Consider the following 50,862-nt stretch of genomic DNA (forward strand, 5'->3'; position numbering starts at 1 on the left):
CCTGAGCCTCTGGGGCGCCCGTCCCGTCCTGGCTGCGCCGCCTGCGGTGAACGTCCAGGTCGAGTGGCGGGTGGTGTCGTCTGCGCAGGCGCGGGCACGACAGGCCCAGATCCAGGTGCCGGGCAGCGTGACTCTCTCCACCCAGGACGCGCGCCACCAATCGGATGCTGTGCACAGCCTGACGGTGCTCAACGGGGGCAAAGCACGCTTGTATGTGGGGCAGTCGGTGCCGCAGACCAGTTGGCAATTCCTGTTTTCCGCGCCGGGTCAGCAGGCTGGCCAGCCCGGCGGCGGGGGGGCGACCAGCCAAGGCGGAAACACCGCATCGCTGGGTGGTGCCCAGTTGCTGTCGCAAACGGTGTGGATCGACCTGGGGCAGGGTTTGAGCGTGCAGCCCCGTTGGCCGGGCGGCAAGGCGCAGGTCGAGGTGCAGATGGAAGCGGTGTCACGCCAGCCTTTGGGGGCGGGGGCGCTGCTGGGCACCAGTGGGTTCAGCCCGGAGGGGGCGGTTCAGCGGCGCGAGGTCATGTCGACTTTGCTGGTGCCGATGGGCCAATGGGTGGTTATCGCGCAAAGTTCGCAGCAGGGCTCCCAGCGCACCCGAGGGGTACTGTCGACCGCCGAGCTCGACGACGAGGACGCCTCCCAATTGGAAATTCGCCTGACTCTGCCCTGACTTTGCCTGAAAGGCTGGCTCACTATGTTCAACCCCTTTGACCATTTCAACGACATGACCCGGGCCTTGATGGCCAACGTGCAGCGCACGGGGTTTCCGCCGCTCCATACCTTGTCGATCGAGCAGGCGCGGCGCGCCTACAGCGCCAGCGTGGGCGCCATGGAAGGCGGACGGGCCAGCGTGCCTCGGGTGGAAGACTTCCTCATTCCCGGCCCGGTGGGGTTGATGCGGGCGCGCTTGTGGGCCCCGGTCGCACGCGAGCTGCACGCCGATTTGCTGCCCGTGATGCTGTGGATGCACGGCGGGGGCTTTGTGGTGGGCGGCATCGACACCTGCGAGGCCATGTGCCGCTCGGTGGTGGCGCAAAGCGGGGTGGCCGTGGTGGCATTGGAATACCGCCTGGCGCCCGAGCACAAGTACCCGGCCGCGCTGGACGACTGCTTTGCGGCCGTGCGTTGGCTGGCCAATCATGGACACACCCTGGGCCTCAACGGCAGCCACCTGGCGGTGGGGGGCGACAGTGCTGGGGGCAATCTGGCTGCCAGCAGCGCCTTGATGGCCCGCGATGCGGGCATCCCGCTGGCGCTGCAAGCGCTGTTTTACCCCTCGGTGCAGTCGTCCATGCAGACCGAGTCGTATCAGCGCTATGCCCAAGGCACCTTGCTCACAGCCGAGTTGATGCGCTGGTTCGAAATCAATGCCCGCGTGAAGGACGAGCCCATTGACTGGCGCCGCGAGCCCTTGCGTGCCGACCACCGTGGGGTGGCGCCAGCCTGGCTGGGCCTGGCCGAGTGCGACGCGCTGTATGACGAAGGCCAACTCTATGCCGACAAGCTGCGGGAAGCCGGTGTGCCTACCGAGGTGCATGTGTGGCCCGGTGTGTTGCACGACTTCATCAACATGAAGCGCTTCATTCCCGAGGCGGCACAGGCCCACACGGCGCTGGCCGAGGTCTTGCGGCGTACGTTTGGCACAACCCCGCACCCGAGCTGATCACACGGGCACGTCGGTTTCTTTCCAGCGCTCGCGAATGGCCAGGATCTCGGGCAGCTGCGCCAGGAACAGGGGCACGAGGTGGGGGTCGAAGTGTTGGCCTGCGCCGGCTTTCAGGTGCGCGATGGCATCGTCTACCGACCAGGCCTTCTTGTAGGGCCGGGCGGTGGTCAGGGCGTCGAACACGTCCGCCACGGTCACGATGCGGGCCGACAAGGGAATGTCATCGCCCTTCAGCCCTGCCGGGTAGCCGCTGCCGTCCCATTTTTCGTGGTGGCACAGGGCAATTTCGCGGGCCATGCGCAAGATGGACGATTTGTCGTCCCCGATGATGTCGGCCCCGATCTGCGGGTGGGTCTTCATCACGGCCCATTCTTCCGGCGTCAGGGCGCCCGGCTTGAGCAAGATGGCATCCGGAATGCCGATCTTGCCAATGTCATGCATGGGGGCGGCGGCCATCAGTTCATCGGCGGCTTCTTCGCTCCACCCCGAGGCCAGCGCCAGAGTGCGGGCGTAGCGGCTCATGCGGATTACATGCAGGCCGGTTTCGTTGTCCTTGAACTCGGCGGCGCGGCCCAGGCGCTCGATGATCTGGCGGCGCGATTCGATCAGGTCGTCGAGCCTGACCAGCGACAAATGCGTGCGCACCCGCGCCAGCACGATGGGCGGGCTCACGGGCTTGGCAATGTAGTCGACCGCCCCCAGCGCGAAACCTTGGGCCTCGTCTGCCGGATTGGATAGCGCCGTGACGAAAATCAGCGGAATCGATTGGGTGGCCGGGTCTTGCTTGAGCGCGCGGCAGGCCTCGTGGCCTGTCATGCCCGGCATCATCACGTCCATCAGGATCAGGTGCGGCTGCTCGGATCGGGCCAGCTCAACGGCTTTGTGCCCGTCGCGGGCAAACAGCAGGCGATAGTCTTGCTGCAGGATCTGCCGCATCACCTGAAGGTTGGTCGGCTCGTCGTCGACGACCAGGATGGCGGGGCGAGCTTCGCGGTCAGAGTACGGCATGGGGCTTGGGCTCGTCTTCTGAAGTGGTTAGGCTGGCTAGCAAAGAGTCCAGATGGCGAATGGCTGCTTCGAAGTCGAAGTCGTCCAGGGATTGTTCCAGTGCCTTGAGGGTGAGCGGGGGCACATGCGGGCCGATCGACTGGCAGAACGTCTCGAACAGGGGGTCCAAAGGTTCGCCTCGTTGGAAGGCCGCACGCAGTCGCTGGGCCTGATCTTGCCAGGTCTCACGCTGTTGCGAACTGGGTCGTGGGGCGGCGGGGGCCGGATCCAATGGCATCTGGGCAGCTTGATCGTCGGCGGCGAGGGGCGACACCAGTGTGGCGATCTGGGGTAGCGTGGATTCCATGGCGCGACGCAAGTCGGCCCAGCGCTGGGGCAGTTGAGGCGAGGCCTGGGTTGGCGACATGGGGTGGCAGACGACCTCCACCTGATGGGCCGCCCGCGCGATGCTGTTGAGCCCCAGGTTCGCCGCGGCGCCCTTGAGGCGATGGGCCCATTGTTGCGCCTCCAGGGGGGTATCGGGGCAGGCGGTTTGCTCGGGCGCGGTCAACCACGTCATCTCGTCCTGCGCGAAGCGGCGCAAGGCTCGGTGGTAGGCCTGTTCGTCGAGCCAGCGCGCGCGGCCGGCTTCGAGGTCAATGCCCGAGGGGGCTGGTGGGGGCGGTGGAGCGGTCGGGCGGCGGTCGTGTGTTTGGGTGGGCTCTGTCACGCGCGCCATCTCGTACAGCAGCTCGTCAAGCACCAGCGGCTTGCTGGCAAAGCCATCCATCCCGGCGGCGATCGCGGCTTGGCGGTCTTCCAGTTGCACGCTCGCCGACAACGCAATCACCGGGGTGCGTGCGCGTTGTTCTCGCGTTTCGATGTCGCGAATGGCGCGGCAGGCGCTCAGGCCGTCCATCACGGGCATCTGCACGTCCATCAACACCACATCGACCGTGCCCTCTTCCAGGCGGTCTAATGCCTCTTGGCCATTGTGGGCGAGCACAATCTGGTGTCCCTGGCCATTGAGCACCAGGCGCAGTAAATCGAGGTTCTGCTTGACGTCGTCGACAGCCAGCACCTTCAGCGGGCGTGTCGGGTGAGGGGGCACAGGCGCCGCAGGCGGATGCACGTCGTGGGCCGCTGTTTCCAGCTTTTCGGGCAGCGGCAGCAACACATGGAAGACGCTGCCCTTGCCCACTTCACTGTCGGCCCAGATCTGTCCGCCCATCAAGGTGACCAACTGCTTGCTGATGGTGGTGCCCAGGCCGGTGCCGCCAAAGCGACGGCTCATGGACACGTCAGCTTGGGTGAAGGCTTCGAAGATATGGGGCAGACGGTCGGCGGCGATGCCGATGCCGGTGTCGACAATCTGAAAGTGCAGGCTGTCGGCCTGACGTTGCACGATCAGTGAAACCTGCCCTTTCTCGGTGAACTTGATGGCGTTGCCCAGCAGGTTCAGCAGGATCTGACGCAAGCGGTGTGGGTCGCCCTGCACAAACTCACCCACATCGGGCCAGATGTGGCTGCGCAGGATCAGGTGTTTGCGCTCGGCCTGGATCGACTGCTCGGCGCACAGCTGATCGATCAGCTTGTAGAGCGAGAAATCCATCAACTCCAGTTCGACGGCACCGCGCTCCAGCTTGGAGGTGTCGAGGATGTCGTTGAGCAAGTGCAGCAGGCTGCGCGCCGATTGGTGCACGATCTCCAGTTGCTTGCGGGGCCCACTGGGCAGTTCGCCCATCAGCACCAGCTCGGTGAAGCCCAGGATGGCGTTCATCGGGGTGCGGATTTCATGGCTCATGTTGGCCAGGAAGGCGCTGCGGGCCTGTGCGGCTTGCTCGGCACGCTCTTTGGCCTGCATGAGCGAGGCTTCCATCTCATGCCGCTCGGTGATGTCCAGCAGCACGCCGTCCACCCAGGGCGTGTCGCCATTGGCATGACGGATCACATTGCCGTTGCCCCAGATCCAGCGCAGCGAGCCATCGCGGTGGCGCAACTGGAATTCCAGGGTGAAGTGTCGCTGCGCCTTCGCAGCCTGTTCGACCTGCCGGGCGACTTCGGCAATGTCGACCTTGTCGACCAGATCGGTGAAATGGCGTTGCGGTGGGTCGCCCAGGAAGTCGCTGGCCGGGTAGCCGGCCAGGGTCTCGACCGCGTCGCTGATGTAGAGCATGGGCCAGCCACGTTCCATGCGGCACCGGTAGGAAATGCCGGGAATGTTGCTGATCAGTGAGCGGAACTGCTGCTCGCTCTTGCGCAGGGCGGCCTGCATGGCCTGGCGCTCGGTGATGTCAGACACATAGGCCACATACATCGGCACATCGCTTTTCGGCATGCGGCCCAGCACCAGCCGGATAGGCACCTCTGAGCCGTCGCGCCGTACGCCCGCGGTTTCGCGCTCGACGCCGATCAGGGCATCGCTGCGCCGCAGCAGTTCGCCGAAGTCGTTGCGGGCCTGGCTGCGGAAGGGCTCCCCCATCAGCAGCAGCACGCTGCGGCCCAGCATCTCTGGTGCAGGCCAGCCGTATATGCGCTCGGCGCCGCGGTTGAATTCGTGGATCAGGCCTTGGGCATCGAACACGATGATGGCGTCCAGCGAGGTGTCGCTGATGGCGCGCAGACGGGTTTCTTTCGATTGCAGCTCTTGCACCAGCAGACGGTATTGCGCCAGACCACTGGCGGCAGCGACAAGGGCGGTGCCCACCAGTGTCACGAGCGTGATGCTCAAAGCCAGCGTGCTGGGGTCTTGCAAGCTGCTGGCGTTGACACTGGGAATGGGGCCGATGAAGCGCGCCGCTGCCATGCCCGTGTAATGCATGCTGGCGATGGCCAGCCCCATGACGCCGCCGCTGATCAGGGTTTGGGACGTGCCCAGGCGCTGCCCCATGATGGTGGCCAGCCCGAAACGAACCCACAGCGCCAGGATCGCCAGGCCCACTGCCACGGCAATCGACAGGGCGAACATCCATGGGTCATACCGCAGGGAGGGGGCCATTTGCATGGCGGCCATGCCGGTGTAGTGCATGGCGCCAATGCCTGCCCCAACCAGCACGCCGCTCAGAACCAGCTGGTGTGGCGTGACCCGTCGTTGGCTCAGCAGTTTCAAGGCCACCCACGAGGCGGCCAGGCTGGGTAGGACCGACAGCGCCGTGATGCCGGTGGCGTAATTCACGGGCGTGCACAGGTTGAAGGCGAGCATGCCGATGAAGTGCATGGCCCACACGCCGCACCCGAGCGAAAGGCTGCCGGCCAGCAGCGTGCCGGTGCGCAGCACCGATGGCGCCAGGCTGCGCGCCTGGTAAGCCGCCTGCAGCCCCATGGTCGACGAGAACATGGCCACCAGCACCGACAAGCTGACCAGCCATGGGTCATGCGTGCCATACAGCAAGAGGCCGGGGTTCACGTCGAGCGCGAAGAAGCGAGACAGGGGCGCCATCACGGGGAGCGATACATAGATCCCGTGATGGTGCCGGATCTGGCCGGGCTCTGATCCTTGAATCAGCCGGAAAAGCGGGCTTAGTTCGGCTTCGAGACTATTTGCTGTCGGCGGGCCACAGCACCCAGACCCCCAGCGGCTGCTTGGTGCGACCCGCCAGGGCCAGGGCCTCGTCACCCCAGCCCCAGAAGAAGTCGGCTCGTACGGCCCCGATGATGGCGCCCCCCTTGTCCTGGGCCATCACCAGGCGCTGCAAGGGCGTGGCGGGCAAGGGGTTGGCGCTCCAGGCTTGCGGGTAGGTGGTGTCCAGCCACACCGGGGTACCCAGTGGCACGCTGTCCACGTCGACCGCGATCGAACGACCCGGGGTCAGGGGCACGCCTTGTGCGCCGTTGGGGCCCGACTCCGGGTCGGTCAAGGCTTCTTCCCGGAAGTACACGACGCGGGGATTGGCGCGCATCATCTCCGGCACCCGGGCCGGGTTCTGCGCGGCCCAGTTGCGTATCGCTGGCCACGAGGCCTGCTCCAGCGGGAAGGCCCCTTGGTCAACCAGCCAGCGGGCCACCGATTGGTAGGGCTGATCGTTGTGTCCGCCAAAGGCCAGGCGCACCACCTTGGCCTGGCCATTGGGGCCGGGCTCGTCCAGCAGGCGCACACGGCCGCTGCCTTGCACCTGAATCAGCAGCACATCCAGCGGGTCGGCCAGGTAGACCAGTTCGCGGCCCGCCAGCGCGGCGCGCCCGTCGGGCAGGTTGTCCAGTTCGGCGCGGGTGAAATGCGGTTTGCGCTGGCCCAGGTCGGCCGGGGCTCGGTGCAGCGGGTAGGCATAGCGTGCATCGGGTTGGCGTTTGCCTTCCAGCATGGGCTCGAAATAGCCCGTCAGCAAGCCGTTGGTCTGGCCGTCAAAGCCGGAAACGCGCCAGGGGCGCAGCCGGGTCTGAACGAACTGCCGAATCTGGACCTCGTCGGCCTGGGGGCCAATCTGGCGGGCCTGTTGACACAACACCGCCCAGCCCATCATCGGCCGTGCGCAGCCTTTCAGCCAGGCGGGCCACCAGTCGCGCAGGCGGTCTTGATACCAGCCCGGCAGGTCCGACCACTGTGCCGGAGTCCACTGCGAGCGCGGACGCCACAGGCCACCTTGCCCATCGGGTTGCGGCGCCAGGGTGCCGGGCGCGGGGGCGCTCACAGGCGGCGTGGCGGGCCGAGTCGAGCGCACGCTGCCTTGCCCTGGCGTGGTGATCGGCGCGGGCGGGCCGGGCGGACCAGACGGGGTCGAGCAAGCAGCCAGCAAACTCGCCAGGCCCACTATCATGGCCAGCAAGGCCTTTTTTTGTTTTTCTTCTGTCAACAAAACCATCATGTGGCTGATTGTGCTTGAAGCGCTGGCGGCGCTCGGTGTCCTGGTGTTTCTGGTGTGGTGGACGATGTTTGCCGGTCGGCGCGATCTGCACGACGACGACTCGTCCGGTCCTTGATCAGTGGCTGGGGTCGGCGTCTGGTGCGCCAGCGGAATCGCGGGCCGAACGCCGAGGCCATAGGAAGCTGCCCGGTTGGGTCAGCAGCCGACGGCCCATGGCGCGCCACAGTCGGCCGCGGTCTTGAACTTTGACCCCGCGTGAACGAATCGCCACGCGCAAGGCCAGCGAGAAACTCACCCCCACATTGAGCAGACCCGTGATCGGAATGGCCGCCACGCTCCACCAGAAGGTGGGGTCGTGCAGCGCGGGCCAACCCAGCGTGCCCAGCGCGGCCATGATCTGGCCGGTGGACAAGGTTACGTGGCGCACGTCCAGTGGCAAGGCCAGGAAGCTGGCAAACACGGGCACCAGGCCGAGCATGAAGCCCAGCGACAGATTGGCCGCCAGACCCGATATGTTCTGACGCCACCAACTGGCCCAGCGTTCGGCTCGCGCGGCCCCCAGGCGCATGCGAATGCGCGGATTCCAGCGCAAGGCGCTGTCCAGCCGGTGCAGCACAAACCAGTTTTCCACCCAGCCGGCCAATAAGCTCGACAGGAACAGCAGGACCCCAGTGAAAGCCGCATACCAGGCGGTGGGCCCCAGCAGGGTCAGGTGATCCAGTGTGTGGTGGGCCGTGTGTTCACTCAGAAAAGGGCGGCCCAGAATGGCCCACGCCAGCACCTGGACGAGGAGCACCAAAGGCGCCACCACAGCCAGGTTGCCGATGATGCCCGCCATTTGCGAGCGAATCAGGTGAACCGTTTCATCCACGAACCCTTCCACGCCGGCATCGTCATGGGTGTGGGCCAGTTTGGCGGCCATGGCGGGCGCGGTCATCGCGGGTTGTTTGGTGGCCACTGTGAAATGCAGCCATTGCACGATGACGAAGCTCACCGCGTAGTTGGCCCCGGCGGCAAATCCCGTCCAGAATGGCGACAGACCCAGCGCCAGCATCACGAACTTCATGAAGGTGGTGCCGGCCAGAATGGCGCCGCCCCCGGCTGCCCGCTTGAGCATGTCGAAGTACTCGGCACGGTTGCGGGTGATGTAGTGCTCCCCGGTTTCGGCGCTGCGCTCGGCCACCTTGCGTGCCAACAGCGAATAATGTTGGCGTAACAGATCGATCAGGCTGCGGCGCTTTTGCCCGATGCGCACCAGCTCCACCACGGCACGGCGCATCTCGCGTTCGGGTTGGGGTGCCAGCATCACATCCAGCAACAGCCCAATGCGCTCGCACCGCTGTTGCAGCAATTCGATCTGGAACACGATGTTCACCGAAATGCCATGCTGCTCCAGGTGGCCGTGAATGCCTTGCGCCGCCTGTGCGCAGTCGTCCAGCAAGGTGCGTAGGTAGCGGGCTTCGCGCAACAGCGCATCTGGCCAACTGGTGGGCGAGGCCGGATCAGTTTGCTGAGCATGGTTGAGCGCCAGATGATGCAAACGCTCGGCGACCCGGGGCAGTTGCTGGAACGCCCGCTTGGCACGGTCTGCGCCGGACTTGTTCGTGCTGGCGGTCGCGCCATTGGGGTCGGCGTCCGGTGCATCATCGAACTCGGCATCGGTGCGCGTGCCAATGCGTGGGCGGAACTGCTGCGAAAACCCCATCGCCCGCACATCGGTTGCCAGGCACAGTACCGCGTCGTAAAACGCATCGCGCCAGCCCAGAGGGCCGGGCTCGGTCAGCTCAACCGAATCAGCAAACAAGGAGCCGAGTTGATCCAGGGCCTCATCGTCCAGGCGTGTCAGCCAACGGGCGTCGTGGGCATCGTCGAACAACAGATCGAACAGGTCGCCCAAGTCACTGGTTTCCGGCGACAAGGGCAAGACCCGCAGCCGCAGGCGTGCCCAGAACTCGTCCATCAGCGAAGCCTGGGCGGCAAAGCCGTAGTCTGCCAGCAGGGCCGTCACATCCACATCACGCCAACAGGCCGCCAGCAGTTGCACGACCTTGTCGCGCCGGGCAGGGTCGGCTTGCAGCAAGGCCAGCAGCTTCTGGGTACGCGCCACCGGCTCGCCATCGCGCAACCAGTCCAGAACGCGCACCAGCCAGATGTGGCGCTCCACCGCTGGCAGCTGCGCATGGGCGCTGTCGAGCCAGTCGGTGATGAAATCAGCGTGAGGGGTGTGAGTGTGTGCAGTCAATGGAGTGATTGAGACCGAACCAGCGCAAAAGGTTCAATCGTGGTTTCGAAGAATTCCATGTCCTCGGTCACGCAGTAGAACTCGCCGTGCATGATCCCGTGCGGGGTGTCGAGCCGGGTCCAGCTGCTGTATTCGAACTGGGCGCCCGGTTGAATCAAGGGCTGCTTGCCCACCAGGCCCAGTCCTTTGACTTCTTCCACCTTGCCATTCGCATCGGTGATGACCCAGTGCCGCCCGATGACCTGGGCTGGCACATCGCCCGTGTTGGTCACGGTCACGGCATAGGCAAAGGCGTATTCATCGCGCTCGGGGTGGCTGTGCTCATCCAGGTATTGCGGCACAACAGTGACAGTCAGTTTCGCTTCACTCATGAGCCGACTATAGGCCATTTGAAAACCCCGCAGCTTCATGGGGATGTCATCTCTGACCTTCACGATGCAGCCTGTTTCCGCGCGATCAAGCGCGATTCCCATCACAGGAGTACCCCATGGATCGTCGTCGTTTCTTGTCTGCCATCGGTACCTTGGGCGGTGGCCTGGGTGCTTCGTTCATGCTGTCGTGGCATGCGCAGGCCGCGCAGTGGCTGAACCTGGGGGCCACGCCCATCGACACCACGGGCTTCAGCACACAGTCGGCCTCGGTGTTCGACCTGTCGGTGTCTTCGGCTGACCCATCGGTGACCGGGGTGATCCTGTGGACGCACATTGCCCCCTCAGCCGTGCTCAGCGGCGAAGACCTGTACCTGCAAGTCGCCAGCGACGAGCGCTTTCAAACCTTGGTGTTGCAAGCCCGTGTGCCGAGCACCGAAATTCGTGCCGACAATGATTTCACCGTCAAGGTTGACCTCGATGGCAAGCTGCCATCGCAAGCTGCGGGCGCCACGTTTTACTACCGCTTCATCTACCGTCGTGTGGTCAGCCGAATCGGCCGCTGTCGCACCCTGCCCGCTTCTGCCTCAGGCGTTCAACGTTTGAAGCTGGGCCTGCTGACCTGCCAGGACTACACCAACGGCTACTACGGGGCCCTGGCCCATGTGGCGCGAGACAACAGCCTCGACTTCGTCTTGCACCTGGGCGATTTCATGTACGAAACCGCGGGTGACCCACGCTTCCAGAGCTTGCCCTTTGCCGACCGTACCATGGTGCTGCCTTCCGGTGGCCTGGTCTCGCTGGGCCTGCAAGACTACCGCTTCATTTACCGCACCATTCGCAGCGATCGCAACCTGCAGGCGGCCATGGAGCGTCACACCTTCATCTGCATTCCCGACGATCACGAAACCGCCAATGACTGCTATTGGGACTATGCACGTGACACCCTGGGTGCGCCCGATCACCCCTTCACCACCGATGCGCAATACGGCAACGATCCGCGCCTGCTCAAGCAGTTGAAGCTGGACTCGCAACGCGCGTGGTCTGAATACGTGCCCGCCCGCGTGAAGTTCGATGCTTCGGCCTCCCACCCCCATCAGGCCTTGACGGTGTACCGCCGATTTGCGTTTGGCAGTTTCCTTGATCTCTTCATGATCGAGAACCGCAGCTACCGCAGCCCCCACCCTTGCGGTGAAGGCGATGTGTTGCAGCGCTATGTGCCCCTGGGTTGCACCAACCTGGCCAACCCTCAGCAAACCCTGCTGGGCAGCACTCAACACAACTGGCTGGTCAATGGTCTGACCTCGTCGAAGGCCACCTGGAAGCTCATGGGCAACCAGACCTTCTTTGGCCGCCTGGCGCTGACCTTCCTGGGCCAGCAAATCGCCCCCTTGAACGTGGACGCCTGGGATGGCTACCAGGCCGAACGCACGGCCTTGACCCAAGCCCTGCGCGATGCCAAGGTCAGTAACTTCCTCATCGCCACGGGCGACCTGCACACCTACATGGCCAGCGAAGTCAAAGCCGACTATGGCAACAGCAGCCCGTTTGCCTTCTCGAACTACCTGGGTGCCGAGTTCATGACCCCGGCGGTCACTTCGTCCAACCTGGGTGAAATGCTGGCGTCCAAGATGGACCCGGCCCAGCGCGACCTCTTGCTGAAGGGGCTGGCCAACCCCGCGGTGAAGGTCAACAACCCCCACATTCGCTACTTCGACAGCAGCCACCAGGGTTACTCCACCCTGGAGCTGACCGACAGCTACGCCGAATGGGTGGCTTACGCCGTAGACAAGAGCGTCAACGACCCGCAGGTGTCGCGCACCTGCCTGGCTCGCCAGCGCAAGTACATGTCCTTGCCGTGGTTGGTGTCACAGTCCACCGACGGATATTGACCTGACGGGGCCCAAGCATGACAGGGCTTCGTAGAATGGGCGTCTGTTCCCTTCTGCGAGCCCCTCATAAAGGATCCGACATGTCGCGTACCTTCCGCATTGCCCCCAGCATCCTGTCTGCCGATTTTGCCCGCCTGGGCGAAGAAGTTCGCAACGTGATCGATGCCGGTGCCGACTGGATTCACTTCGACGTGATGGACAACCATTACGTGCCCAATCTGACCTTCGGGCCCATGGTGTGCCAGGCTCTGCGCAAGCATGCGGTCAAAGCCGACGGCACCCCCGTGCCCATCGACGTACACCTGATGGTGCAGCCCGTCGACAGCCTGGCTCAGGCCTTTGCCAAGTCGGGTGCCGACATCATCACCTTCCACCCCGATGCCTCCACTCACGTGGACCGTACCCTGCAGCTCATCAAGGCCGAAGGCATCCAGGCTGGCCTGGTGTTCAACCCCGCCTCGCCGGTCGATGTGCTGGAATGGGTCATCGACAAGGTCGACGTGGTCTTGCTGATGAGCGTGAACCCTGGTTTTGGTGGCCAGAGCTTCATTGACAGCACCCTGCGCAAGGCCGAAAAGGTGCGCAAGATCATCGATGCGTCTGGCCGCGACATTCGCCTGGAAATCGACGGCGGCATCAAGGTCGACAACATCCGCCGCGTGGCCGATGCCGGGGCCGATACTTTCGTGGCAGGCAGCGCCATCTTTGGCCAACCGAACTACAAAGCCGTGGTGGATGCCATGCGCGCCGAACTGGCTCGTTGAGGTAATGTCCTAGGGGGTGGATCGGCACACCTTCCGCTACCATAAGTCGAATTCATCAACCCGGGCTGCGGCCCGATACGGCGCATGGCGGACCAAGGCGGATACGCGGCAATCGCTTCATTGCTTACCGGCGCCTTGGCTCTGTTGTACGGGTTTGTCTGGCGGTTTCAGCGTTTGCATTGGGCCGGTTGGTTTTCAGCCGCCTTCGCGCTGGTGGCGATTCGCTTTCTGCTTCACCCTCTCATTTCCCTGGTGCCGGGGCAGTCGCCCTGGGTTGCGGCGGTTTTCATCTGCCCTCACGCGGTGTGCATGACTTGGGCCATGGCGTCGTACACGGGCTTGCCCGATCGCTGGGCTCGTCTCATCAAACCGGTGGCACTGGCGGTCGCTGCGGCCACCGCCGTGGTCATTCTGACCAAGGGCTTGCCTGTGGCCGTGGCCATGCCGATGTATGCCGCTTACATCCTGGTTTGGGCGGCCATGGCGTGGTGGGCACGGCGTCAGGAGGCCCATTCGGCCCATGGCGTGGTCGTCCTGGTGCTGCTGGCGTTTCCCGTGGCCGTGATCTCGGCCAGGTTGGGTGGCATCGAGCCCTGGTTGTTGCCGTATCTGGCCGTGACCATGCTGGCGATCACAGGCATGACCATTCTCACCACCGGTGTGTTGCGTGCCCACAGGCAGATCGCCAGCGAACTGCAAGGTCGCCTCGCGGCCGAGGAAAGCCTCAAGCTCCTCAACGAGTCGCTTGAACGCCGCGTGATTGAGCGCACCGATGAACTGCAGCGCCTGGTCTCGGCCCTCGAGAGTTTCAATCGCAGCGTGTCACACGATTTGCGCGGGCCTCTGGGAGGCATTGGCAGCCTGGCCAACCTGGCCCAAACGGCCTTGGAACAGCATGACCTGGACGCGGTCGCTCGCGTATTGCCAGCGATTTCTCGTCAAGCCCAAGCCTCGACCGAGTTGGTGTCGGCCTTGCTTGTGTTGGCTCAAGTTGGCGAAGCGCCTTTGCATCGTCAGACCATCGACCTCAATCAACTGTTGCAACAGCTGTTGAGCGACATGATGATCCTGAACCCAGCCTGGTCGGTCGTGCGCGTGCAGCCTGATCTGCCGACCCTGGAGGCCGATCCCGATCTCCTCCGGCAGTTGCTGATCAACTTGATTGGCAATGCGCTCAAGTTCAGTGCCGATCGAAGCACGCCTCACGTCGAAGTGGGGGCCGAACTCCGCCAGGGCGAGTGCGTTCTCTTCGTGAGCGACAACGGTGTGGGCCTCAGTCAGGACCAGATCGAGCAGCTGTTTCAGCCCTTCCGGCGTGTCCATGGCGCCCATTTCCAAGGCCACGGTGTGGGTCTCAGCATCGTCAAGCGGGTGGTCGATCGGCACCAGGGGCGCATCTGGGTGCAAGCCGCACCCGGTGAAGGTGCGCAGTTCTATTTCACTTTGCAAACTCAGACGGGCCATTCGGTCACAGCCTGAAGGTCTGCACCGAGCGGAGTGGTCGACGCAGCCCTGACATTTTCGTAAGGTTTAGCTGACTAAACCTGTGAGCGGAAGTATCTTTGGGCTGATACTGGCATGTGCCGAGGCTGAGATGTGGACGCCTCGGTTCCTTGATCCAAAAAAGATGAAGTATTTCGATGATGGGCTCGTCAGATTTTTGGCGAAGCTCAAGGAACCTATTGCGAAGGCGCTGATTGTTGCCTTGGTCGCTGCGCTGTTCTCATTTCTTGCCGATGAGACTCAGGTGGATAAGGCGCTGACGCAGTTGGCGGCCAAAGTCTTTGCCCCGGTTGCTGCGTATGTGAATGATTTTTCTGTCTCTGAGTCAGATCGCGTCAGTGATCGGTTCGTGATCGTTGACATTGATGCCGCCAGTGCACGCCATGCTGAGGAAGGTTGGCCTTTCAGTTATGGGCACCACGCTCGAGTCCTGGAGCAAATCCGGCGACAGAAACCGAAGGCGTTGTTTGTCGACATTCAGTTCGAATCGGATCGCGCTGACCCGAGCCTGCCGAGGCTACTCGAATCACTGTGCCGCTACAAAGCCGACGGCATTCCTGTGTTCATGGCAGCTGGTAGCGAAAGTTTGGGGGGCAAACTCAGGCCTGAGCTTGAGGCCTTGAGGACGTCTGACCAACAGCCATGCTTCGAGAAGGTCGGGGTGGGCTATGAGGTGTCCAGCGATCAATTGGTGTGGACCTATCCGCTGAAAACTGATCTAGGTGACACGACAATCCGGAGCGCTGGGTTGGCCATGGCTGAAGTCATGCGAGGCCGGCTTATTCAGATTGAACATCACAGTCAGATGGGTTTGACGTGGACGGCAGGCGCCCCCGATAACGGGCCACTTTGGCGAGCCGAAGGCAAAGATGAGTCGCCAGGCGAAGTTCACTACTGTCGTGAATCTGACTGGGCCGATGTGACCTTGCTGCCTCAAATTGGCAGGTGGGGTTCGTATGAACTGCCCTACTGCCCCCGTCATGCCAGCGTCATTGTGGATTGGCTCACAGCCCCTCGCAGCGAGGCTCAGAGGCAGGAGGTGTTTGATGCGCTGACCAATCGGGTGGTTCTGTACGGGGTGTCATTTGATCCCAACGATCACATCACCTCCCCCTTGCATGGTCGCATCCCCGGGGTGTATCTGCATGCTCAGGCTGCAGACAACCTCGCCCAGCATGGCGATGCGTGGCGACGGCCAACTCTTTCATGGCGTTGGCCGAGCCATTTCGCAGAGTGGGGGTTGAAAATTTTTGTGATGTTTGTTCTTGCGCTCCTTGTGCAATGTGTGGTCACCTTGATTCAGGTGTTTTGGCCACAGAACAAGAAGCAAGCATCGAGCGCGAACTCCACCTCTAACAACTCGCAGAATCCACCGTCAGATAGTCATGACGATAGCTTTTCAACAAGGAAAACCTTCGTTCGTTACCTGTTAGACGAATCTCTGTCATCTTGCGAGAAACTGGGCAAGTTCTGGCTAGGACTTGTATTGGCATTCATTTTGATCATGGGCGTGGAGGCGGTCCTCCATGTCTCGGTGATCGGATATGCCTCTCTGTTGGGTTTTGTGCTGGTTGGCGAGGTGTTCAGTTCGCCAGATAAACACAAAGGTAATGATTGAAGTTCGCAGGATTCGGCGCGGACAACAGAAAGGGTTCTTGATGTCTAAGAAGATGTGGGTGTTTGCTGCGTCTGCGGTGCTCTCGCTGTTCATTCCAGAGCATGTATTGGCTGCCGAGAAAATCAGCGGTCCAGTCAAAGGCGTCGGCGCTCTCTCTGTGTATGCCAAGCCGGTCGACAACGAGGTACCCCGCTCGGTCGATGTGGGTTCGGTTGGATTTCCCTTGCCGGTATTGGCCAAGAAGGGCGATTTTCTGAAGGTGCGCCTGGGCCAGCGAGAAGTCTGGCTCGATGCCAACGAAGTCAACTTGGATCAGGCAGTGTCTTTTGAATGCCATAAATCGGATGTCCCGCCCAAGCCCGTGGGGAGCACGAAGGGGGCCACCGGAGGTTGTAAATGAGTCGTGTCTTGTGGGCTATCCTTGTCGCGTTGGTGGTTGCTGGGTGCGCCGCTTATCCCCCCCGTGGTGCGGCGGGGGGCGGTGCTCAGACATCTGTCGCGAACGAGGCGCCTCAGCAGCGACCTTCGGTGTCGCTGCTTGATATGCCAGACAAGTCCTCCGATATTGATGTGGGGATGAAGCGACTGCGAGGTGCCTTCCCTGGGGTGGTTGAAATACCCCAGGTTCAGCCGTACCTGGATCAGCTATTGCGTCGTGTCCAAGCCGCGGCACCCCAGCCGCCGTTGCCAGTCAGAGTGGCTGTCATGGCGGATGCCAGCTACAACGTGGTGACCGACAAATACGGCATCATTCATATCCCCCTTGGCGTGTTGAACGACATCGATTCCGAGCCCGAGTTGGCTGCATGGCTCGCCCATGAGTATGGGCATGTCATGCTCAAGCATCTGGATGGGGGGCAGCGTGCGCTCAGCCGGGTCATGTCTGGCGCGGTCAATGTGGTGCGAGTCCGTGTTGGGCGCCAGGAGTTGAATGTGTTCAACGGCTTGGGGGTGCAGGCCGCCCAAGAGGTGTGGATGAACCGCTTGCGACCAGCATGGTCGCGAACCCAGGAGCTTGATGCTGACACGTTTGCCTTGAACGTCATGCGCGGTATGGGGTTCGGGCATGCTGCCAGCACCAAGCGATTCCTGGGGCGCATCCGGGCATTGGAGGCAAGCACTGCGAAACAAGAGTCCAATCGTGGACAGCCCGCCGACGAAGCAAAACCCGCCATTCGTGCTGACGATGATCATCCGACAGCAGAGCAAAGGCTTGACGCGATCCAGGCGGTTTTGAATGCTCAGCCAAAGGCGCCGCCTCGCGCACAAGTCGGACAAGACGGATGGCAAGTGATTCGAGCCAAGCCCTTGTTCAAGGACTTCTTGGCAGAAGCCAAATTGGTTTCAGAGTTGGCGCGAACGTTACCCGAAGGGCGCCCCCTTGGGCAGGGTTCTTGTAGGACACTCAAGACCTTGGGTGTGAACGCCAAAACGGGGACTCTTGCATTCGCTTCTGCTGTCGGGGTGTGCGCCGGTGGGCAAGCTCAGGTTGCGTTGCTTGAGCGTGTTGCCAAGCGACCAGACGCGCCTTTTTATACCTACGTTTTGCTGGCTGATGGCTTGCGCGAGACTCGTCAGTATTCGGCTGCCATTGACTTGATGAGTCAGGCCCTGGATCGGTACGATTATCCCGACTATGGATTGGCTTTGGCGCTTTCTTTCTATCGGCGATGCGAAGAGGTCTTGCAGACTGATAGCCAAGGGCCCGCGCTAGGCATGGATTCCTTGCGCATTCAGGCTAAAAAGATCGAATTGGGGGCGCGATGTCAGTTGTTCGCGCCCGATGAGGCCGATGCGTGCGAGGTGGCGGTGATGACTGATGAGCAGAGGAGAGCAAAAGCCGATAAGAAAGAGAAGATGGAGCGGGAAATGGCGGATAAGCTCTCAAGGAAGTTTGGAGGCTAGCGCTTGCTTGCAACGGATCCGGTTTGCATAACGGGTGGCGCTCAATTTTTTACCGGACGATATATTTCCAAGCATGCCAAGTTACGCGCACACGCTCTCCTCCCGCCTGCCCCAAGTCGGCACGACCATCTTCACCGTGATGTCGGCCTTGGCGCAGCAACACGGCGCGATCAATCTGTCGCAGGGTTTCCCAGATTTCGATGCGCCGGCCGACCTGCTGGCGCTGCTCGACCAGTACGCCCGAGCCGGCCACAACCAGTACGCCCCCATGGCCGGGGTGCCGGTGCTGCGCGAGGCCATTGCGGAAAAGGTGCAGTCGCTCTACGGTCTGGCGTATGACCCGGACACCGAAATCACGGTCACCGCGGGGGCGACCCAGGCGCTGTACACCGCCATCACGGCCCTGGTGCGCCCGGGCGACGAGGTCATCGTGTTCGAGCCGGTCTATGACAGTTATGCCCCGGCCATCGAACTCAATGGCGGCACCCCGGTGTATGCGCGGCTGAGCTTGCCCGACTATCGGCCAGACTGGGCCGAGGTGGCCCGGCTCATCAATCCGCGCACCCGCATGATCATCTTGAACACCCCCCACAACCCGACGGGAACGGTGTGGACCGCCGATGACATGCGCCAACTGGAGGCACTGGTGCGTGACACCGACATCGTGCTTTTGAGCGACGAGGTCTACGAGCACATGGTATTCGACCAGGCGCGCCATGAAAGCGTGACCCGCTACAGTGGTTTGGCCGAGCGGGCGTTTGTGGTGTCCAGCTTTGGCAAGACCTATCACATCACCGGCTGGAAGGTGGCCTACTGCCTGGCCCCGCGCGAGCTGATGGCCGAGTTCCGCAAGGTGCACCAGTTTCTGGTGTTCACGGTGCACGCGCCATCGCAATACGCCTTGGCGGACTTCATGCGTCGCCCCGGCTGGTACGAGCAACTCAAAGCTTTGTACCAAGGCAAGCGCGACATCTTCCGTCAGGCGCTGGCCTCATCTCGCTTTGAGCTGCTGCCTTGTCAGGGCACTTATTTTCAGTGCGTGAAGTACGGTGCCATTTCAGACGAAGGCGACCGACCTTTTGTGGAGCGCCTCACGCGTGAACACGGCGTGGCCGCCATTCCGGTGTCGGCCTTCTACAAGGGCGGGGACGACTTTGGTGTGATTCGCTTCTGTTTCGCCAAGTCGGCCACGACCTTGCAGCAGGCGCTGGAGCGGCTGGTCAAGCTGTGAGTTTGTCTTCTGCCATGGGTCAGAGGTGGAACAGCCCCGCCGCTTCCGGTTGAAACGGCACGGCGCTCAGTACCGCACGCCGGACGCGCCCGTCCAAGCCCTGCCAGCAGATTTCATCGCCCACTCGCGATCCGATCACGGAGGCACCCAGCGGTGACAGGATCGACAGCGCATGGACTTGCGTGTCGCCGGGGTAGCTCAGGGTGAGGTCCAGTGGCGTGTGCTCAGGTCCCGCCAGAAGACGGATCTGAGACCGCATGGTCACCACATTGGGCTCGATGAGTCGTGACGGGATCACGTGCGCAAAATCGAGCACGTCAGTCAGCGTGGCCTGAATGCCGGAGCTTGAATCGGGCAGTCGGTCGATGAGGTCGAACAGGCGTTGATGGTCCACGGTTGTGACCATGCGAGAAGAGGTGGGATGCATGCCATTCCTTTGCGGCGCCATGTCGGTCGGACAGGGCTGGAGTCTCGCGCGGGGCGTTGCCCGGGGACCAAGTTGCGCAAAGAAGGGTGAGAGATGGTCGCCGGGCTCAGGAATGTGCGGCAACGACCCGGCGGAATCCGTCCTCGCGCGAACACACGCCCACCCGGCTCACGAGGAGCTGGGCCGCGACTGCGGCTGCGTGGTGGGGGTGCGAGGCAAACGTCATGGGCGCATTGTAGGCAGCAAGGTGTTGCCGGGGCAACCCTCAGCCCTGAAACAAGCGTTGAGCGTGCAACCCCAGGCCTGTGGCCACGCTGGCGAGGCGGTCACCGCGCACGGCCTTGGCCTCCGGGAAGGCAGCCTCCAGTTGATCAGTCAGCAGACCCAGGCCGGTGGAACCGCCCGTGAAATACAGCGCGTCAATGTCCTGGGGCTTCAAGCCGGCGCGTTGTACGGTCTCGCGAGCACTGTCGACAATGCGGTGAAGATCGGCTTCCAAGGCCTTGGCTGCTTCGTCATGCTTCAAGCTGGCATTCAGGCCTCGTTCGACCAGGCCCAGATCCAGCGTCGCCAGGCCTGTGGTGGCCACATCGATCTTGGCTTGTTCGGCGCGGCTGATCAGGTTGTGGCCCAGGCGGTCATGAATCACCCGCATCAGGCGGGTGTGGTGCACGGGGTTGCCGTAAAAGCCGGCCATGCTCTTGAGTTCCGCCACGCGGGCAGGCTGGTAGACGGTGTTGATCAAATGCCAGGTCGACAGATCGAAGTACACGCGGCTGGGCACAGGGCGAGGCTCGGCGCCGCCCACACTGGGGCCGAAGGCGCCATAGCCCAACACGGGCATGACGCTGTTGAGCGACACGTGGCGGTCGAAGTCGGTGCCGGCAATGTGAATGCCGTGGTGGCTGAGGATGTCGTCGCGTCGATCCAGTCGCTTCATGCGCTCGGGGCCCACGCGCACCACCGAAAAGTCAGACGTGCCGCCGCCAATGTCGGCCACCAGCACCCGCTGTTCCTGTTGTACTTGCTGTTCGTAGTCGAACGCCGCAGCGATGGGCTCGAACTGGAAATGGATCGACTCGAAGCCAACCGCCTGTGCGGCCGCGCGCAACGAGGCTTCGGCTTGGGCGTCGCGCTCCGGATCTTCGTCTACGAAATAGACCGGCCGGCCCAGCACCACTTGTGTCAGGGCCTGGCCCGATGCGACCTGGGCGTGTTCCCTCACATGGCGCAAGTAGGTGGTGATGATGTCGAGGTAGGGCACGCCATAACCCTCACCCACTTCGGTGGTCTGCTCCACCAGAGGGCTGCCCAGAATGCTCTTCATGGAGCGCATCAGGCGGCCGCCATATCCGTCCATGTAAGCCTGGACGGCGGCGCGGCCGAACACCCGAGGCAGCGGTGGCTCGGTTTGAGCGGGTGCGGGTTCAGCACCGGGAGGCAGATCGTCGCGGTCGGTGCAGTAAAAAACCGCCGTCGGCATGGTGAGGTGGGCCCCTTCCAGGGGCACCAGCTTCATGCCGGCGGCGGTTGAGATGGCGACGGCCGAATTGGACGTCCCGAAGTCAATGGCGCAGTAAGTCATCGCGCCAGTGTGCCGCAAAGTTGCGGCGGGGCTGAGTTATTGCGCGGCTTCTTCCGCCCAGGTGTCGATCTTCTTCAGCGAATCTTTCACGCCGAGGTTGAACAACCATGGATCTTTGCGAGTCACCACCTTGCCGAACAACTCCATGGTCACGTCGAACTTGTTGTTCATCGAAGCCAGGCCGCTTTGGTTGGCGGTCACCGTCACGCTGTCGGCCAGGTCTGCATCGACTTCGCCCAGGCTGATGCCGAACTTCATGCTGTTCAGGTCAACGGTGCTGTAGGCTCCGCCACCCTTGGCGCGGACAACCAGGGTGTCGACACCGGCTTGGCCATTGATGCGGGTTGGCGTCCAGGCGGGGGCGATGAGTTCGATGTTGTGAACTTGGGCGAAGGTCAGGTTTTCACCATCAGCGCTGCCAATATTGATGGTGGCCACGCCCATCCCCAGGTTGTCGAAACTGTCTTTGCCCAGCACAACCAGAGTGTTGCCGCGTTGGCCGACGACCTGAATCGGGGCGCCACGCTGAGGCGAGCTTTGGAACAGCTTGTAGACCGCGCCAGGGGTCTTGGGCACAGCCCAACCGGAGGTGATGGTGGGTTCGCCTTGCGTGTAGACCACATGGGTCTTGGTTTGATAGCGAGGCGTCAGCCCTGCCGACAGGCTTTCAAGGCCCAGGCTGCCGAGGTTGTAGATCAGTTCAAACGGCTTGGCCGCACCAGCGACGGGGCCACGGTAGGCAATGTTGTTGAACGCGAAGTAGGTGTAAGCGCCATCGTTGATGCTCTTGACGCTGGCTTGAGTGCCCGAGAAAGTCTGTTCAAGTGTCAGGGTGGCGGTTTTCAGATCTGCGTCCCAGACCAGCTTGAACACTTGCGATTTGGTCGAGCCTTGCAAGCGCAGGTAGCCCTCGCCCGAATCCTTGTTCGGTGCATCGGCCAGCCACTCGGCGCCCAGCGGGCTGGTGCTCAGGAAGTTGGTGATGATGGGAACGTTGGTGTCACCGGTTGGCAACTCCAGCGGCGAGCGCAGGACCGTGTCGAGCGTGGGGGAGAGCATGCTCAACTGGCTGCGAACCGACTTCGGAATGGCTTCCTGTACCAGTACGCCAGACAGGGTGCCAGCGTTGTAAATGCGCTTGATCAGCTTGGCGTCGGGCAGCGTGGGTGTGCGGGGATCGACATTGGTGCCGTCGTCGGAGGTGATCACGACTCGGGCGTTATCTGCTGCTGTGTCGCAGTCTTTGTCTGGCCCGGCTGTGATGACCACCAGCGCAGATGACGAGCCGTCCAGTTTCAGTGGATAAGACTCGGCCAGCTGACATGCTTCGGTCAGGCTGGACACTGGGTTCGAGGTGAAGACGGGCTTGTCAACCGCTTGACGGCTGAGATCAAGGTGACGCACGACCTTGGCGTCAATGTAATAAAGGTGTGTGGGGCCCTTATCGGTTTCGACCACGAAGGTGCCGGGTAGATTCGTGTTGGCCTTGTCTGGGTCGGCCAGAGCCTTGAACTCGCGCACAACCTTGTTGACGGTGAGCCACTTTTGAGCGGGGGATTTGTCAAACGAGATCTTGTGCAGAACGGTCTGTGTTTTGCCGTCCAGGATGTTGATTTGGTACGCCGGAGCGGTTGGATCAACGGATTGGTCGTGTTCGATGCTGCTGACCGCCACGATGTAAGGCTCGTCGGCCGCGGTCAGATCACTGATCGTGGGGTCGGGCACTTTCGGCGTTTCAACGGGGCCCGAAGGGACGGCTGCTGGCGCGGCGGCAGCGGGCGTGTCCTTCCCACCGCCGCCACAGGCAGCGAGCAGCACCATGCTGCTCAGGAGGCTGAGGGTCAGGGCCTGGCTGCCCAGGCGGGATGAGGCGCGTTTCATGTTCGGATTCCCGTTCACTTTTTCACAGATTGGCGGCCATTGTGCCCAGGGGGCTAGGGTCAGTGTGTACGGGTCGCCCCCAACATGAGGCGGTTTGCCCCGCATTCGGGGGGCGGTGCCTTACAAAGTTTTTCGAAAGGCGGAAGGAGTCATGCCCGCCCAGCGTCGAAAGGCATGAATGAAGGCCGCTGCTTCGGCGTAGCCCAACTGCTGTGCAACGTCCTCAATGGGCAGCGAGGTGTGGCGCAACAGGTGCTGCGCTTTCTGGTGGCGGGCCTGGGCCAGCAAGTCGCGGTAACTGCTGCCTTCTTCGCTCAATGTGCGGCGAAAACTGCGTTCTGACATGCCAAAGGCCTGGGCCACGTCATTCACGCTGGGGGTGTGCTCCTGAAACAGGTTCAGGTGGCTGAGCACCTGGTCGCTCAGACGACTGTCGGCCTGCTGTTGCGCAATCAGCTGCTGGTCGCACAACTGTCGGTACATGGCGTGGGCCGTGGGGTCAGCTGTGGGCAGGCGCAGTTGCAGCACTTCATTGCGCAGCCAGAAGCGGCCCTGCGTTTCGCCGAACCGCACGGGGCAGCCGAAATAGGCCTCGTAGGCGGCGGCCTGTTCCGGGCGGGCGTAAGGCATGTCGATGCGCTCGGGTCGCATGTCCAGTCCCATCGCGGCCTGCATGTCGCGCAGCATCTTGAAGGTGCCGGAAATTTCACCGTCGACCCGAAAGCGGAAGGCCTTGGCGGGCATGGGCATGGGGGTCAGCGTCAGGGCGCTGAGTTCGGGGCCGTGTTCCAGTTGCAGTTTCCCGTACAGGTAGGTGAGGTCCTGATAGCGCTGGCCCAACTGGAAGGCCTCCAGGGCGGTCGAACAGGTCATCAGAAGCATGGTCAGGGGGCCGTAACCTGCCAGGCCGTAGAACCCGCCCAGCCTCAGCCCGACCATGGGGTCGCGCAGGTGCTCGGCCATGTCGGTGTAGAACCGCTGCTCCAGCGAACGGCTGATTCGGGTGCCTGGGTCCAGCTTGTCGATGGCCAGCCCATGGCGCGCCAGAACCGGGGCGGGATCTTCGCCCAACTGCTGTAAACCCTGAACCATGTAGATCAGTCCGAGGATGGAACGGGTGCTCATGGTTGAATCAGATCAAGGGTTTGGCCGAAAAAATCAATTTTTGGTCGAATCTAGCATGGTCGCCTGAATCTTGGGCCGGCAACATTCCCCATACCCCTGGAGACAACTCTCTATTCAAACAACAAGGTGTGCGGATGAATCAGGAAACCAAGGCAGGCGCGTCAGCGCCTTCAGCGCCCTCAGTACGCGAAGTGGAAGTGGCCATTGCCGGAGCGGGCTTCGGCGGGCTGTGCATGGCCATCAAGCTGCTGGAGGCCGGCATTCAGGATTTTGTGGTGCTGGAAAAAGCCCACGATGTGGGCGGCACCTGGCGGGACAACACCTACCCCGGTGCGGCGTGCGATGTGCAGTCGCACATGTATTCCTATTCGTTTGCCACCCAGCCTGACTGGACCAAGCGTTACGCACCCTGGTCGGAAATCCAGCAGTACATCCTGAAGGTGACCGAGCAATATGGCTTGCGCCCCTACATCCGGTTCGGTCAGGAGGTGGTCAGTGCCGTCTTCAACGAAGCCAATGGCCGCTGGGTGATCAAGACCGCTTCGGGCGACACCTTGATGGCGCGCCACTGGGTGCTGGCTTCCGGTCCCTTGCATGTGCCGTCTATTCCGAACATCAAGGGCTTGAAAGACTTCCAGGGCAAGGTCATGCACTCCGCCCAGTGGGATCATGATTACGACCTCGCGGGCAAGACGGTGGCGTCGATCGGCACAGGTGGCAGCGCCATTCAGTACGTGCCGGAAATCGCGCCCAAGGTGAAGCAGTTGCATGTGTTCCAGCGCACCGCAGCCTGGGTCATTCCGCGCGATGAGCGTCACTACTCGGCGTTTCGCAAGTGGTTGTTCCGTGCTCTGCCCGTGACGCGCACCCTGCACCGCTGGCGCTGCTACTGGACCAACGAGTCGCGCGTCTGGCCGATCTTCAATCCCAAGCTGGCCAAGGTGGGCGAGTTCTTCCTGAAAAAGTTCATCGCCTGGCAGGTGAAGGACCCGGAACTGGTCAAGAAGCTCACGCCTGACTACACCCTGGGCTGCAAGCGCATCCTGATTTCGAACAAGTGGTTCCCCACCTTCAATCGGGCGAATGTGGAGCTGGTGACCGATGACCTGCGCGAGATCACCGCCGACGGCATCGTCACGAAAGATGGCAAGACCCGCAAGGTGGACTGCATCATCCTTGGCACGGGCTTTGTGACCGACCCGCGTATCTACATGAAGAGCTTCGAGCTCAAGGGCCGCAAGGGCCATAACCTGGCCGAAGACTGGAAAACCAGCCCGACGTCGTATCTGGGCATCACTACCGCCCACTACCCGAACATGTACCAACTGGTGGGGCCGCACACAGGCTTGGGCCATAACTCGATCATTTTCATGATCGAGGCGCAGGTGGACTACATCATCGAATGCCTGAAGACGCTCAAGCGTCAGGGGGCCGATTTCCTCGACGTCAAGCCTGAGGCGCAGGCCCGCTTCCTGGCCGATGTGACCGAGCACTTGAAAGGCACGGTCTGGAGCTCGGGCTGTCGCAGCTGGTACCAGACGGCAGACGGCATCAACTTTGCGATCTGGCCCAAATCAACCTGGCGCTATTGGCTGGAAACCCGCCAGGTGAACGTGTCGGATTACGAGTGGGTGAAATGTCAGTCAAACGCCCGTTCGGCCCCGATGGATCTGAGTGAGGCACTGGGAAGCGCTCAAGTTTGATCCGTCCGTGACGAGAACCCGTGGAGACTTTTCACGCTGACGTCACGGATGTTCCTTGCCCTCTCCACCCTGCTGCGCCGAATGGTGCGCACCCTACCCGGTTGGGGGTGGGTGGTTTGTATGGTCATGGCCGTCGTTGGGGGCATGGTTACCTGGAGCGCCTACAGGCACTCCAGTGATCTGGAGGTCCAGGCGATTGAGAGTGCCCTGAATCGCGAGGTGGACGAAGCAGTGGAGGAATTGCTGGTGCGCATGCAGGCGCACGAGCAACTGCTGCATTCGGCGGCGGCCTTGCTGCAGCGCAACCCGGATCTGGACCAGGAAGGGTGGCGCGAGTTTGCCCAGGCCGTGCGTCTATCTGAAACCTATCCTGGTATTCGGGCGCTGGGGTATGCACAGTGGCAAAACGAGCGGGTGGCCTCGGTCACTCTCATGGTGCCCCTGGACGACGCCACGCGTCCGGCCCTCTCGTACGACTTGATGTCTGAACCGGTTCGTCAGCGTGCGCTGATACAGGCGCGCGACACGGGGCAAGCGGTCATGTCGGCGGGGCTGACTCTCGTGTCCAACGAGGCCTACCAGCATCGGCCTGCCAGTGTGCTGTATGTGCCCGTGTACCGTTTGCGGGTGCCCACTGACACGTTGGAGCAGCGACGGCAGGCCATTCAGGGCTGGGTGTACAGCCCTTATCTGTTCCAGGAGTTCATGGAGGCCGTGGAGCAGCACGTGCCGGATTTGGTTTTCGAGGTGTTCGATGGGCGTGAGGTGCGTGAGGAGGCCTTGCTTCACGCGGTTCGGCGCCCGACGGATCCAGCCTTGCACAAGCCAGCCGTTCAGGTTTTGCGTACCGTGTTGGTGGGGCAGCGTGAGTGGACCCTGCGCTTTCAAAGTCTGCCGCAGTGGGAGGCCGCCAACCTGAGGCGGCCTTCACGTCTGTATCTGGTGCTGGGCGGTCTGGTGACTTGCGCTGGCGTGGTGCTGCTGGGCTTTCTGATCGGACACCGCGCCCATGCTCTGCGGCTGGTTCAGAAGTCGACGCGGGCGCTGGGAGCGAGCGAGGCCAAGTACAAGCAGCTGGTGGAGGCACAAAGCGACCTCATCGCCGTGATTGGACTGGATGGCTCCTTGCGGTACGTGAACCCTGCTGCGGCGCGCTTTCTGGGGCAGCCCGCAGAAGATCTCATCGGGCGTTGTTTCTACGACCTGATCTGGGCCACCGAGGCTGACCTGCTGCGCGAACACGTGGCTTTGCTGCTGGAGCGCCGAGTGGAAGGCCTGACCGAGCATCGCATGCTCGACGGCCGGGGGCGCGAGCATTGGGTGGCCTGGACTTGCACCCTGCAGGAATCGGCCAGCGACGCTGATTTGCAGGTGCACCTGGTGGGCCGCGATATGACCGAGCGGCATTTGCTGGAGTCGCGCCTGAAGGACCGCGAGCAACGCTATCGCGGTCTGTTTGAAAACCTGCAGTCGGGCTTTGCGCTCAATGAGGTGATCCTCAACGATGCCGGCCGGGTCATCGATTTCCGCTTCCTGGCGGTCAATGAGGCATTCGAGCGCATCACCGGCTGGCCCGCCAAGGCCTTGCTGGGTCGAACCATCCGCGATCTGGCGCTGATCGACGCCGAGGAGATGGAGCTGTGGCTCAAGCAGTTCGGGCGTGTGGCCCTGGGCCGGGGCAATGTGCAGTTCGAGCGCCGCTCTCACACCTTTGGCCGCTGGCTGGACATCGTGGTGTACCGGCCTGCCACACTTCAGTTCGCGCTCGTCATGCAGGATGTGACCGAGCGCCATGAGGCCCAGGCCGCCATGCAGGCCCGGGCCGAAGCCGAAGCGGCCAGCCGGGCCAAGACGCAGTTTTTGGCCAATATGAGCCACGAAATTCGCACCCCGCTCAACGCCGTGCTGGGGTGCGCCCAGATCGGCCTGCGCGACCATCCGGATGCGGCCAGCGCCGTGCTGTTCAAACGCATTCGCGACGCCGGCCAGCACTTGCTGGGCGTGGTCAACGACATCCTCGATTTTTCCAAGGTCGAATCAGGCAAGTTCGAAATCGACGCGCGTCCGACACGACTGCGAGCGGTCGTGCATGCTGCTCTGGATATGGTGCGAGACAAAGCCAGCGCCAAGCGGCTGGACCTGGTGTGCGCCCTGGCCGATGCCGTTCCCGAGTGGGTCATGACGGACGCCATGCGGCTGGAGCAGATTCTGGTCAACCTGCTGTCCAATGCGGTCAAGTTCACTCAGCAGGGACACGTCCATTTGCTGGTTGAGGTGGTGGAAGGCCAGCTGCGCCTGGCCGTGTCCGACAGCGGGCTGGGCATGAGCGCCGAGCAGGTCGAGCGCGTGTTCAAACCATTCGAGCAGGCCGACAAGTCCACCACCCGACAGTTCGGGGGCACCGGTCTGGGCTTGAGCATCAGCGCCAATCTCGCGCGTTTGCTGGGGGGCGCTTTGACGGTTCGCAGCCAGCAGGGCATCGGCTCGACCTTCATCCTGACCTTGCCATTGGTGGAAGCCGAGGCCCAGGCCGTGAGCGAGTCGCCTCAGTTGACAGGACAACCTCTGCGCGGGGTGCGCGTGTTGATCGTCGACGATGTCGAAGTGAACCGTCTCATCCTGGAAGACATGCTCGAGCATTGGGGTGCGGAAGTCGCCATGGCCGAAGATGGACTTCAAGCCCTGGACATGGTGCAAGCGCGCGGCGAAGCCGGATTCGATGTGGTGTTGATGGACATTCAGATGCCTGTGATGGATGGCATCACCGCCGCCGAACATCTGCGTCACATTGCACCGAATCTGCCGGTGATGGCCATGACGGCTCACGCATTCAAACAAGAACGCGATCGTTGCCTGGAGGCTGGGATGGTCGATCACATCAGCAAACCGATTGACGAAGCCGTACTGATCCGCACCATTGCAGCGCGTTGCGGTGGGGTCAGTCGCGCTGGCGTGGAAGCTGCTGCTGCGCGCATGCAGCAAGCGCAGGCGGTCCCCGAGTTGCCACCGCCAGGGCAGGATCTGGATCAGCTCGACTGGGATGGTTTGGTCAAGTTGTACGGACGCAAGCCAGGCCTCCTGCAGCGTGCGGTCGAGTCGGTGTTGCAGCACAATCAGACCACGCCTTCGCGTTTGCGTGAGGCAGCGGCCGAACTCGATTGGGACACCTTGGTCTTTGTTGCTCACAGCCTCAAGGGCGTGGCGGGCAACATCCGAGCGGATGCCCTGCGGGCCTGGGCTGCAGAGACTGAGTTGGCCGCACGCCAGCATGCGCCCGATGCGGCTGAGCGGGCTCAGGTTCTGGCCGATGGTCTGGCCAGGATCATGATTGTGCTGGCTGAGCGACTGAAAGAATGGCAATCGGCTTCCTCGGGAAGCCCGGAAAGGTCTGCGGGATGAGTCAAGCTTGTGTCCTCATCGTTGACGATGAGCCGATCAACCTGGTGTTGCTGGAGTCGCTGTTGGAGGACTTCTACCCGGTGCGAGCCGTTGGCTCGGCGCAAGAAGCGCTGGCGCTGGCCGAGGACCCGGAAGCGGGCGTGGCCATGGTGCTGAGTGATGTCCAGATGCCCGGGATGGATGGTCTGGCGCTATGCCGTCGCTTGCGCGCCCAAGCGCACACCGCTGATCTGCCGGTGCTGCTGATCAGCGGCTTTGCATCGGAAGCCGATGAACTGGCTGGACTGCAGGCCGGGGCCAGTGACCTCGTCAGCAAACCCTATTGCCCTGATTTGTTGCTGGCCCGCGTGCGGACCCATTGGCGCTTACGCGAGCTGGAACGTCAAGCTCAGCCCGCCTGAGGTGCTCAGACCTCGCCCTTGAGTTTCGAGATCACCTGCTCCAGGCGGTTTTCGATGCGGTCGCCCTCATCGAAAATGGCCATGGTCTGCTTGATCGAGTGGTGCACCGTGTTGAGCAGCGCGTCTTCCTGAGACTGGGTCAGTCCCAGTGAAATCAGCAAGGCGTCGATTTCGGTCACCATGTCGCGCAGCACCATGCCGATTTTTTCGCGGTGTACACGTTGTTCGGCGTTGAGGTCGAGCAAGGCGTCGCGCGTCAGGTCGACGAGGCGTTGATGTTGGTCGGCACTCAGCGCCTTCGTCTCGGCGTCGATGGCCTTGATGCGGGCTGCGGCGGCTTCGGCCAGCATCGCAATGTTGTCGCGGGCTCGGCCATGGCGCTCGGCTTCCTCGCGGTTGGGGTGCAGGGAGTGGTTTTCGGGCAGCAGGTTGCGCACCAGCACCATCACGTTGCCATAGTTGAATACGGTGTTGGTACCCAGGTTTTGCAAGCCCAAGGTGCTGCCACTCTTTTGCACGTGGTTCAAGATCGAATCTTCCAGTGCGCTGCATTGCATCGCGCCGGTGGTGCTGACCACGCCATTGTGTCCGATCAGGCGCAAGCAGCCCTCGAACTCGAAGCGCGTCAGCGCCTGGAAGAATGCGTCCGCGACCCCTTGATAGCTGTCTGCCAGATTGGCCTGCTTCATGAAGTCCAGCACCACACCGACCTCACCATACATATTGGCCGAGGCCATGGCCGCGTCCATCACGTCGTTGACTTGGCCGCTGAGTTCCTTCTGGCGTAGGGCCTGGCTCAGCACCACCCCGATCTTGGCTTTCAGTTCATCGGGCTGGTAGGGTTTGATCAGGTAGTCGTCGCCGCCGGCTTCGTATCCCTTCAGCCGCTCTTCGATGGAGGAGCGGGCCGACAGGAAAATGACCGGAATCTCCGCAGTGGCGGGGTCTTCTTTCAGATAGTGGCAGGTCTCGTAGCCATTCGGGCTCGGCATGTCCACATCCAGCAGCACCAGATCAATTTTTTGCTCATTGGCAATTTGCAGGCACTCTTGTCCACCTGGCGCCACCGATACATCGAAATCGTCCGACAGCACGGCATCGAGCATCTCCCGCATGATGGGGTCATCGTCGGTGATCAGGATGTGAGGACGTTCGCTCATGATGGATCCCTTGAGTTTGGAATGCAGACCAGTTCGGCCTCGATTGGCTGGCCGAGCTTGCACTGTCGCTGAATTTGGGCCCGCATAAACAGGGGAAATTCACGATGAAAAACGCCGTGTTATCCGGTTTGGCGCCTTTGCGCCATGCTTTTTCCCAGTTCGACCAACAATTCCGGACGTAGGCGCTTGGCGTGTGGATACACCAAGGTCTCTTCGTCGAGTGCATGTTGCGGGTAGCGCTGGGCGAAGGCCGTCAGCTCAACAGGCGGTAGGCTGGCCTGCCCCTCGTGAACCTGCTGCAGCCACACGCGAACGGCTTGCCACAACCGGCCGAGCTCGGTGTGCTCGGCCGTCAGCCGGCTGATGGCTTGAGTCAGTTCAGCGTCATCCAGCGCGAGCAGGGCCGGGTAGAGATCATCGTCTTCGTCGGCGTGATGCAGCGGCGCGGCCACATCAAAGTAGCGCAGCACCGACTGCGCCGCATCGCGCGCCTGACGGTCGGCGCCGTGTTCGCTCAGGTGTTGGGCCAGACGCACGGTCAGGCCAGCGAAATGCCGAACCTTGCCGTGGCAGGCCTGAAGCATTTCCAGCGGGTCGTCGAACGATGGAGGGGGGCTGTGAAGGAGGGCCATGTGGAGGTTATACCCCCCGGGGCAAGGGGTGCCAATAGTTCCACCGAAGGATAGGCAATCCAGATGGCGGCCCCTAAATTGGGCCAACTGCCGAAATCGTGTTGTTGCCATGCCTGCCCTCATAGATCCGTTCCAGCGCCGCATCGACTACTTGCGGGTCTCGGTGACCGATCGCTGCGACCTGCGCTGTACCTATTGCCTGCCCAAAGGCTTCAAAGGGTTCGAAGAGCCTGCGCATTGGCTCACCCACGATGAAATGACCCGACTGGTCGGTCTGTTCGTGTCCTTGGGCGTCAGCAAGGTGCGCCTGACCGGGGGCGAGCCCCTGCTGCGTCGCGGCATCACCACCCTGGCGTCAAAGCTGTCGGCTCTGCCGAGGCTGAAAGATCTGTCGCTGTCGAGCAATGGCACGCAATTGGCGCGCCACGCGAGCGACCTGCGTGCCGCTGGCGTGCACCGACTCAACATCAGCCTCGACTCGCTCGACGCCTCCTGCTTTGCCCGCATCACGGGGCGCGATTGCCTGGGTGATGTGCTGGATGGCTTGCGCGCCGCCAAGGAGGCCGGTTTCGATCCCATCAAGCTCAACATGGTGGTGCAGGCCGATGTGAATGTCGACGAAGTCGAACGCATGGTGGCCTTTGCGCTCCAGCAGGGCTTTGTGCTGCGCCTGATCGAGCCCATGCCCGTGGGTGACACGGGGCGGGCCACGCAAGGGGTGAACCTGACGCAGTTGGGCGAGTCGCTGGCCGAGCGTCATGGCCTGATTCCCCAGGTTCTGGGGCAAGGTGCAGGGCCTGCCCGATATTGGCGAGCCCCCCACGGCAGCATGAGTTTGGGGGTCATCACCCCCATGTCGCAGCACTTCTGTGCCAGCTGCAACCGCGTGCGTCTGGGTGTCGACGGCACCCTCTATCTCTGTCTGGGTCAAAATGACCGGGTGGAGCTCGGTCGCCTGATGCGAGCTGGGGCCAGCGATGCCGATCTGATTGACGCCATCCAGGCGGGCATTGCCGCCAAACCCGAGCGACACGAATTCAACGAACGCCCGGAGAGGGTGGTTCGGTTCATGTCACAAACCGGGGGATGAGATGAGGGAGCAGGATCGATCGAAGGGCTTGGGTCTGGCATCGAAGCTCCTGGCGATCGGTTCGGTTTTCCTGCTGCTCGCCTTGGCCTCGATTGGCCTCACGCTGTGGGTGACATGGCAGCTCGAAGGCGGCGCCGCGGCGGTGAACGAAGCAGGCCGCATGCGCATGCGCAGCTACCAGTTGGCGCTGATGCTGTCGCAGCAGGATCTGCATGCCCAGCGCATTGCCTTGCCCGATTTGCAGACGCGCCTGACCGCGTTCGACGAAACGCTGGAGCTGCTGCGGACGGGCGATCCGGCTCGGCCTCTATTCGTGCCTTGGGACCATGACACGCGCGAGCGCATTCAGGCCATTGGCAGCGACTGGAAAGAGCTGCGCCAGGAGGTGCTTCAGGTGGCCCAGGGTGAGCCGGTGCCGCCTGACTTCATTCCACGAGTTGACCGTTTTGTGGCTCGCATCGATGCCTTCGTGTCGGCCATCGAGCGCCATTTGTCGCGCTGGACGGCCATGCTGCACACCTTCCAGTTGGCCATGATGGCGTTGGCCGTGCTCAGTGCCTTGGCCTTGCTGTATGTCGGGCATGTGGTGGTGCTCGAGCCGGTGGCCCGCTTGCAGGCGGGCCTCAAGCGGATTCAGGAAGGGGCCTTTGACACCCGCGTGCACATCAGCTCGTCCGACGAGATTGGCGCGCTGGCGCAAGGCTTCAATGCCATGGCCGAGAACCTGCAATCGCTGTATGCCAGCCTGGAAGACAAGGTGCGCGAAAAGACCGCAGGCCTGGAGTTGCGCCAGCAGCGCCTCAGCGCCTTGTACGACGTCGCGGCGTTTGTGGCGCGAGCCGATAACCTTGAGGAGCTATCGCAGGGGGTTGCACGCCAGATGCGGCGCATTGCGCATGCCGATGCGGTGGCCATTCGCTGGTCAGACGAAGCCAACGAACGCTATGTGCTGCTGGCCAGCGACTGCCTTCCGCAGATCATGGCCGAGGAAGAGCATTGCCTGCATGCCGGCGATTGCCATTGCGGTCCGGTGGTGGCTGGACAGCGGCCTGGGAAGCTGCGTGTCATCCCCATCATCGACGAGAACCTGGTCAACCCGGCCACAGGCCGAAAAGGTTATGACCACTGCGTGAGGGCTGGCTACGCCACCCTGGTGTCTGTTCCCTTGGGTTTGCATCAACGGGTCTTGGGTGAGGTGGATCTGTTCTACCGTGGCGAGCCGGTGCTGTCCGAGGAAGAGCGAGGCCTGTTCGAGTCGTTGGCCAGCCACTTGGCCGGGGCCATGGAAAGCTTGCGCGCTGCGGCACTCGACCGTGAGGCCGCCGTTGCCAATGAGCGGCAGATGCTGGCGCAGGAACTACACGATTCGATTGCCCAGTCGCTGGCCTTCCTGAAAATTCAGATGCAATTGCTGCGCGATGCGATGAACCAGCAGGATCTGGCGGCCGTGCAGACCAGTTTGAATGAGCTCGACACGGGCATCCAGGAAAGCTACAGCGATGTGCGCGAGTTGCTGCTGCATTTCCGCGTGCGGACCGATGCGGAAGACCTTGAACCAGCTCTCCGTGAAACGCTTTCCAAATTCGAACATCAGACTGGGCAAAAGGGGCATTTGAGCATCACCGGGCAAGGCCTGCCCCTGCCGGCCGATGTCCAGATTCAGGTCCTGCACATCGTGCAGGAAGCCTTGTCGAATGTGCGCAAGCACGCGCAAGCCAGCGAGGTGTGGGTGTCGGTCCAGACGGCACCGACCTGGCGTGTGTCGGTGCGAGACAATGGCCATGGCTTTGATGCGCAATCAGGCCCCCCAGATGACACCCATGTGGGCATGCGCATCATGCGCGAGCGAGCGGCTCGAATTGGGGCCACGGTACACGTGTCGTCCAGCCCGCAGGGCACCGAGGTGGAGTTGCGGCTGCCGGCCACCTCCAGTGTGACGACCATGAATGGATGAATGCATGAACGCAACAACGACTTCGAACCTGCCCGTGCGCGTGATGGTGGTCGATGACCACACCCTGTTTCGTCGGGGGCTGATTGCCCTGCTGTCGCGCGATCGGCGCATTTCGGTGGTCGCCGATGTGGCCGACGCCGGCGAAGCCCTGCGCCATGCGCGCACAGTGCAGCCCGATGTGATGTTGCTCGACAACCATCTCCCCGGTGTGCACGGCATCGATGCCTTGCCCCAGTTGCTGGAAGCGTGCCCGACCATGAAGGTGGTCATGCTGACCGTCAGTGAAGATGCCAACGACCTGGCCAATGCTTTGGCGCGGGGCGCCGCTGGCTATTTGCTCAAGACCATCGAAGGGGAGGCCTTGGCCGAAGCCGTGATGCGGGTGCTGACAGGCGAGTCGGTGGTGTCACCCGAGATGACCAGCAAGCTGATTGCGGCCTATCGCAATGCGGTGACGCAGCCCAGTGCCGAAGAAGGCGCGGCGGCGCCGCAGCCCGAGCCCGTTGAACCCGAGCCCGAGGTGCAAGGCGATGCCGCCTTGTCGCGGCTGTCGCCGCGCGAGCACGACATCTTGCGCGAAATCGCGCGAGGGGCCAGCAACAAGGAAATCGCGCGCACGCTCAGCATTGCCGAGACCACGGTCAAGATTCATGTGCAGCACATCTTGCGCAAGCTGAATCTGACCTCGCGCGTCCAGGCGGCGGTCTACGCCACCACCCGCGGGGCTTGATCAGCCGCCCATTGGGCGCAGGCGCACGGCATGCCCGTTGCGGTTGAACGGGATCAGATTGTCGATGCGGCCATCTTTGATGGCCTGCACCATGCCCTCCAGAGGGGCTTGTGCTTGCTCGGTGGTGGGCGCTTCACTGCCCTGACCCGACATGCCGGCCACAAACAGCAAGGCCCAGGGCTGCCCAAACTGAGCCGCCTCGGCCGACAGCGAGGCAAAGTCGCTGATTTCCTCAGGGGTCTTGTCCACGCACATCAGCGGGGTCAGTTCACCGGCCTCGCCGGCTTCGCATCGGGCGCGCTCGGCGGCGCTGGCGTGCGAAGGGGCTTGGGCGCCCACAAACACCATCAACAGGCGTTGCGCGTCGGCTTGCTGGCGCGCGGCCTGCAGCAGCTCATCGAAGTTTGAAATGTTCATGTGGCCAGTTTAGGCAAGCCCACACAGATTGACCATAGCTCGTTTGGCGTACTTGATCCAGGCTAAGGCGTGGCAGGCCCCCCGCCCGATACCCTCCACAGGGTAATCTGGCTGGAGTTCATCATGTCGCGAAGCACCGAACATCTCACCCTGGTGTATGCCTGTTCCGGGTGCTCCAGCGCAGCGCAACTGGCCAATCACCTGGCGGTGCGACTCGATCGCACCGGTGCAGCCGAGATGTCGTGCATCGCGGGGGTGGGCGGGCAGGTCAAACCATTGGTGCGCAAACTGCTCGATTCGGTCGAGCGCGGCCGGCCGGTGCTGGCCATCGATGGCTGTCATCTCTCTTGTGTGGCCAGCTGCCTGGCTCAGCATGGGGTACAGGCTACGAAACACATTCAGCTCGCAGCCCATGGCGTGCGCAAGGCCTATCACCAGGACTATTGTGAAGAGCAGGCTCAGGCCTTGTTGACTGACTTGACCTTGCATGTTGAACACATGAACGAGCAGTACGCCCAACAGCTGGTCAACCCGACGGTTTGATCCGAATGCCCCCACTGAATCACTCGGTGGGGTTTCGCTGGCGACAGCGAGGCTTCGGCGGCGACAGCTAGGGGTTTTCCGAAACGCATCCCTGGCTCAGTTCAAGGTTGCACGCCAGTGCGCCGCTTGATCATCCCTTCCGCAGTCTGGAGGGACAAGATCATGAACAAGAACTGGCTCAAGTATCGAAGCTTCATTCTCGGTGCCGCCGCATCAGGCCTGGCCGTCTCAGGCGCCTGGGCCACCTGGTCGGTCATGCGCCCGGATGGTCAGGCGGCGAAGGTGCTGCAGGGCAATGGCCGCCTGGATGTGCAGCGCATTGAAATTGCCACCAAGTTTGCCGGGCAAGTTTTGAGTGTGCCGGTGGACGAGGGCATGAGCGTCAAACCGGGCGATGTGATTGCGCAGATGGACCCGCGCGACTACGAGGCCCAACTGCAAGGCGTGCAGGCCATGCGTCAACGTGCCGCTCAGGCGATGGCACGGGCGCAAGGCGAGGTCAATGTGCAGCGCATCAAGACCGATGTGGCGCAAATGGAGTTGAACAACGCCACCGACATGCGCAAGCAGGAACTCGTGTCTGACTCGGAAGTGCGCAAGCGACTGGCCCAGCGCGATGGGGAGCAAAACGGTGTGCGCATTGCCACCGCGGCAGTCGGTGAAGCCAAGGCGGCGCAGCAAGAGGCCGAGGCCGGCATCAAGCGGCTGACGCAAGCGATTGCCGACCACACGTTGCGGGCACCGGTGGGCGGGCGCATCGAGTACCGGGTGGTCGAGCCCGGTTCGGTCATCCCGGCCGGCGGGCGAGTGGCCACCTTGCTGGACACCTCGCACATTCACATGACCATCTTCCTGCCCTCCACGGCAGCCGGTCAGGTGCGGGTGGGCGACGAAGCGCGCATCGTGCTGGACGCCGCACCGAATATGCCCCTGCCCGCGAAGGTGTCCTTCGTGTCCGCCGAGGCGCAGTTCACGCCCAAGCATGTGGAAACGGCCTCTGAGCGCGAGAAGCTGACCTACCGGGTCAAGCTGGCCTTGTCAGAAGAAACCGCCCTGGCCCATGCGGGCTGGATCAAGGCGGGGCTGACTGGCAACGGCTATGTGCGCGTGCGATCGGAATCCGACTGGCCTGATCAGGCCCCTGTGCCCAGTCCGACGCCCAAGGTGTCGGTGTCAAGCTTGCGTTGGTGAGGCCGTCATGCAGTACGCCGTTCAGGTCGAGCGGGTGTCGCACCGCTATGGCCAGCAAATTGCGCTCAACGACGTCAGCTTGGCCTTGCCCATGGGCAAGACCATTGGCCTGGTTGGGCCCGATGGGGTGGGCAAATCCACCTTGCTGGGTTTGATCTCGGGCACCAAGAAACTGCAGGCCGGCAGCCTGACCGTGCTGGGTGGCGATGTGGCCGATGCCCGCTTCCGAAAGGAACTGTCGCCACGGGTGGCCTACATGCCGCAGGGCCTGGGGCGCAATCTGTATCGCTCGCTGTCGGTGTACGACAACATCGACTTCTCCGCTCGGCTGTTCGGCGTGCCCGCAGCCGAGCGCGATGCCCGCATTCAGCGCCTGATGAAGGCCACCGCGCTGGACCCCTTTCCCGATCGGCCCGCCGGCAAGCTGTCAGGCGGCATGAAGCAGAAGGTGTCACTGTGTGGCGCCTTGGTCCACAACCCTGATTTATTGATTCTGGACGAGCCCACCACGGGCGTGGACCCCTTGTCGCGTCGGCAGTTCTGGGCGCTGGTGGAAAGCCTGCGTGCCGAGCGGCCCCACATGACGGTGCTGGTGGCCACCGCCTACATGGAAGAAGCCGAACGCTTCGAGCACCTGGTGGCCATGGACGAGGGCCGCATCCTGGTGCATGCGCCGACCATCGAGGTGCTGGAACAGACTCGTTCAGCCTCGCTGGAAGAAGCCTATGTGAAGCTGGCCAACAAGGGCGACAGCAGCCCCCTGGTGATTCCGCCCTTGCCTGCGTGGGACGGCCCACCCGCCATGGAAGCGGAAGGCTTGACCCGACGCTTTGGTGACTTCGTGGCCGCGCGCGATGTGACCTTCTCCATCCCGCGTGGCGAGATCTTCGGCTTTCTGGGCTCCAACGGCTGCGGCAAGACCACCACGATGAAGATGCTCACGGGGCTGCTCGACATCACCGAAGGCAGCGCCAAGTTGCTGGGCAAGCCGGTGGATGCGAGCGACCTGCGCACCCGCTTGCACATTGGCTACATGTCGCAGTTGTTCTCGCTGTATGAAGAGCTGTCGGTGCGCCAGAACCTGGCATTGCACGCCAAGCTCTATCGCATGGATCCGGCTGTGGCCCAGCCAGCCATCGAGCAATCGCTGGACACCTTCGAATTGCGAGAGGTGGCCGAGGTCATGCCCTCGCAGTTGTCCTTGGGCATTCGCCAGCGTTTGCAGCTGGCAGCCGCCTGCCTGCACAAGCCTGAGGTGCTGATTCTGGACGAGCCCACCTCGGGCGTGGACCCTGCGGCCCGCGACATGTTCTGGCGCCACATGGTGCGCATGTCACGCGAAGAGGGTGTGACCCTGTTCGTGTCTACCCATTTCATGAACGAGGCCATGCGCTGTGATCGCATCTCGCTCATGCACCGGGGGCGCGTGCTGGCGGTGGGCCAACCTCAGGAGCTGTGCGAACGCCAGGGCTGCGAAACGCTGGAACAGGCTTTCATTGACTACCTCGAAGCCGACAGCGAGACCGAGCATCTGCCCACGCAGAGGCTGGACCATGATCCCCTCGATACAGAAGCCACTGTCGTGCCAGATGGGGTGGCCGCAGCGCATGCGCCTGCATCGCCCGTCGCGCTGTGGTTCAGCCGCATGTGGGCGTTCGCCCAGCGCGAGGCGATGGAGTTGCGCCACGACACCATCCGCTTGGCCTTTGCCGTTCTGGGGCCGATCATCGTGTTGTGCGTGGCCACCTGGGGTTTGAGCTTCGATGTGGAGGGCATTCGCTTTTCGGTGCTCGATCGGGATCAGACCACTGACAGCCGCCGCTTCATCGAGCACTTCGCTGGCTCGCCCCACTTCCTGGAGCAAGCCCCGCTGGACGACGCCGGGCAAATCGACACGCAAATGCGATCAGCCCAATCCTGGCTGGTCATCGACATCCCCCCCGGCTTTGGTCGTGACCTGATTGGCGGGCGTCAACCCGAGGTGGGCTTCTTTGTGGATGGCGGCTCGCTGGTGCGGGCGGCGCACACGGCCAACTCGGTCAAGGCGGTGGCCATTGAGCATGCGGTGAACTTTGCCCGCACCACGCCCGGTGCCGAGGTGCCCACGCTGCCTGTCAATGTCGAGCCTCGCCTGTCTTACAACCAGTCGTATCGCAGCGTGTTTGCGTTCGGCCCCAGCAACCTGATGCTGGCGCTCACGCTCATTCCGGCCATGCTCACGGCCCTGGGTGTGGTGCGCGAAAAGGAGATGGGCACCATCGTCAACCTCTACGCCTCACCCGGCTCGATTGGCGAGTTCCTGGTCGGCAAGCAACTGCCTTACATCGGCTTGAGCGTGCTGAGCTACATCAGCCTGGTGGGCGTGCTGATCGTCGTCTTCGGTGTGCCGTTAAAAGGCAGTGTGCTGGCCTTGACGCTGGGCGCGGTGGCCTATGCCGCGGCCATCACCGCCTTTGGTTTGTTGATCTCGGCGTTTGTGCAAACCCAGGTGGCAGCGCAGTTCCTCACGGCCATTCTGTGCGTGATCATGACCACCAACTTCTCGGGCCTGCTCAGCCCCATCTCCACCTTGCAGGGCGGCAACTACTGGATTGCGGTGGGCTTTCCTGCCTCATGGTTCCAGAAGGTCAGCTTGGGGGTCTTCACCAAAGGCTGGGGCTTGCAATGGGCGCAACTGGGGCCAGCCTGCCTGGTCATGCTGGGCTTTGCCGTGTTGTATCTGGGCGCGGCACGTTGGCTGGTCGCCAAGCAGGAGCGTTGACCATGCACACCTGGTTGTTCAATGTGCTTCACCTCAGCTTGAAAGAGCTGCGTTGCGTCTTGCGTGACCGCACGATGATGGGGGCCATCGTCATCTCCTTCACGGTGGCGGTGTATGTGGTCGCCTTAGGGGCCAAGGCCGATGTCACCCATGTGGCGGTGGGCATTCTCGACTCGGATCATTCCACCTTGTCGCAACGCATTCGCGCGGCGATCCGCCCCCCCTTGTTTCAAGAACCGGTGGACCTGACGCGCGACACCGCCCAGGCCGAGATGGACGAGGGGCGCTACCTGTTCGTGCTCGACATTCCTGAGCATTTCGAAGCCGACGTCCAAGCCCAGCGACCGACCGAGGTGCAGCTTTGGGTCGACGCCACGGCCATGGCCCAGGGGCAATTGGGTGTGGCCTATCTGACCGAGATCGTGCTGCGCGAAACGCTGGACGAATTCAAAGCCAAGGGCATCGATGCGCGCTTGCCCACACGGCCGGTGGTGCATGTGCTGTTCAATCCCAACACCACCACCAGTTGGTTTACTTCGGTCATGCAGCTCATCAACAACGTCACCGTGTTGTCGGTGGTGCTGGTGGGGGCGGCGGTGATCCGAGAGCGCGAAAAGGGCACCATCGAGCACTTGCTGGTCATGCCCGTTCGGCCCAGCGAAATCGCGGTGGCCAAGATCTTGGCCAATGGCTTGGTGATTCTGGTGGCGGTGGCCGTGTCCGTCCTGGCCATTGTCAAAGGCCTGCTGCTGGTGCCGGTGGAGGGGTCGGTCGTGTTGTTCCTGATGGGCACAGGTCTGTATTTGTTCTCGCTCACCGCGCTGGGCATCTTGCTGGCCACCGTGGCCTCGTCCATGCCGCAGTTTGGCCTGTTGGCGGTGCCCGTTTTCGTTGTGATGTACCTGTTGTCGGGCTCGGCCACGCCAGTGGAAAACATGCCGCTGTGGTTGCAGCACCTGATGCAGTTGTCGCCCTCCACCCATTACGTCAAGCTGGCGCAGGGCATTTTGTACCGCGCAGCCGGGGTCGACATCGTCTGGCCCCAGATGGTGGCCGTGGGGGGCATTGGCGCCGCGTTTCTCGCGCTGGCCTTGCTGCGTTTTCGAAGCATGTTGGCCCGCCAGGGCTGAAGAACCAGGAGGCGCCCCATGTGCAGCCCATTTCAGAATCTCCAGAACGGCATCAGCGTCGGCGTAGCTCGCCTGTGTGTGCTCGGCGGGGTGGTGGCCTTGGCCGGCTGTTCCACCGTGCGAGTCGAGATGCCCCCCACCACGCTGCAGTTGCCCGATCGCTTCGAGGCGGTGGACACGCCGGGCACGCGCGGGGCTGATCTGGCTCGCTGGTGGCAGGGCCTGAACGACCCCATTCTCACGGCCTTCATCGAAGAAGGCTTGAGCCACAACGCCGATGTGAAGATCGCCTTGGCGCGCATCCAGGAAGCGCGCGCCTATCACGGTATGGCCGAGTCGGCTTTCTTTCCCACGGTGGAAGGGGCCGCAGGTGCCTCGCGAACCCGGCAGACCTCCCATCTGCCCTTGAACGTGAAACCGGAGGTGGCGCTGCCCTTGCCCATTCCCGTCACCATCGGCTTGCCGCCGGTGTCGCAAGACCTGCGCATGCCCTTGGGCAACACCACGGCTGGATCGCTGATGGCCACTTGGGAGCTGGATCTGTTTGGTGCCCGTCATGCCGATGCCGACATGGTGCAGCAGCTGATCTACGGGGCGCAAGAGCAGCAGCACGGGGCGCAGCTGCTGGTCGCAGCTGACATCGCGACACGCTATTTCGAAGCGCGTGGCGCCGAACGCCGCCTGGCCGTCTTGATGCAAGCGGTTCAGGTGGCCGAGCGTGGCCATCTGTATGCCCAGGGTCGTTTCCAGTCCGGCCATGCCGATGCCAGTGAAGTCGACCGCGCCGAGATGCAGTGGCGCGCCGCGCAGGCGCAGATTCAGCCGCTCAAGGCCTTGATCGCCAGCCATGTGCGACGCATTGCCGTGCTGATGGGGCGATCACCCCAGGCCTTGCCCGCTCTGCCCAGCTTGCCTGCGTCCACCGCATCGCAGTCCCATGCCGCCGCTCTGCCGCCCCTGCCGGCGGTCTTGCCCGGAGAGGTTCTGGCGCGTCGGCCCGATGTGCGAGGCATGGCACGCAAGGTGTTGTCGCAAGTGGCCAAGGTGGGCTCAGCCAAAGCCGAACTGTTCCCCAAGTTCTATCTGGGCCTGGGTGCGTCCGCGGGGCGCCTGCATCCCGACCACGAGGGGGGGCAGAATTTCGGTACCCAGATGCTGGGCGTGGGCATGCGCTTGCCGATCTTCGAGGCCGGGCGAATTCGCCAGCACATTGCGGCCCAGGAGGCGCAGCTCCAAGGGCTGGCCATTCAGTACGAGCAAATGGTGCTGGGCGCCCTGGAAGATGTCGAAAACGTTTACACCGCGCATCGGGCCTTCTCTGATAAGGCCGAACGCTTGACCCAGGCGGCCCGATTGGCCGAGCAGATTGCGCAGCGCAAGATGGCCTTGTTCAAGTCCGGGCAAGAGTTGTTGCAGGTGGCGCTGGAGGCTCAGGCTCAGGCCCTGCAGAAAGAAGACGACGCCATTCAGGCACGCACCTGCGTCGACACCTACACCGTGCTGTTGTACAAGGCGTTGGGCGGTGGGTGGTCTGAGCCTGATCGGGGTGTGCAAATGGCCGGGCCAGCAGGTTATTGGAAGACGGCGGTTGCGCCTTGATCTGGCGCAAGGGTGGTGGCTGGTCTACTCCTTCAGAACGATGGGGATAGTACGCGCACAACGCGCCCTCGTTCTTTTGCCGATCGGGGTACTCCCTTGAGGAGGATGTTGAAGTCGGGCGCAAATAACCACACTCGGAGACATGGAAAAGGAGAACTTCCATGTCTACTGGTAATCGAGGCAAGGCCTTATCTGTTCTGATCGTCAGCACGCTCGCATTCACGGTGTGCTTCATGGTGTGGATGATGTTCGGCGTCATCGGCATCCCCCTCAAAAAGCAGCTGGGCCTCACGGCCACGCAGTTCGGTCTGCTCACCGCCACGCCGGTGCTGACCGGCTCGTTGGTGCGGGTGCCCTTGGGCATCTGGACCGACCGCTTCGGTGGTCGCATTGTGCTGTTTGTCGTCATGCTGCTGTGCGTGCCGGCCATCTTCATGATGAGCTACGCCACCGAGTACTGGCACTTCCTGGTGCTGGGCTTGTTTGTGGGCTTGGCGGGGGGCTCCTTTTCAGTGGGCACGCCTTATGTGGCGCGTTGGTTCCCCAAGAACCAACAGGGCTTTGCCATGGGGGTGTTCGGTGCCGGTAACTCGGGCGCGGCCGTCAACAAGTTTGTGGCGCCTGTGATTCTGGTGGCCGCAGGCTGGGCCATGGTGCCCAAGGTCTACGCGGCCATCATGCTCGGCACCGCCATCATCTTCTGGTTTGGCAGTGCGCACGATCCCAAGCACCTGGTGCCCGCCAAGAAGGGCGGCTTCATGGCGCAGCTCAAGGCCCTGAAGGACCCGAAGGTGCTGAAGTACTGTCAGTACTACTCCATCGTGTTCGGCGGCTATGTGGGCCTGGCACTGTGGATGGTGCAGTACTACGTGGGTGAGTACGGTCTCGACATCCGGGTCGCAGCGCTGTTGGCCGCTTGCTTCTCGCTGCCGGGTGGTGTGCTGCGTGCGATCGGTGGCTATCTGTCTGACAAGCACGGCGCGCACAAGGTGACCTGGTGGGTGATGTGGGCTTGCTGGATCTGCACCTTCTTGCTGAGCTACCCGCAAACCGATTTCACCATCACCACGGTGAATGGCCCTCAGACCTTCCACATTGGTCTGAACGTGTACTGGTTCACCGCCATCATGGGTGTGCTGGGTGTGGCCATGGCTTTCGGCAAGGCCTCGGTGTTCAAGTACATCAGCAATGACTACCCCGACAACATTGGCACCATCTCCGGCATCGTCGGTCTGGCTGGTGGCTTGGGTGGCTTCATCCTGCCCATCATGTTCGGCTACCTGCTGGACCTGACCGGTGTGCGCTCCAGTGCTTTCATGCTGCTCTACGGCGTGGTCTGGGTCTCGCTGATCTGGATGTACTGGACCGAAGTGCGCCAGACCGAAGTGATGGGCGACAACGCCCCTGCTGCCCCCTTCAGCCAGTCTTTCAAGCACTGAGCTCGATTTCTCAAGCCCGGTCCACCGCAATTGGCCCGGGCTTTCTGTTTTCACCAAGGAATTACCATGGCCAAGATCCAAAACTGGAAGCCGGAAGATCCGACCTTCTGGCGTGAACAAGGCAGTGCGCTGGCTTGGCGCACCTGCGGCGTCACCACCTTCTCACTCATCTTTTCGTTTGCCACCTGGTTCGTCATGAGCGCCGTCGTGGTGCGCATGCCCGCCATCGGCTTCAAGTTCACCACCTCTGAGTTGTTCTGGCTGGCGGCCATTCCCGGCCTGGCCTCAGGCATCTTGCGCCTGATCCACTCCAACTTCATTCCGGTGCTCGGCACCCGTCCGGTGGTCAGCATCTCGACCATCATCAAGGTCATTCCCATGATCTGGTTGGGCTATGCGGTGCAAGACCTCAACACGCCCTGGACCACCTTCATGATCATCGGGTTCCTGTGCGGCATGGGTGGGGGCGACTTCTCGTCCTTCATGCCCTCGACCTCGATCTTCTTCCCCAAGCGCCTGCAAGGTCTGGCCATGGGTGTGCAAGCCGGTCTGGGCAACTTTGGTGTGTCCATCGTGCAGTTCGTGGCCCCCTGGATCATCGGTCTGGCCGCACTGGGCGCGACCGCTGGTGGCCCGCAAGTGTTCACCAAGGGTGAGCCCATCAAGGGCGCGCTGACGGTTGTCAAGGAAGGCAAGCTCGTCAAGGACGTGAGCGTGGCCAAGGCCGAATACGCCGATGCCGTGCAAATCATCCGCGATGAAGCCGGCACCATCACCGACGTCAAGCTGGTCGAGACCGACAAGGTCAAGCTGATCAAGGCTGATGTAGAAAAGGATGCCAATGGCGTGATCACTGCCGTGCACCCCACCAAGGGCATGGGCGTGGAAGTCAAGCGCAACGAAGCTGGTGCCATCACCGATGTGGCCTTGCGCAATGTGGTGAAGAAGCCCATGTGGCTGCAAAACGCGGCTTTTGTGTGGGTGCCTTTCCTGGTGCTGGCCGCCATCTTGTCGGTCGTGTTCCTGCGCAGCCTGCAAATGCCTTCGCGTGGCTTCATGGGCCAGTTCGAAATCCTGAGCAACCGCAACCGTGCGCGTGTCCACACCTGGAACTGCACGATGACCTACATCTGCTCTTTCGGCTCGTTCTCCGGTTTCTCGGCAGCCTTCCCCATGCTGATCAAGACCCTGTACGGTGGCTTCGATGGTGCGCCTGATCCCCTGCAATACGCGTACATCGGCCCGCTGCTGGGTGGCCTGGTTCGCATGTTGATGGGCGGCCTCTTCGACAGGATCGGCGGCTCCAAGGGCATGCAGTGGACCACTGTGGGTCAAATTGGCGGCGTGATCTTCCTGGTCGTCGGTGGCTACTTGACCCCCACCAGCATCGAGCAGTTCAGCGGCTTCCTGTGGGGCATGCTGTGGATCTTCCTGATGTCCGGCATCAACAACGCGGCCACCTTCCGCCAGTACCCCATCGTGTTTGCCTACTCGCCTGCCAAGGGCGCGCAAATGCTGGGCTGGACCGGCGCCTGGGCGGCCTTCGGTCCCTTCGTGTGGAACTCGCTGATTGCCACTTCGATTGACAAGACCGGAACCGTCAACGCCTTCTTCATCGGCGCAGCCGTGTTCTACGTCTACTCGCTGTTCATCAACTGGTGGTACTACACCCGCAATGGCGCCGAACGTTTCGACTACGGCAATGCCGGCGGCACCTGGTGGGACAAGCTGTCTGACGCCGAGAAGGAGCGCATGAAGCGCATCGACTTGGGCCAGGCCGCCTGACATCGCTCAAAAGGAGTAGTGCCGTGGACATCCTCGTCAATGCCGGCGCCGTGGCTTACGGCGTCACCCTGGTGGTGGCCACCTTCGTGCGCCACCCGCTGACCGAAGCCATGCGCATCGATGCGCTCTTCATCCCGCAAGCCAGCGAGCGTACGCGCCCCTTGAACTTGCTGATGGGAGTAGCTATTGCGGGGTATGGCGCCTGGTCGCTGCTTTCGAGATGATTGCCCACAGGGCTCTCCATTCATCCCAAGGAAAACAACATGAGTCACTTTCTTGACCGTTTGACCTTCTTCTCGCAACCGAAAGAGTCGTTTGCAGAGGGTCACGGCGTTACCAACGGTGAAGACCGCACCTGGGAAGACGCCTATCGCAATCGCTGGCAGCACGACAAGATCGTGCGCTCTACGCACGGTGTGAACTGCACGGGCTCTTGCTCGTGGAAGGTCTACGTCAAGGGTGGCATCGTGACCTGGGAAACCCAGCAAACCGACTACCCCCGCACCCGCGATGATCTGCCCAACCACGAACCCCGTGGTTGCGCCCGCGGTGCCAGCTACTCCTGGTATCTGTACAGTGCCAACCGTGTCAAGCATCCCATGGTGCGTGGCGAGTTGCTCAAGCACTGGCGTGCGGCCCGCAAGGTCGCCAAGTCCCCAGTCGACGCTTGGGCCACCCTGATGAGCAACCCCGAGACTCGCCGCTCCTGGCAAAAGGAGCGCGGCTTGGGTGGTTTCGTTCGTTCCAGCTGGGACGAAGTCAACGAGATCGTGGCGGCGTCCAACGTCTACACCATCAAGCAATACGGTCCGGACCGCATCATCGGCTTCTCGCCGATCCCTGCGATGTCCATGATCAGCTATGCCGCCGGCAGCCGCTATCTCAGCCTGATCGGTGGCGTGTGCATGTCGTTCTACGACTGGTACTGCGACTTGCCACCTTCCAGCCCACAAATCTGGGGTGAGCAAACCGACGTGCCCGAGTCGGCCGACTGGTACAACTCGAACTACATCATTGCCTGGGGCTCGAACGTGCCTCAGACCCGTACCCCCGATGCCCACTTCTTCACCGAAGTGCGTTACAAGGGCACGAAGACTGTGGCGGTCACGCCCGACTACTCCGAAGTGGCCAAGCTCGCCGACATCTGGATGCACCCCAAGCAGGGCACCGATGCGGCCGTGGCCATGGCCATGGGGCATGTGATCCTCAAGGAGTTCTACTTCGGTGAAGGTGAGCGCAAGCGCAGCGCCTACTTCGATGATTACGCCCGCCGCTACACCGACTTGCCCATGCTGGTCATGCTCGAAGAGCAAGACACCCCAGCTGGCAAGGCCCTGGTTCCCGGCCGCTACCTGCGCGCCAGCGACATGGTCGGCGACCTGGCCCAAGGCACCAACACCGAATGGAAGACCCTGGCCTACAACGCCGACGGCAGCGTCGTCGTGCCCAATGGCTCCATCGGCTTCCGCTGGGGTGCCGCAGGCCGCTCTGACGAAGGCAAGTGGAACCTCGAAACCAAGGAGGGCGTGGGCAACGCCGAAGTCAGCCTGAAGCTGTCTGTGCTGGAAGACGCCAGCAAGGCCGAAGTGGTGCCGGCTGATGTCAACAAGGTTGCCTTCCCTTACTTCGGTGGCATCGACACCCCGAACTTCAAGTCGAACAAGCAAGGCGATGTGCTGCTGCGCAACGTGCCCATGCAGCGCCTGACCATCCAGAAGGACGGCCAGTCCAAGGACGTCTGGGTTGCCACCGTGTTCGACCTGCAAGTGGCCAGCTACGGTGTCAACCGTGGCCTGAAGAACGCGCAAGGCCAACTGGTAGACGATGGTGCTCAGTCGTACGACGACAACGTGCCTTACACCCCGGCTTGGCAAGAGCAGATCACGGGTGCGCCACGCGAGCAAGTGCTCACCGTGGCCCGCCAGTTTGCTGACAACGCCGACAAGACCAAGGGTCGCTCCATGGTCATCATCGGCGCGGCCATGAACCACTGGTACCACTGCGACATGAACTACCGCGGCATCATCAACATGCTGATGATGTGCGGCTGTATCGGCCAATCGGGCGGCGGCTGGGCTCACTATGTGGGCCAGGAAAAGCTGCGGCCCCAAACCGGCTGGACCGCCTTGGCGTTCGCGCTGGACTGGGTGCGCCCACCCCGTCAACAGAATTCCACCAGCTTCTTCTATGCCCACACCGATCAGTGGCGCTATGAAAAGCTGGGCGTCAGCGAAGTGCTTTCGCCACTGGCCGACAAGGCCAAGTTCGGCGGCAGCATGATCGACTACAACGTGCGCGCCGAGCGCATGGGCTGGTTGCCTTCCGCACCGCAACTGCAGACCAACCCGCTGGAAGTGGCCAAGGCCGCTGCCCAGAAGGGCCTGGATGCGAAGGACTACACCGCTGCCGCCTTGAAGGATGGCAGCCTGAAGATGTCTTGCGAGGATCCGGACAATCCGCTGAACTGGCCGCGCAACATGTTCGTGTGGCGCTCCAACATCCTGGGCTCGTCCGGCAAGGGTCACGAGTACTTCCTCAAGCACCTGTTGGGCACCACCCACGGCGTGCAGGGCAAGGACCTGGGCCCCAACGATGCCAAGCCGCAAGAAGTGGAATGGCACAACCAGGCGCCGGAAGGCAAGCTCGACCTGTTGGTCACGCTGGACTTCCGCATGAGCACCACCTGTCTGTACTCCGACATCGTGTTGCCCACCGCCACCTGGTACGAGAAGAACGACCTCAACACGTCCGACATGCACCCCTTCATCCACCCGCTGTCTGCGGCCGTGGATCCCGCATGGGAAGCCCGTTCTGACTGGGAGATCTACAAGGGCTTTGCCCAGAAGTTCTCTGAAGTGTGCGTGGGGCACCTGGGTGCCGAACGCGAAGTGGTGCTCACCCCCATCATGCACGACACCGCTGCCGAACTGGCTCAGCCTTTCGGTGTGCAAGAGTGGAAGAAGGGCGAGATCGACCTCATTCCCGGCAAGACTGCACCGCAGATCACCGTGGTCGAGCGCGACTACCCCAACACATTCAAGCGCTTCACCTCGCTGGGCCCGCTGATGAACAAGCTGGGCAACGGTGGCAAGGGCATTGGCTGGAACACACAGGACGAAGTCCATGCGCTGGGCGAGCTCAATGGCACCGTGCGCGAAGAAGGTGTGAGCCAGGGAATGCCCAAGATCGTGTCCGACATCGACGCCACCGAAGTGGTGCTGATGCTGGCGCCCGAAACCAACGGTCATGTGGCCGTGAAGGCTTGGGAAGCACTGGGCAAGCAAACCGGTCGTGACCACACCCATCTGGCCCTGCACCGCGAAGACGAGAAGATCCGTTATCGCGACATCCAGGCTCAGCCTCGCAAGATCATTTCCTCGCCCACCTGGTCGGGTCTGGAAAGCGAAAAGGTGTCTTACAACGCCGGCTACACCAATGTGCACGAGCTGATTCCATGGCGCACCCTCACGGGTCGTCAGCAGTTCTACATGGATCACCCCTGGATGCTGGCGTTCGGCGAAGGCTTCGTGTCGTATCGCCCACCGGTTGACCTCAAGACCTTGGATGACATCAAGGGCATCAAGTCCAACGGCAACAAGGAAATTGCGCTCAACTTCATCACGCCGCACCAGAAGTGGGGCATTCACTCGACCTACTCCGACAACCTGTTGATGCTCACGCTCAACCGCGGTGGTCCGGTGATCTGGCTGAGTGAAGACGATGCCAAGAGCGCAGGCATTGTCGACAACGACTGGGTGGAACTGTTCAACACCAATGGCGCGATTGCGGCGCGTGCTGTGGTCAGCCAGCGGGTGAACAACGGCATGGTCCTGATGTATCACGCACAGGAAAAGATCGTGAACACCCCGGGCTCGGAAATCACCGGCACTCGCGGTGGTATCCATAACTCGGTGACCCGAGTGGTGCTGAAGCCCACACACATGATTGGTGGTTACGCCCAGTTCAGCTACGGCTTCAACTACTACGGAACGATTGGCACCAACCGCGATGAGTTCGTGGTCGTGCGCAAGATGAACAAGGTTGATTGGCTCGACGACGAGTCTTCGACCCAAGGAGCACACGCATGAAGATCCGTGCACAAATCGGCATGGTCCTGAATCTGGACAAGTGCATTGGTTGCCACACCTGCTCGGTGACCTGCAAGAACGTCTGGACCAGTCGCCCTGGCGTGGAATACGCCTGGTTCAACAACGTTGAAACCAAGCCCGGCATTGGTTACCCCAAGGAGTGGGAAAACCAGGACAAGTGGAATGGCGGCTGGGTTCGCAAGGCCGACGGCAAGATTCAGCCCCGCCAAGGCGGCAAGCTGAGCCTGCTGATGAAGATCTTCGCCAACCCCAACTTGCCTGAGATCGACGACTACTACGAGCCCTTCACCTTCGACTACGAGCACCTTCACTCGGCGCCCAAGTCCAAGGCCGCGCCCACTGCGCGCCCTCGCAGCTTGATCACTGGCAAGCGCATGGAGAAGATCGAGTGGGGCCCCAACTGGGAGGAAATCCTGGGTGGCGAGTTCAGCAAGCGCAGCAAGGACAAGAACTTCGACGAAGTCCAGAAGGACATCTACGGCCAGTTCGAAAACACCTTCATGATGTACTTGCCTCGCCTGTGCGAGCACTGCCTGAACCCGGCGTGTGTGGCATCGTGCCCATCGGGCTCGATCTACAAGCGCGAAGAAGACGGCATCGTGTTGATCGACCAGGACAAGTGCCGCGGCTGGCGCATGTGCGTTTCCGGCTGCCCTTACAAGAAGATCTACTACAACTGGCAGTCCGGCAAGGCCGAGAAGTGCATCTTCTGCTACCCGCGCATTGAAGCAGGCCAGCCGACGGTCTGCTCCGAGACCTGTGTGGGCCGCATCCGCTATCTGGGCGTGCTGCTGTATGACGCTGATCAGATCCAGGC

The 50,862-nt window shown here is 62.3% G+C and carries 38 protein-coding genes; 26 read left to right on the forward strand and 12 right to left on the reverse strand.

The window, feature by feature from the left end:
* A partial coding sequence (locus VFW72_RS15220; protein WP_329675138.1) for a hypothetical protein occupies positions 1-676 on the forward strand: 676 nt, incomplete at its 5' end.
* Positions 677-700: 24 nt separating this feature from the next.
* The gene (locus VFW72_RS15225; protein WP_329675139.1) at positions 701-1,669 is read left to right on the forward strand and encodes an alpha/beta hydrolase; all 969 of its coding nucleotides are present in this window, start codon (positions 701-703) and stop codon (positions 1,667-1,669) included.
* Here the strand turns inward: VFW72_RS15225 and VFW72_RS15230 are convergent, their stop codons facing one another.
* The 3 genes from VFW72_RS15230 to VFW72_RS15240 form a co-directional block, all read right to left on the reverse strand.
* The gene (locus VFW72_RS15230; protein WP_329675140.1) at positions 1,670-2,680 is read right to left on the reverse strand and encodes a two-component system response regulator; all 1,011 of its coding nucleotides are present in this window, start codon (positions 2,678-2,680) and stop codon (positions 1,670-1,672) included.
* Positions 2,667-6,098: an MHYT domain-containing protein gene (locus VFW72_RS15235; RefSeq protein WP_329675141.1), complete on the reverse strand. Its 3,432-nt coding sequence runs from the start codon at positions 6,096-6,098 to the stop codon at positions 2,667-2,669. Before VFW72_RS15235 ends, VFW72_RS15230 begins: the two co-directional genes overlap by 14 nt.
* A gap of 97 nt (positions 6,099-6,195) precedes the next feature.
* Positions 6,196-7,413 carry a murein transglycosylase A gene (locus VFW72_RS15240; RefSeq protein WP_329675174.1) on the reverse strand — a complete coding sequence of 406 codons (1,218 nt, stop codon included), beginning with the start codon at positions 7,411-7,413 and terminating at the stop codon, positions 6,196-6,198.
* Between VFW72_RS15240 and VFW72_RS15245 the strand changes: the two genes are divergently transcribed.
* Positions 7,412-7,576 (forward strand): hypothetical protein, encoded by a 165-nt coding sequence (locus tag VFW72_RS15245; RefSeq protein WP_329675175.1) that lies wholly within the window; start codon positions 7,412-7,414, stop codon positions 7,574-7,576. The genes VFW72_RS15240 and VFW72_RS15245 overlap by 2 nt on opposite strands.
* Here the strand turns inward: VFW72_RS15245 and VFW72_RS15250 are convergent, their stop codons facing one another.
* Complete coding sequence (locus VFW72_RS15250; RefSeq protein WP_329675142.1) at positions 7,577-9,703, reverse strand: site-specific recombinase; 2,127 nt, start codon at positions 9,701-9,703, stop codon at positions 7,577-7,579.
* Complete coding sequence (gene apaG, locus VFW72_RS15255) at positions 9,700-10,074, reverse strand: Co2+/Mg2+ efflux protein ApaG (protein ID WP_329675143.1); 375 nt, start codon at positions 10,072-10,074, stop codon at positions 9,700-9,702. The genes VFW72_RS15250 and apaG overlap by 4 nt, the downstream gene beginning before the upstream one ends.
* A gap of 116 nt (positions 10,075-10,190) precedes the next feature.
* On the opposite strand from apaG, the gene VFW72_RS15260 reads away from it, so the two are divergent.
* From VFW72_RS15260 to VFW72_RS15290, 7 genes are all read left to right on the forward strand, one after another.
* Positions 10,191-11,963: an alkaline phosphatase D family protein gene (locus VFW72_RS15260; RefSeq protein WP_329675144.1), complete on the forward strand. Its 1,773-nt coding sequence runs from the start codon at positions 10,191-10,193 to the stop codon at positions 11,961-11,963.
* 80 nt (positions 11,964-12,043) lie between these two features.
* Entirely contained in the window at positions 12,044-12,727 is a 684-nt protein-coding gene (gene rpe / locus VFW72_RS15265) for a ribulose-phosphate 3-epimerase (protein ID WP_329675145.1), read from the forward strand.
* A gap of 84 nt (positions 12,728-12,811) precedes the next feature.
* Positions 12,812-14,206, forward strand: a complete 1,395-nt coding sequence (locus VFW72_RS15270; protein WP_329675146.1) for a HAMP domain-containing sensor histidine kinase — start codon at positions 12,812-12,814, stop codon at positions 14,204-14,206.
* Positions 14,207-14,354: 148 nt separating this feature from the next.
* On the forward strand, positions 14,355-15,848 hold the full coding sequence (locus VFW72_RS15275; RefSeq protein WP_329675147.1) for a CHASE2 domain-containing protein: 1,494 nt from the start codon (positions 14,355-14,357) through the stop codon (positions 15,846-15,848).
* Complete coding sequence (locus tag VFW72_RS15280; protein ID WP_329675148.1) at positions 15,841-16,248, forward strand: hypothetical protein; 408 nt, start codon at positions 15,841-15,843, stop codon at positions 16,246-16,248. Before VFW72_RS15275 ends, VFW72_RS15280 begins: the two co-directional genes overlap by 8 nt.
* 176 nt (positions 16,249-16,424) lie before the next feature.
* Positions 16,425-17,753 carry a M48 family metalloprotease gene (locus VFW72_RS15285; protein ID WP_329675149.1) on the forward strand — a complete coding sequence of 443 codons (1,329 nt, stop codon included), beginning with the start codon at positions 16,425-16,427 and terminating at the stop codon, positions 17,751-17,753.
* Positions 17,754-17,826: 73 nt separating this feature from the next.
* Positions 17,827-18,984, forward strand: a complete 1,158-nt coding sequence (locus VFW72_RS15290; RefSeq protein WP_329675150.1) for a pyridoxal phosphate-dependent aminotransferase — start codon at positions 17,827-17,829, stop codon at positions 18,982-18,984.
* 19 nt (positions 18,985-19,003) lie between these two features.
* Here the strand turns inward: VFW72_RS15290 and VFW72_RS15295 are convergent, their stop codons facing one another.
* From VFW72_RS15295 to VFW72_RS15310, 4 genes are all read right to left on the reverse strand, one after another.
* Positions 19,004-19,411 carry a GreA/GreB family elongation factor gene (locus tag VFW72_RS15295; RefSeq protein WP_329675151.1) on the reverse strand — a complete coding sequence of 136 codons (408 nt, stop codon included), beginning with the start codon at positions 19,409-19,411 and terminating at the stop codon, positions 19,004-19,006.
* A gap of 265 nt (positions 19,412-19,676) precedes the next feature.
* On the reverse strand, positions 19,677-20,996 hold the full coding sequence (locus VFW72_RS15300) for an Hsp70 family protein (protein ID WP_329675152.1): 1,320 nt from the start codon (positions 20,994-20,996) through the stop codon (positions 19,677-19,679).
* 36 nt (positions 20,997-21,032) lie between these two features.
* Positions 21,033-22,877, reverse strand: coding sequence for a hypothetical protein (locus tag VFW72_RS15305; protein WP_329675153.1), 1,845 nt, complete (start codon positions 22,875-22,877; stop codon positions 21,033-21,035).
* Between the two features lie 120 nt (positions 22,878-22,997).
* A complete protein-coding gene (locus tag VFW72_RS15310; RefSeq protein WP_329675154.1) occupies positions 22,998-24,002 on the reverse strand; it encodes an AraC family transcriptional regulator in 1,005 nt (334 codons plus the stop codon).
* Positions 24,003-24,136: 134 nt separating this feature from the next.
* On the opposite strand from VFW72_RS15310, the gene VFW72_RS15315 reads away from it, so the two are divergent.
* The 3 genes from VFW72_RS15315 to VFW72_RS15325 are packed head-to-tail and all read left to right on the forward strand — an operon-like array spanning position 24,137 to position 29,505.
* Positions 24,137-25,705 (forward strand): NAD(P)/FAD-dependent oxidoreductase, encoded by a 1,569-nt coding sequence (locus tag VFW72_RS15315; protein ID WP_329675155.1) that lies wholly within the window; start codon positions 24,137-24,139, stop codon positions 25,703-25,705.
* Positions 25,706-25,753: 48 nt separating this feature from the next.
* Positions 25,754-29,104 carry a CHASE domain-containing protein gene (locus VFW72_RS15320; RefSeq protein WP_329675156.1) on the forward strand — a complete coding sequence of 1,117 codons (3,351 nt, stop codon included), beginning with the start codon at positions 25,754-25,756 and terminating at the stop codon, positions 29,102-29,104.
* Positions 29,101-29,505 carry a response regulator gene (locus VFW72_RS15325; RefSeq protein ID WP_329675157.1) on the forward strand — a complete coding sequence of 135 codons (405 nt, stop codon included), beginning with the start codon at positions 29,101-29,103 and terminating at the stop codon, positions 29,503-29,505. The genes VFW72_RS15320 and VFW72_RS15325 overlap by 4 nt, the downstream gene beginning before the upstream one ends.
* Positions 29,506-29,510: 5 nt before the next feature.
* On the opposite strand, the gene VFW72_RS15330 is transcribed toward VFW72_RS15325, so the two are convergent.
* A complete protein-coding gene (locus tag VFW72_RS15330) occupies positions 29,511-30,665 on the reverse strand; it encodes a response regulator (RefSeq protein WP_329675158.1) in 1,155 nt (384 codons plus the stop codon).
* A gap of 119 nt (positions 30,666-30,784) precedes the next feature.
* On the reverse strand, positions 30,785-31,297 hold the full coding sequence (locus tag VFW72_RS15335; protein ID WP_329675159.1) for a hemerythrin domain-containing protein: 513 nt from the start codon (positions 31,295-31,297) through the stop codon (positions 30,785-30,787).
* A 109-nt stretch (positions 31,298-31,406) separates the two neighbouring features.
* Between VFW72_RS15335 and moaA the strand changes: the two genes are divergently transcribed.
* From moaA to VFW72_RS15350, 3 genes are read left to right on the forward strand one after another with little or no spacing between them, the layout of a single operon-like run.
* Positions 31,407-32,387 (forward strand): GTP 3',8-cyclase MoaA, encoded by a 981-nt coding sequence (gene moaA, locus VFW72_RS15340; protein ID WP_329675160.1) that lies wholly within the window; start codon positions 31,407-31,409, stop codon positions 32,385-32,387.
* Position 32,388: 1 nt separating this feature from the next.
* Positions 32,389-34,341, forward strand: a complete 1,953-nt coding sequence (locus VFW72_RS15345) for a type IV pili methyl-accepting chemotaxis transducer N-terminal domain-containing protein (protein WP_329675161.1) — start codon at positions 32,389-32,391, stop codon at positions 34,339-34,341.
* A gap of 4 nt (positions 34,342-34,345) precedes the next feature.
* Entirely contained in the window at positions 34,346-35,071 is a 726-nt protein-coding gene (locus tag VFW72_RS15350; RefSeq protein ID WP_329675162.1) for a response regulator, read from the forward strand.
* Here the strand turns inward: VFW72_RS15350 and VFW72_RS15355 are convergent, their stop codons facing one another.
* Positions 35,072-35,488, reverse strand: a complete 417-nt coding sequence (locus VFW72_RS15355; protein WP_329675163.1) for a ribonucleotide reductase subunit alpha — start codon at positions 35,486-35,488, stop codon at positions 35,072-35,074.
* A 123-nt stretch (positions 35,489-35,611) separates the two neighbouring features.
* Between VFW72_RS15355 and VFW72_RS15360 the strand changes: the two genes are divergently transcribed.
* The 10 genes from VFW72_RS15360 to narH all read left to right on the forward strand — a co-directional run.
* On the forward strand, positions 35,612-36,031 hold the full coding sequence (locus tag VFW72_RS15360; protein WP_329675164.1) for a putative zinc-binding protein: 420 nt from the start codon (positions 35,612-35,614) through the stop codon (positions 36,029-36,031).
* Positions 36,032-36,193: 162 nt separating this feature from the next.
* Positions 36,194-37,222: an HlyD family secretion protein gene (locus VFW72_RS15365; protein WP_329675165.1), complete on the forward strand. Its 1,029-nt coding sequence runs from the start codon at positions 36,194-36,196 to the stop codon at positions 37,220-37,222.
* 7 nt (positions 37,223-37,229) lie between these two features.
* Positions 37,230-39,983 carry a ribosome-associated ATPase/putative transporter RbbA gene (gene rbbA / locus VFW72_RS15370; RefSeq protein ID WP_329675166.1) on the forward strand — a complete coding sequence of 918 codons (2,754 nt, stop codon included), beginning with the start codon at positions 37,230-37,232 and terminating at the stop codon, positions 39,981-39,983.
* Positions 39,984-39,985: 2 nt separating this feature from the next.
* On the forward strand, positions 39,986-41,113 hold the full coding sequence (locus VFW72_RS15375; protein WP_329675167.1) for an ABC transporter permease: 1,128 nt from the start codon (positions 39,986-39,988) through the stop codon (positions 41,111-41,113).
* An 18-nt stretch (positions 41,114-41,131) separates the two neighbouring features.
* Positions 41,132-42,712, forward strand: a complete 1,581-nt coding sequence (locus VFW72_RS15380; RefSeq protein WP_329675168.1) for a TolC family protein — start codon at positions 41,132-41,134, stop codon at positions 42,710-42,712.
* A 161-nt stretch (positions 42,713-42,873) separates the two neighbouring features.
* Entirely contained in the window at positions 42,874-44,151 is a 1,278-nt protein-coding gene (locus tag VFW72_RS15385; protein ID WP_329675169.1) for a nitrate/nitrite transporter, read from the forward strand.
* A gap of 66 nt (positions 44,152-44,217) precedes the next feature.
* On the forward strand, positions 44,218-45,936 hold the full coding sequence (locus VFW72_RS15390; RefSeq protein ID WP_329675170.1) for a hypothetical protein: 1,719 nt from the start codon (positions 44,218-44,220) through the stop codon (positions 45,934-45,936).
* Positions 45,937-45,959: 23 nt separating this feature from the next.
* Positions 45,960-46,160, forward strand: a complete 201-nt coding sequence (locus tag VFW72_RS15395; protein WP_329675171.1) for a hypothetical protein — start codon at positions 45,960-45,962, stop codon at positions 46,158-46,160.
* A gap of 39 nt (positions 46,161-46,199) precedes the next feature.
* A complete protein-coding gene (locus tag VFW72_RS15400; RefSeq protein WP_329675172.1) occupies positions 46,200-50,024 on the forward strand; it encodes a nitrate reductase subunit alpha in 3,825 nt (1,274 codons plus the stop codon).
* Positions 50,021-50,862, forward strand: an 842-nt coding sequence (gene narH, locus VFW72_RS15405; protein WP_329675173.1) for a nitrate reductase subunit beta, incomplete at its 3' end; no start/stop codon positions are given. The genes VFW72_RS15400 and narH, both read left to right, overlap by 4 nt.

It is taken from the genome of Aquabacterium sp. (assembly GCF_036273115.1).
In the GTDB taxonomy this organism is placed as follows: domain Bacteria; phylum Pseudomonadota; class Gammaproteobacteria; order Burkholderiales; family Burkholderiaceae_C; genus Aquabacterium.

What these genes read in the sequence shown, in the direction of transcription:
- VFW72_RS15225 (WP_329675139.1), top strand. Translation starts at nt 701, where the DNA reads ATGTTCAACCCCTTTGACCATTTCAACGACATGACCCGGGCCTTGATG.
- VFW72_RS15230 (WP_329675140.1), bottom strand. Translation starts at nt 2,680, where the DNA reads ATGCCGTACTCTGACCGCGAAGCTCGCCCCGCCATCCTGGTCGTCGAC.
- VFW72_RS15235 (WP_329675141.1), bottom strand. Translation starts at nt 6,098, where the DNA reads ATGGCGCCCCTGTCTCGCTTCTTCGCGCTCGACGTGAACCCCGGCCTC.
- VFW72_RS15245 (WP_329675175.1), top strand. Translation starts at nt 7,412, where the DNA reads ATGGCCAGCAAGGCCTTTTTTTGTTTTTCTTCTGTCAACAAAACCATC.
- VFW72_RS15240 (WP_329675174.1), bottom strand. Translation starts at nt 7,413, where the DNA reads ATGATAGTGGGCCTGGCGAGTTTGCTGGCTGCTTGCTCGACCCCGTCT.
- apaG (WP_329675143.1), bottom strand. Translation starts at nt 10,074, where the DNA reads ATGAGTGAAGCGAAACTGACTGTCACTGTTGTGCCGCAATACCTGGAT.
- VFW72_RS15260 (WP_329675144.1), top strand. Translation starts at nt 10,191, where the DNA reads ATGGATCGTCGTCGTTTCTTGTCTGCCATCGGTACCTTGGGCGGTGGC.
- rpe (WP_329675145.1), top strand. Translation starts at nt 12,044, where the DNA reads ATGTCGCGTACCTTCCGCATTGCCCCCAGCATCCTGTCTGCCGATTTT.
- VFW72_RS15270 (WP_329675146.1), top strand. Translation starts at nt 12,812, where the DNA reads ATGGCGGACCAAGGCGGATACGCGGCAATCGCTTCATTGCTTACCGGC.
- VFW72_RS15275 (WP_329675147.1), top strand. Translation starts at nt 14,355, where the DNA reads ATGAAGTATTTCGATGATGGGCTCGTCAGATTTTTGGCGAAGCTCAAG.
- VFW72_RS15280 (WP_329675148.1), top strand. Translation starts at nt 15,841, where the DNA reads ATGATTGAAGTTCGCAGGATTCGGCGCGGACAACAGAAAGGGTTCTTG.
- VFW72_RS15285 (WP_329675149.1), top strand. Translation starts at nt 16,425, where the DNA reads ATGAAGCGACTGCGAGGTGCCTTCCCTGGGGTGGTTGAAATACCCCAG.
- VFW72_RS15290 (WP_329675150.1), top strand. Translation starts at nt 17,827, where the DNA reads ATGCCAAGTTACGCGCACACGCTCTCCTCCCGCCTGCCCCAAGTCGGC.
- VFW72_RS15295 (WP_329675151.1), bottom strand. Translation starts at nt 19,411, where the DNA reads ATGCATCCCACCTCTTCTCGCATGGTCACAACCGTGGACCATCAACGC.
- VFW72_RS15300 (WP_329675152.1), bottom strand. Translation starts at nt 20,996, where the DNA reads ATGACTTACTGCGCCATTGACTTCGGGACGTCCAATTCGGCCGTCGCC.
- VFW72_RS15305 (WP_329675153.1), bottom strand. Translation starts at nt 22,877, where the DNA reads ATGAAACGCGCCTCATCCCGCCTGGGCAGCCAGGCCCTGACCCTCAGC.
- VFW72_RS15310 (WP_329675154.1), bottom strand. Translation starts at nt 24,002, where the DNA reads ATGAGCACCCGTTCCATCCTCGGACTGATCTACATGGTTCAGGGTTTA.
- VFW72_RS15315 (WP_329675155.1), top strand. Translation starts at nt 24,137, where the DNA reads ATGAATCAGGAAACCAAGGCAGGCGCGTCAGCGCCTTCAGCGCCCTCA.
- VFW72_RS15320 (WP_329675156.1), top strand. Translation starts at nt 25,754, where the DNA reads ATGTTCCTTGCCCTCTCCACCCTGCTGCGCCGAATGGTGCGCACCCTA.
- VFW72_RS15325 (WP_329675157.1), top strand. Translation starts at nt 29,101, where the DNA reads ATGAGTCAAGCTTGTGTCCTCATCGTTGACGATGAGCCGATCAACCTG.
- VFW72_RS15330 (WP_329675158.1), bottom strand. Translation starts at nt 30,665, where the DNA reads ATGAGCGAACGTCCTCACATCCTGATCACCGACGATGACCCCATCATG.
- VFW72_RS15335 (WP_329675159.1), bottom strand. Translation starts at nt 31,297, where the DNA reads ATGGCCCTCCTTCACAGCCCCCCTCCATCGTTCGACGACCCGCTGGAA.
- moaA (WP_329675160.1), top strand. Translation starts at nt 31,407, where the DNA reads ATGCCTGCCCTCATAGATCCGTTCCAGCGCCGCATCGACTACTTGCGG.
- VFW72_RS15345 (WP_329675161.1), top strand. Translation starts at nt 32,389, where the DNA reads ATGAGGGAGCAGGATCGATCGAAGGGCTTGGGTCTGGCATCGAAGCTC.
- VFW72_RS15350 (WP_329675162.1), top strand. Translation starts at nt 34,346, where the DNA reads ATGAACGCAACAACGACTTCGAACCTGCCCGTGCGCGTGATGGTGGTC.
- VFW72_RS15355 (WP_329675163.1), bottom strand. Translation starts at nt 35,488, where the DNA reads ATGAACATTTCAAACTTCGATGAGCTGCTGCAGGCCGCGCGCCAGCAA.
- VFW72_RS15360 (WP_329675164.1), top strand. Translation starts at nt 35,612, where the DNA reads ATGTCGCGAAGCACCGAACATCTCACCCTGGTGTATGCCTGTTCCGGG.
- VFW72_RS15365 (WP_329675165.1), top strand. Translation starts at nt 36,194, where the DNA reads ATGAACAAGAACTGGCTCAAGTATCGAAGCTTCATTCTCGGTGCCGCC.
- rbbA (WP_329675166.1), top strand. Translation starts at nt 37,230, where the DNA reads ATGCAGTACGCCGTTCAGGTCGAGCGGGTGTCGCACCGCTATGGCCAG.
- VFW72_RS15375 (WP_329675167.1), top strand. Translation starts at nt 39,986, where the DNA reads ATGCACACCTGGTTGTTCAATGTGCTTCACCTCAGCTTGAAAGAGCTG.
- VFW72_RS15380 (WP_329675168.1), top strand. Translation starts at nt 41,132, where the DNA reads ATGTGCAGCCCATTTCAGAATCTCCAGAACGGCATCAGCGTCGGCGTA.
- VFW72_RS15385 (WP_329675169.1), top strand. Translation starts at nt 42,874, where the DNA reads ATGTCTACTGGTAATCGAGGCAAGGCCTTATCTGTTCTGATCGTCAGC.
- VFW72_RS15390 (WP_329675170.1), top strand. Translation starts at nt 44,218, where the DNA reads ATGGCCAAGATCCAAAACTGGAAGCCGGAAGATCCGACCTTCTGGCGT.
- VFW72_RS15400 (WP_329675172.1), top strand. Translation starts at nt 46,200, where the DNA reads ATGAGTCACTTTCTTGACCGTTTGACCTTCTTCTCGCAACCGAAAGAG.